The following is a 57,671-nucleotide window of genomic DNA, read 5'->3' on the forward strand; positions in this document are numbered from 1 at the left end:
CATCATCAAGATGTAAAACCTATCTATGCGAAACGCAAGGAAACGATTGAGCGTGTATTCGCAGATGCAAAAGAAAAGCATGGTATGCGTTGGACTACTTTAAGGGAACTTAAAAAATTGTCGATGCAGGCGATGCTTACTTTCGCTGCCATGAATTTAAAGAAGATGGCCATTTGGACATGGCAAGGTCCAAAAATGGCCTAACAAAGTGGGCTCGTAGAGACCTATACTTTAAATCTCGAGCAAAATTTCAAGAAAATATCAAAAGGGGTCCGGAATGAAATCATTCCGGACCCCTTTTGTCGACAAACTGCGATCCTTCCCAGGAGGGATTTTTTTGTTTTATTTTATATTTAGTAACATTTTAAATACCAATAATTTACATAAAAGTTTATGTGTGTTAACATATAGTTATATAGCTATATGTTGATATATTTGAAAAGGAGGTGAGGAATTGTTTGATGTATATAAAGTGATTGCCGATGAAACTCGAAGGAAAATATTAGATCTCTTAAAGGAAAAAGATATGACTGTAAGCGAAATTTCAGGATATTTTAAAATTTCTCAACCAAGTATATCTCAACATTTAGCCTTATTAAAAAATGCTAATTTGATTGACTCATTTAAAGAAGGCAAATATGTAATTTACTCTTTGAATTTAACGGTTTTTCAAGAAATCTTAGGTTGGGTTTTTAATTTTGCTAATACCAAGGAGGAAGATGAAAAATGAGACATCTCTGGGCGTTACTTAGTTCTTTTATTGCAATAATACTAGTTTGGGTATTCTCGTATAATTATTTACCAAGTGAAGTAGCAATGCATTTTGATTCTAATGGTAATCCGGATCAATATGGGGGAAAACTTCTCATAATGATACTGTTCTTGATACTTAGCTTCGTTCTCTTGTTGATAACCTATTTATTCATTATGTACGATAATAAAAATCAGAATAAACAGAAAATAAACACCCCAATTACCACTTTTATGATTCTTTTTACTTTTGTGCTAAACGTTTTATTCTTGTTAAATATTAAAGACGAATCTCTGCAAACAGGAAGATTTTTATTCGTTCTAATCGGTTTGTTTTTTGTACTAATTGGAAATTATGCACCACAGATAAAGAAAAACTATTTTATTGGAGTGAGAACAGCTGCAACTTTAAGCAAAGAAACGATATGGAAAAGAACACAGAGATATTCCGGTTTTGTCTTTTTTATAGTGGGTGTCCTTATTGCTCTTACCTCCTTGATTCCTATTCTAATAGCGGTTATATCATCTGTTTTTATACTTATAGTAGGAATATGCTCTATATACATTTATGCAAATAGAATCCAAAAAGAAATATTATAAATGCTAAAAATGATAATTTTTACTGTCATTTCAAACTGAAGGGGATTCTAATAAGTCCCAAAATGAAACAGGTGGAGAAAAACGATTTGTTTTTCTCCACCTGTTTTTTTTATTTTTATTATTATTCATTGAAAGAGGTAGACGCCTTTATTTCATAATTTAGGATTTAAATAGTTGCTTTCGTTACTTTTCATATCACTGAACTAATATTTAAAAATCCTTATATTACATAAATCTATCTCTAAATTCTTTTTTAGGTAATGGACAATATTCAACTTTTTTTCTTTTGCTAGCAAAAAAAGTGTAAATTTTTTCTCTGAAATATTTAGGTAAGAGATTTTGAATTAAGAGAAGTCTAAAAAAAGGATTAGCATCGCTTAATATTCTTACAATTGCGTCAGAATATAAATATTCTTTATCATTTTTTAAATAAATTATGCTATCAACCTTCTTGGCTGAATTACTAATTACTCTTTGGTATAATTCTCCGTTTATTTTTGAAAACTTCACTCTCCCGTTTTGATCAATTCGCATTACAAAATTAATAAATCTATTACAATGTAAGCAATCAGAATCAAAAAAAGCTATCATATTTTTCATTTACTCACCTCTTATTTTAAATATATTAAAAATTTAAATTAATTTTAAATTAATTTTAACATAACATTACAAAAGATGTTATAATAATCCACATAAAGAAAAATATGGAAAATAGTAGGTGACTATCTTGTCTAAATTATCCAATGATGCAATAACATTTTTGATCTCCATCCTCTTTTTTTTCCTTTTGTTTTTTTATGGGATAATGCAAATCATGCCTAATAATCCTATAAAACACTTACCATTATCGAACGAAATACATATCTATTCTTGGTTTCCTCAAGGTTGGGGGTTTTACAGCAAGGATCCACGTGATACTACTTTTACAATAATTAATATGCAAACAGGTGAATTAGCAGTTCAATGGCCAAATAATAGAGTTGATAATTTATTCGGTATTAATCGGAAAGGTAGATCTCAAGGAATAGAAGCTGGAAGAATATCTTCAAAGGTAACTGTGAGTGACTGGAAAGAAGTTAAGGGAGACCCGGTAAAAGAATTAAAAAAAATGAAGTCTATTACAGTTGATAATGATTCTCCAAATCCAACTATACTTGGAGACGTAGGTATTATTTTTCAAGAATCAACTCCGTGGAATTGGGCTAAAAATAAAGATTTAATTATGCCATCAAAGATAGTGAGGGTAAAAGTTAATGATTAGGAAACTTAATGAGTACACCACAACGATAATAAACAATTTTAATCCATGGACAAATGTATATGGACTAGCTAGAAGTCTTATGGGTTTATCATTATTAATAACTTTCTTATTTAATGATGTCACTATATTTTTTAGACCATCTTCTGGCCAAGATACTATAACCAATTCCGGTACTATTAGTTTATTTAGTCTAGTTCCCCAAGACTATTTCTATTTATCTATTGTTAAATGGATATTTATTTTCATCTTGGTTTTAGTCGTTATAGGTTGGAGACCTAGATTTACTTGTCTATTACATTTTTACATAGCATACAGTTTAAATGCTGCAGGAACCACTATCGACGGAGGAGAGCAAGTAAATGTTGTAATGGCTCTTTTACTAATTCCTATAGCGCTTACTGATCCTAGAAAGTGGCATTGGGATACCTCGTATATCCCTACTAATAGAACTACTAGCAAAATAGTTAGCTTTGTTACCTATAACTTCATTAGGATTCAAGTTGCAATTTTATACTTCCATTCTACTATTGCTAAATTAGGTAATACTGAATGGGTGGATGGGACTGCCGTTTATTATTACATGCAAGACACTATGTTAGGTTTACCTAGTATTTTCAAAAGCATGGCAAATCCTATCTTATCAAGCCCTTTGGTTGTAATCCCTACCTGGGGAACTATTATTCTCCAAACACTTTTAGTATGTGCATTATTTTTACCTAAAAAGAATTGGGGTAAGATGTTTATTTTTGCTTTATTATTTCATGAAACTATTGCAATTATGTTAGGTCTAATTAGTTTCTCTACTGTGATGTTTGGAACGTTAATTTTATATTTGCGACCATTGGAGCAAAACTATAAATTTAAGTTCTTTACATATAAAAAAAATTCACTGGAGGTAGAAGTATGAGAGGTAGAAAGTGGTTAACATTTTTGATGGTGGGAGCTTTATTATTTGGCATTACATTCTCTACAACAGGTATTAACGCAAATGCAAAAGCACAAGCAAACAATGAGTACACCGGGGAAGAACTTTACAAGGCAATCCTTTTTGGGCAAGGTGAAGCTAGTAATTTATTAGATGACTTATGGACTGAAGAGGGTAAAGAAACTTCCAATACAGAACAAGGATTGGACTTCACAAATAAATTAGTGAAATCTATTAAAACTTCTGATCCAGATTATTTCGAGGATTTAGAAGATGCTATCTATAGTGGTAATCAAGTAGAAATCGAAAACACATTAGAATTGGGTGGAGAGTACTTAGGTAAATACGTTGAATCTGGTAAATATCAACCAAACAAAAGTGTTATCGCTGATGGTGGTGCTGAAGGAACTTGCGTGTTATATGTTGCTTACGCTGCAGCCGCTGTTAGTGCAGTAGCAGGTGTTACGCATGCTGTAGTTGCAACAGCTGGTGGTGCGGTTGTCGCTTACCTAGCTGTTACGACAACAAAATACTTATGGAATGGTAAGAAATCTATTGGTGAAACTACTCAATTTGGTAAAGAAGCAATCGTTAATGAAGTAGCAACTTCATTCGCAAACTAATAATATAATAAATAAGGGAATCATTCTTAATATAGAATGTTTTGACTAGATTGAAATTAAAATAATCCAATGGAAAAATGGTGCTGTCTCCAAAAGTCATTATCAATGACTTTTGGGACAGCCCCATTCAGTTTTATCATATATAGCTTCATTATTTTTTAAATCTACTATCCATAGGCCATTCTATCCGCGTCATAGAGATTTTCGTTGTTTATACACATCCCGCACTTTTACATTTTTCGCTATCAAAGGGGTTTGAATTTTGGCCAACGATTATAACCAATACTTGAATCATTTGATTTATAATACCTTATGTACTCTACTTCTTTAAGGTTGACCTCCTGATCTGTTGCAGTTCCAGACTCCCACAATATTCTTTCCATATGGTAAGATCTCTTCGTTCTTCTCTTGTAAAATCCTTTTCAATTAATCTACTATTTGCACTTCCATAGTTTTATTCTGTGGAAATATGTTATGAAAATATATTTTATGAAAAATTTTTCCTTTGGCAGGAATTCAAGTAAGCTGGAGGTAATTCAAGTCAAGGAGTGATGGATATGATTCAGATAATCAATGGGGTTTCCTTTTTTGAAGTGGAAGGGGTTGAGGGCGATAGATTTTAGGACAGGCAGTTTTTATTGCTTTACGAAGGCCATGATTATTTTCAACGGTACTTCACCTTGAGGCTCCTGCAAGTGATGGTCAAGGGTATCGGACCCAGGTGGATGTATGTCCTTCATTTCGTGGACATCGAGGAATTCGATCGGGAGAAAGAGAAATATGGGGAGGTCATTTGCGATATCCATAACCGGGTCGTACAGCATTTGAAAGTTGGTTATGGATTTGAAGATCATTGTGTGATGGCCGATCATGAGCAGCGAGTCTTTGGAGTCCAGGCGGTTATGTCTTAGTCCCTTTTTACTTTCAGGAAAGAGGCCGGGCGGTGGCACTACGGACTGATTGGAAAGGGAAGGGCGCCTTTCCGTCATTCCGTACGTGTCGCTTCGGCATTAAAGGGCTCGATAACCACGGTCTGTACGGCGGGCCGCCTACAGTCCGTAAGTTCCTGATCCCTTTACGGCTTCGCCGCCATACCGAACGAGCCGAAGGGCGGGAAATCAAGGGATGGGTCAAAACATAAGAACCAAGAGTAGAAGGTCGAGCCGAAAGCGAATACCATAAGTCCGAAGGAAAGCAGCCAACCGGCTGCTTATTTTATTGATTTTCCCTTTTGCCTTCCGAATCGTAAAACAGCGCAAGCTTTCTAGCCTTCCAGCCGGCAGGACACCCGAACCTTTCCGGCAGGAAGGCAAGAAGGCTAGACAACCGGTCAAGGGGCACCAAACTTTTTCATTACGGACGCTTGCGCAACATGAAAAACTTTGGCGCTCAGATCTCCCTTGACCGATTGCCTATGCGTGTTTTTCGTTCTACTTGCAAAAGGGGAAAAATCATCCCCCTTTGGGGAACTGAGGCGCTTCGCAAGTCAAAAGGGACAAGACATCGACCCCAAACCCATAAAGGCAAACCAAAAAACCTTGAAGGAGTGTTGGAAAAATGGAATTAGCCCCAATCTTTGAAGTCGTTCGCATCAGGCAGGAAATCAGGGAGACGTCAGACCCGTTCACGACCTTTCAAATCTCATCGCCTCATCAAGCCCAGGAATTAGCAGCCTCGTATATTGCCCATGAGGACCGGGAAGTCTTCCTCGTGATGATGCTCAACACGAAGAACCAGGTGGTCGGGCTTCACCGAGCCCACACAGGGAGCCTGAACGCGAGCATCGTCCATCCACGTGACGTGTTGAAATGCGCGGTATTGAACAATGCGGCCTCCATCATCGTCAGCCACCAGCATCCCTCCGGCGACCCGACGCCGAGCCGTGAAGACATCGAAGTCACGAAGCGATTGGCCGAAGCAGGGAAGATACTCGGGATTGAGCTCCTTGACCATGTGATAGTGAGCCATCTAGGAAACCATGTTAGTTTGAAGGAAAAAGGATATCTATAAAGGAAACGGGCACCGGCTGGGAAGCTGGTGCCGGCTTACGCATGGAAGGAAAAAACGGCCGTTTTTTCCTTGATCTGAAGCAGGCATCGAGCCTGCAGGGCGGTTGCCGGGGCAACCTTACATAAACCTGTTAGTAATTGATTCAGGGAGGAAGAACAAAGAAATGCATTCACCTGATGAGGCGTTTTCCCCCATTATGTCGCACCGATTAAAAAACGATGTATGACTGAAAGGGATCCAGGCATCAAAAAAAGCACGCCCGTGGCGTACCAGTTGAATATCAAGACTTCGGTATAGGAACAACCCGATAGAGGAGTTTTATAGGATGTCTTCCCAAATTATACATTCATGTTGAGGCATGTAAACCAGATGACGTCCATACACTTTTATATAGAGGAGGCATGGCAAATGGTATATAGACCGACTGTACGCTATCCGGATATGTATAAGGAGTATATTGAAGATCTTTTTAAAGCGACGGAGCTGGACCGGAACCAACTGATCCGGTTAGCCTTATTTGTGGCTGCCCATTCGGACCAATACAAAGCTATCCTTAAAAAACATCAAATGAATGACGTCCCTCTCCCCTGTCCAGGATGGTCCATCCATGAGGAGAGGTGTTGGAAGGACCAGAACTATATCAGAAAACAGGGTGATGAGGGACGCTTAAAGCTTGTGGAGCAGGGTGGTATCAAAATTGTCATTGCATGATTAGTTATTTTTAGGTTTTTCGGTACTCTTTAATGAATGGAGTGTTGATGCCTTATTGGCTAATGCTTTGGCTATTTCTTTTGAGATATCTTTACTCATTCCATTTCACCTCACTTAGCTAAAGGGTTAACGGGAAATGGATTTTTTATACCTCCCTTCACCAAATGGACGATACTTGATGACCGGATGACCAACCAACCCAAGGAAAAAGCCGTACAAAAGGGGGGAAATCGAATGAGGAAGGATAAGCATTTGAACCCGGTCCTCAATAAGAAAAAAAAAGAGGGCCAAGAACAACAAAAAAGAAAAGTACGAACGGATAAGCTTCATGACATCAAAATACCTGTTACAGACTCCATGGATTTCTTCATTAGAAGAGAATCCAGGAGACATTGGAACGGATCAAAGACGGCATTAGGAACCGAAATCCTTCTATTTGGTCTTGATCAGGTGTTCGTATATCCAGACGTCACCTATAATGACCTACCTAATACCATCCACTGCAAGGTGGACCATGAGGTATTTCAGAAAATAGGAGAATATGCGGCCGATTGGAGATGTAGCATCAGGAAGGCGGCCCACAGGATTTTTGTGGAAGCATATAAGAAAAAACAGCTTGGGGGAATAAGCGATGGCGAAATACAGTAACGCCAATCTTATAGATGAAGAGTTATCTCTAATCGGATCCACTAATTTCATTGGCAAGATGTTTCATAAAATGAATAAGTCATCAATCATTTTATTATCCATCCAGGTTCCCCTTAACTTGTATTTAAGAGCAGAAGTTTTTTGTGAAGACATTCAAGATTTATCGGAAATGGAGTTTATACAAAATGACCTGATGAAGCTCTTATATAATGATTTCCTTACTTTCGCCAAAAAGAATCCCGATCCCAGGGCCATATTTAAGCTTCTGACGTCTTTGGAACGGCAGGCAGGTAAAGATTCCAGTTTGGAAAAGAAAACAGATTCTGTCTTTCAGCTTGTCCAGAGAGAAACCCATCAAGAGATGCAACCATTACATTTGCGCATGAGAAGGAAATCAGCTTTACGTGGAGAAATACTATTGGCGGACATGGAAGAAGTGCAGCAACACCATGGGTATACCCTCGAAAGGGTTTTTGAACTACTGTACATTGATTTTATCGATAAATTTCGTAAAGGCAATAATGTGGAAGCCATGAATACCATTCTCCGAATCCTTGATAGTGAGGAAGAATAGGAAATTGATTTATACGGACCATGACCAGAATCGAAGCAATACTGTTTTTCGACTTGTATATAGTGTTTTTTAAACTATTGCATGCTTGAGAATAGCTCTACAATGAAATGAACGACCTTTAAGATAGATAATTGTCTCTCGATTTAATATAGGGGGCCAACTAACGAAGTCACAAATTAAATTCAAGGATTATATTCCCTCTTCAATCAAGTAGAGAAGAGAACTATCTCTGTACTTGATTGAAGAGGGCCACCAAGCGAAAGCGCGGTAGGGGAAAAATCCGTTTTAAACTGCTTTCACTTAAAGACTTGCTAACCTAGGGTGTTAACGATTTGATGCAAGTATATAACACGAAGAGAGGTCTTAATGGGATTTCCTTATTTAGATTCAGCCATCATCCCACTTGTTTTTTCTTAATACTTATAATTAATAGCCCTAGCTATTATACTTTCACTCATAGACAGATCTAGGTATTTTAAGTTTTGGATTTGGGTACATCACTGGAGCTACTTCATAAGTCTCGAATATAATACTGATTCCACTATTTTCATAGACAAACTTAGTATTCTTGTCAATTGTAAAGAAATCAGGTTCAAGACTAGCGTATACATAGTCTTGCTTTTTCAATTTTTTATAAGCATAGGTATGTACTTTTTTATAATCAGAAATGGATGTTAGTACTTGATTAAGGTAAAGTCTTTTCCCAGTAGAAATATTATAATTGTAGGTCTCGAAGGGCCCAGAGGGAAGCTTGTTACCGAAGTCCACCCTATCATACATTTCAATACTTAGGATATTATTCTTATTAAAGCTGACCTTGTATTTGGTTTTATATTGAAAATTAACACTAAGTTCTCCATCAGATATTATTTCTAACAGTTCGTTATAACTTTTTTTTATGTGAGCCAATAAGGCCTTATTGATTTTATCTTCAACTTTTTTATTTTTTTATCCTTTAACCTGTGGATAACTTCCCCATCGATAACCTACGCCCCACACCGTTTGAATATAATTTTGACAATTAAATTGACTGAGTTTCTTTCTGATTTTCTTAATGTATTCTGTAATGATATGCTCATCATAATAACTGTCCTCTTCCCATAAACTTTTGTAAATTTGTTCCCTCGTAAAGGTCTGCCCTTGGTTTAGGGTTAACAATTTAATAATCTCCAGTTCTTTATGAGTCAAAGATATCTCCTTACAATCATAATAAATCATCTGTTCATTAAAGTTGATGGACATTTTATCGAATTTCAAGGTTTGTTTTGATAAAACTCCTTCGTTTTTACTGATCCGTTCAAAGCTCCGAAGATGAGCGATAACCCTCGCTTTTAATTCAGAAATGCTAAATGGTTTGGCAACGAAGTCGTTCGCCCCAATACCCAACCCATATACTTTATCTTTTTCAGTATGTCTTGCACTTAATAAAATCATGGGAATATTCATTTCTTCACGTAAAATTTGTATCACTTTGTAACCATTCAAGTCAGGCATGGTAATGTCTATGATCATAATATTAGGGTTGAACCGCCGTGCTTCTATAATTCCATCGACACCCGTATTAGCAGCCACCACTTGGTAACCATCTGCTTCAAAACTATTCTGTAGAAGAAATGTAATTTCTGATTCATCATCGATTATAAGTATTTTTTTATCATTAAAAGTTACCAATTTTCAATTCCTCCACTAGGTATAATAAAACAAATGTGGGCTCCACCATATTCGGATTTACCCGCAGAGATTGATCCATTATGTTTTTTAATAATAGTATTAGCAATATACAATCCTAAACCGGAGTGACCTACCTTGTTAAAATGGGCGTGTTTTTCTTGATAAAATTTATCGAAGATCTTATTTGGGTTTTTTATGCCCGGTCCGGAATCGTGAACCTGAAACGATAGTGTTTCATGGTCAATCATAATAGAAATTTTAATGATACCATTAGGTGGGGTAAACCTTAAGCTATTCATGAGAATATTATCAATTACTTGACCTATACGACCTTTATCCAATGTGAATGTCTTGATATCATGTTCGTTTGTAATCGTTACATCTAAATTAACTTGTTCCTTATCGGATAAATGAGAGAAATTTGTAATTTGCTCTTCTAAAAACGGCTCTATGTCGATGTTTTGTAAGAATAACGTATATGAGAAGCTATCTATCTCTGTTATCTGGTTAATCTCATTTAATAATTTGGATGTTCTGTCTACATTGGAAGTTATGGTATTAAGGTATTTGAAAAGCAAGGTCTCATTTTTCCATATTCCTTCGATCAAGCCTTCTGCATGCCCTTTAATGATTGTCAAAGGGGTTTTTAAATCATGAGATATTGCTTTTAAATAATCTCTTTTATCCTGTTCCAGCTTCCATTGCTGTGTCAAACTAGTCTCCAACTCGCTTCTCATTTGTTCGAATGAATTAGTTAAGTCTCCTATTTCATTTTTGGCGGCATAATGAATTTGAAAGTTCAAATCTTTATTCTTAATTCTGTTGGAGGCTTCAATTAAATTTTTTATGGGAATGGAAACTCTTTTTCCAATAATGCTAGAGACCAATAACGTTAGTAAGGTAATATAGATAAACGGTGAAGAAACCAGTCCAATGACAATCAATACCGGCCAGGTGGAGGAGTAGGATATCTTAATATCGTAATTCAAGGCCACGGCGCCTTTAAGTTTGTTATTTTCATCTGAAATTGGGACATAATAAGTAAGGTTATTTTTGTCATCCTTGCTATGTACTCTTTTGTTAAGGTTTTGAACCAAAGGATTCGAAGGGCTGATTGAGTTTTTCGACAATGTTCCATATAAGGATTTCCCTTCAGAATTGAGCACGAGATATTTAATTCCTTCTTTAGGAATTTGTTTTTCCATGTTCTCTTTCTCGTTGAGATCAAGTAACTTTTTACCATTTTGGCTAATATAATCTTCGATTGTCGGTAACCGTTGCTCGTAATAATTTGCAGGTTTGACCTTTTCGTCATTCTTTATTAAATATATTACTCCCAAGACAAGCGTAAAGAAGGTAAGGAAAATACTCCCTATCAGAATGATGAAAAAGCCAACTTGCAATTGTTTTTTTATGGATAAGTCTTTTAACATTTTGAAATACTCCACTTATATCCGATACCCCAGGAGGTTTCAATATATTTATAATCTGAATCTAACAAAGCGAGTTTCGTCCTGATCTTTTTGACGTGCTCCACAACGGTTAATAGGTCCGACTCACTGTTGTATCCCCATACTTGATCAAATAATTGCTCTTTTGTAAGGATTTGTTGAGGATGTAGAGCGAATGTTTTTAATAAATCAAACTCTGTTTTAGTAAAACGGACTGGTTGATCTTTAATAAAGACTTCATAGGTATTCAGATTGATTTTAATATTCTCGAAGGTTAACAGTTTATCTTTGCCTATATTCCCAAAATCTTTTACTCTTCTTAAATTAGCTATTATTCGAGCCTTAAGTTCACTTACACTAAAAGGCTTGTGAATATAATCATCTCCTCCTATCATCAATCCTTGTATTTTTGATTTTTCGGTGTCGTCAGCACTCAAAAAAAGAATGGGGCAAGATAATGATTTTCTTATTTCCCGACAAACATCGAATCCATCCATATCCGGTAACATTACGTCTAAAATGATTAAATTAATGTCTGGACTTAATGATTGAATGGCGTTTGTTCCATTTAAAGCAGTAAGAACCATATAACCTTCTAATAAAAGGATATCTCTTAGAAAATCAACTATTTCCTGCTCATCATCCACTACCAAGATTGTTTTAGTCATAAAAATCCCCCCTTGCTGCATTCAAGCGTTAAGCCCTTTTACTCAAAGAAGTCCTTGTTTCTCCATATTATGAAATTAAAAAAACCACCGAATAGGATAATTATACCAGTTGATAAGAAGAACAGAATATTTAAATTGTTTAATTGGTTGAAAATATATTGGCCGGGTAGGATGAAGTATGAAAATATGTCACTTATATAAACAGACCCAATCATGAATCCGAGTGTAAAAAGGAAACCTAAAGAGGTATTAGGAATAAGCGTACTGATAACACTAACAAGGGCAAGTAGGCTAATCACGATTAGAAACAGCAAGGCATAAAAGCTTAGCGTATATAAAACGGATTCAAAAACTGTGAGGTTCATGTATGGTTTGGAAAAGGTAATTCGGTCTACATGGGGACTCATCATGTACCCGAAAATATAACTAACGATTAGTAAAACGGCTAAAAATACAAAGACCAACATAATTTGAGATACGTATTTTGAAAATAGCAATTTAAATCTTGATACAGGACGGATAAGGGTCATTCTATAGGCTCCTGATTTTAACTCTCCGCTGAAACTATCGAGAAATAAAAGAGGGAAAATAATAAAATTAAGAATGAAAAAAGACTCTTTCGCCACTAAAATCGGTAAATTAAGGCTGTTCACCTTGACTTGCGGGGTGTTGTTTGAATAATTACCTAAGCCATAGTAATTTAAAAACAAACAAGAACCAAGTACAATGACAGTGTACATGATGAGTAGTACGATCGTTTTCTTTCTAAGGAAAATCTTCTGGAATTCGTTCTTTAATAGTAAATTCATATCTTCACCTCAATAAAAAAAGTCTTTTTTGTTAGTAAAATAAATCATGAAGGAATTCGCCACGATGATATAGGTTAGTAAAACAGCAAGATTAAAATAAAAGACGGCCTTTGATGCTAACATGACGGCGATCCCTTGATATTGAATCATAGGTAAAGAACTAAATAATATAAACGGTGAAGAAAATCCGGCCATGTTAAAAATCGTTGGATAAACGATAGAGGATAGTAGAAACCCCATTCCAAGCCCAATGGCACTTGTGGTCGACTTACTGACAATCGAAAACAACGCGAAAACGCTCGACATGGCTATCAATGAAAGAAAGGTTAGACCATAATAGGCTACAGTGTAAAGAAAGACAAAGATACTGGATTTTTCACTTTCATAAAAGAACAAGTTAATTTCATGTTTGTAATCAAACATCGAAAAACCAAAAAGATAACTAACCACGAAATAGATAGAAAGGAAAATTAAAATAAATAATTGTACATTGACTAATTTGGAAAATATAACTTCTCGATATGAAAAAGAACGTTGTATGACCAGTCGTAATTGCCCCGTATGTATTTCTTGGGCAAAGCTTAATATTATGATGATTAAAACGATTATATTGAAGGCAAAGGTTAACTGTTCAGCCAATCCCATGATGGGAAAGGAGTTGGCGTACGTATAATCAGGTGAATCATTAGGGATAAGCTCATTATGGTTCGATAAATATCGAAAAGATGCGAACAAAATTAGAGGAATGGTAATTAAGAATAACCAGGTGCTCTTTCTTATCCACATCCTTTGCCATTCGGCATAGATTAGTTTTATCATTGGGTCATCATCTCAATGAATTTCTGTTCTAAATCTTCATTTGTACTCCCTAATTCGGTATCTTTTCCTTGCCAGGTGATCTTTCCCTTATTAATCATCACCCATGATTTACATACCATTTCTAATTCTTTAATCAAATGGCTAGAGATGAGAAAGGTTATTCCCTTTTTCCTATTCAAGGCTAAAATAAGTTCTCTAAGTTCTTTCATGCCAACCGGATCTAACCCATTGGATGGCTCATCCAAAATGATGAATTGAGGTTCCCCTAACAAAGCCTGCGCAATTCCTAAACGCTGTTTCATCCCTAGAGAATAACTGTCTACTTTGTCATCTCCTCTATTTTCCAGTCCAACAATCTTTAAAACTTCTTTTACTCTATCTTTTACATTTCTTTCACCTACACCACTGGTTATCCTAGCTAAATTTATTAAATTTTGCTTTCCGGTCATATAAGAGAAAAATATAGGGGATTCTACAATGGCTCCGACATGTTTTAAAGCTTGTCGCTTACTTGTATTAACGTCAGTACCATTTATAACGACATTTCCTTTGGTCGGATGTATAAGGCCTGTGAGAATTCTAATGAGTGTGGTCTTTCCTGACCCATTTGGTCCTACGAACCCACAAATATCATTCGCGAATAGATCAAATGAAATATCATCCAATATTTTTTTCCCTTTTACGGTTTTACTAATGTTTTTGACCTCTAATATTTTTGTTTTATTCACTGTCACCCCTCCTAATAAAGAAATAATAAGATACAAATATAAAAAAAGTATAAACATTAAGAACAAAAATTTTGAAAAAAGATTTTTTGTCTGATGCATACTTTCGGAAATTCCTAAACTGAATTGAGAGCAGAGTGTAATTTCTTCGTGAAGGTGTGACCTCAGAATCCGTATCGTCAATTAGCAAAATCCTCAGCCGCAGAAAATGCATTCGAAAGGTCATGGGAAAAATTGGAGCAGTTGATTCGACGAGACATCGATTGTACCAGCCCAATTTTTTCTTTCACTCGTGTTTGGTAATCCGGGTACGTATAGTGGATGGCTTTAATCTGAAAGCGACGTCCGTTTTTAGTGTTGTTCTTCCTACGCTTTTCTTATTACTTTACGAGTTGATTAATTTAAGTAAGATGCCCTATTTGAAAATCAACTCTTTTTGATTTCGATTAATAAACAGTGTCATAACTTAAAAGATTTGACCCCCTTTTCGTAGTGTAGTAATATCAATAGATAGACAGGTGTCATAACTTAGGGTTATAAGTGAAGCGTAAAAAGGGGAAATAGAACATGAAATACGGGTATGCAAGGGTTAGTACAGTTAGTCAGGATTTAGCAGCACAACTTCAAGCTTTAGAAAAAGAGGGGTGTGAAAAAATTTATTCCGAAAAGTTCACGGGTACCAAATCGGATCGGCCGCAATTTCAAGAATTGCTTTCTTTGCTGCAAGTTGGGGACACACTTGTCGTTACCAAGCTGGACCGTTTTGCAAGGTCCACAGTGGATGCTCTAAAGACAATAAAGTCATTATTTGAAAAAGGCGTAAAGGTACATATTTTGAATATGGGTCTGGTGGAGAATACACCAACAGGAAAATTGATTTTTAGTGTGATGAGTGCTTTTGCCGAGTTTGAACGGGATATGATTGTGGAGCGAACTCAAGAAGGGAAAGCTATTGCGAAACTGCGTGAGGATTTTAGGGAAGGTAGGCCTAAAAAATTTAGTAAGACACAGATAGATCATGCACTACAGCTATTGAAAACAAATTCCTATAAGCAAGTGGAAAACATGACTGGTATTTCTAAAAGTACCCTTATAAGGGCTAAAAGAAAACGTAAGGTGATATTTTAAAAAGTGTATTCTATTGTTTATACAAGATAAATGGATTTGTTGAGTTTAAAATCGCATGATAATATATTTTGAGGATTTTAGATTTGGTTATGCAGGTTCTTTCCTTGATTAGTGAAATAGAAAATTAGACTCAACATGGAAATAGTAGCGTGTGAAATAGATATACCTTTTAGAAAATGGTGTGTCGAAACCAGAAAGTTAACAGAGTTTAAGGAAACCTATAATGTTTGGAAGGTGGAGAGGTGATACACCAGGAATAAGAGTTTAAAAAGACGACATTTTATTTGTTTAATAAGGAAGAAGAAAAGGAGTTTATAAAAACATTATATATAATAGAAGAAACTCGTCAAAAAAGACCTTTGCTCACAGGAGAAAGGCCTTCTTATTATTTTAAAATGGTGAGTAGAGCATCCTCTATGTTTTTATTTATTTTTATCCCACTAATCTTCCCTTCAATTTTCCACAAGTTTAAAATTGATTTGACATTAGTATTTCTATGATTTTTTTCTGATAACTCAATAGAAATTTTTCTGGGAATCTCTAACTTTCTATATTCTATAGCTATTTCATTAGGTACTCCTAAGCGAAAATAACTAGATAAGGCTATGAAATTATCTGGCAATTTTATAGAGGTGGAATCTTCGTTTAAAATTATATTTATAATTGCGATATATGCAGTAGCTACATGGCTTACATTTCTTATACCTTCTTTAATAATTTTTATAGTTTTGGCAACACTGCTTTGGCTACTTCTATTTAGTTTTTTTGGATTTAAATTGCCTATATGATTTTGATATAGAATATTTGCTAATTCTAATATTGAAGAGCCAGTTATCCATCCTCTTAAAAATTTAATCATAACTTCATTGGTTATAAACAATTCATGGATGTTTTCTTGAATAAAGTTAATATCTAGTTTTGATATACATTCAAAAAACCAATCTATCCATATGGATTCGTCTTGATCAACTTTAAATAGTGTTTTCACTGATACTTGGTCTATAGTTCCTAAAATAACTTCAATAACACTCGCCTTATTTGCTGATTTAACAGCCGCTTTTAAAATTAGCTCTTTTTCTTCTGAATTAATGGTACCTAACCATGAATCCCATTTATTAAATACATAATCAAATGTTTTATCTTCTAAAAATTGTGTCGCTAAAGTTTTCTTTAATAAGTCCCTTCGGAGTGGTTTTGATTGAGCACCGAGTACATTGGTCATTAAAGTAAAATTATCATCTACCCCGTCCGCATTTAATTCTTTTTCAGCTATTTCATGAATGATATTTAATAAACCTGAACTTGTTTTTTCAACACCATCAACTCTTTCAAGATAAGCTGTAGAATCAGCATCTAGTGAAAAACCTTTTTCTGAAGTTGTAGATGGATATTGTGGAACAACTAATCCTAATGATTGTTGACCGAACCCGGGCCTACCTGCTCGTCCTAACATGTTAATTACTTCAGCTTTAGACAGTGATTTTGATTCAATATTAGAATGTTGTTTAGTAGTGTTAACAATTACGACTGAAGCAGCTAGGTTTAATCCTTGAGATATTGTACCTGTAGCACATAAAACCCCATTTGTACTTTTCTTGAAAAACTCTTCAACTGCCAGTTGTTCTTCATTTATTAAAGCCTGTGTATGTATACCGATCCCATTTATAAGTCCAGCACTTAATTCGGATTCAAAACCTAACTCTTCTTTTGCTAATGTTAAATATGCTTTAGTAACTTCCGTTAAGATTTGTGGAAATACACCAATGCTTTTATGTTTATTTATTTCTGATAACAAGTGCCTAGTACCTTGAGAAAAAACCAATACAGACATATTACTAGATGCTAAATAGTTTCCTAACTGTCTGGATATATCATTACCATAACCTTCTACAGTCCAATAGTCACTAAATCGCCCTTTAACCTTTTTAAATCTAACTTCCATTTTAATTGGTAAATCTAACGGATAAGCTTCATTCCCATTTCCTAACCAGACATCTTGTACACAAAAGTATAATTGTGTAATTAATTTAGTTTTATATGTTTTCTTTCCGCTATTTTCAGCTTCTTTTTTAGCCCTATTCATTTCTGTTTCAGGATGACTAATAAAGCCTCTTAATGTTCTTGCAGGTCGCCATTTAGTATCAGTAATTGATAAATCATTCCCATTTAGGTTTTCTAACCACTTCTTTAACTTAGGAGAGTCATCAATGAGAGCAGACATAATTAGAAAAGAAGCACCTGATAGCTGGGATATGCGGCTTAATAATAAATCTAAAAGTGCTCCTCTTGTCCCATGAAAAATATTGTGAAATTCATCCACCACACAAAGATTACATCTTTCAACTAATTCTGTATTATTAGCAATTAAAGAAACACATTTTTCCGGAGTCATAACTAAGATAACATCTTCATTTTTTTTATTAATATTATCTTTGAAAATCTCATCTTCTTCAATTAGAATACTTTTTCCTTTACCATTGTTATGTATATCCATGATTTTTTTCATATTTTTAGTGATTTGTCGGCAAAGAGCAAGAGTAGGAGCTAAATATATAACTACAGATCCACTTTGAAGATATGAAATCACTTTATGCTCTGCTATTAAACTTTTTCCTGTACCTGTCGGAATTGCTATAATATTATTTGTGTTTAGGGATAAAAGCCCTTTGGTTATGGCATCTTTATGAGGAGGCCATATAAGATAAAGTCTATTATTTATATAACGTTTCATATGAATCTTCCATATTTCTGGATCACAATGGGTAGGGTTTTTTAAAGTAGAGATTGCTCTTTCTTTTGATAGTTCTTCAAAAAGAAGTAATAATAATGTTAATAATGAAATAGTCTCTTGTCCACAGTCCCGAGAATTTCTATATAAATCTAATAAGTCAGAGTTGATATCATTACTCCAATTATTATGAACATAGCAATACTCGTTTGAAAATTTATTTAAACAATTACTTAAATTCCATAAACAAGCTTGTCTACAATATTTATCTAACAATTCAAAGTTATTTAAATTTGTGACAAGTGGTTCATCTACTTCAACATAAACAAGATGCATTTTTAATCTAGTGAAATTGTATAGTTGTTTCATAGTAATCTCTTCTAAGGTATTATTATTTAAAAATGCTAAATTTCCACTAAGTTGGCTGGTTATAGCTTCTGCATTAGGATCATAACCAGCAATGTAATAGAGTAAAGATGAAATAATTCTATTTAAAAATCCATAATTATCTATGTCAATTTTAGTTTCATCGGAAAGGGGTGGAGATAAGGTTTCATAAGCATAAGCACAAACTAGAGCCGCTGATTCTTTTTCGTTGGAAGTCAAACTTTTATCAAATACAATCCTAAATAATAAGGATTCAGCTAAACGCTTTAGGGTTTCTGAATCATAATTTCCGTAAACTTCATTGTCATCAATGTTTCTGAGGTTTTTTTTTGAAGCCTCAATTGTTATTTGTAACAATAATTGTCGTATTTCTTCTCCATTAATATCCTCTAATAAGCTTGAAGCAACCTCATATCGTTCTTTAGCATATCTATCCAACATATGTTTTCTGTTCCTTTTCTTTAATAAATTTAATAATTTTTTCTGAAACTGCGTTATAGAAATTATCTAATCTTGCAGTGGAAATTGCTTCGCATTGTCTGAACTGAGCGTAGGCAACGTTAGGAGTATTTGTTTTAAAATCTCTAAACTGTGAACCTAGTTTTGGCTTATTACTTCGATGTTCAATAGTTAATCTGTAAATTATTTTCTTCTTCCATAAAATATGTTGTGAAATTTTTGTACTTATTTTATCGTCGGGTGTTTCAAAACTATTAGCGACAGTTCTCATAACTTGTCTAATATCTGGCCAATGACTTCCACTATCAAACTTGTTAAAGGCACTAAGGGCTTCAAGTGTACCTTCTGCAGGTTTTTTTCGATTTTTAGATTCACCAATGACTAAATAATATTCATTATTTATTGTATCCTTAGCAATCGCAGCTAAATCTAATCCTTGTTTCTTGGAACTTAAATGCATATAGTGAATGCCTTGTAATGTAAAATTAAAAGGGTTGCATGCATGAATATTTTCTATTGAATGTAGCATTACATGAGACATTAATTCTAAAATAAATGGATTTCTTTGATTTCTTATATATTCATCGAAAGTATGCTTATCTTCTGTATATTCTTTTCCTGTGAAATAATTTTTTATCTCCTCGAGTGTTGTATCTTCAAATTCTTGATCAGGTAGCATTCTTTTGAGAGCACTGTAGGAAGTTTGCCATGCACCTGATTTAACAGTAAAACATAAAGAGGCGACTAATAGTATTTGTTTCTCTGATTCAGAATCAAAATTCTTCAATTCAAATTCTAAATGAGAAGGATTTATAGAGTCAGGCCAATTTTTATGTTTAACGTCCCATAAAACATATAATTCCGTTACTAATTCTCCTACTGTTTTATTTAAATCTAACAAATATCTTCACACCCTTTAGTTTCTCTATAAATATTTAGTAAATTGGACTAAATTAATCATTTTTTAATTTACATTATCTATGATATGGAAATTTTATTCCATACATTATAATTATAGGATAATTTAACTAAAAAGACACTATATATAATGAGATTCATAGTAATCGTAACCTACTGCAGTTATCTTAATTTGAAAACAATTTACATTAATTTTACAAATAGATGTAGAGTTTACATAATACATGTTATAAACACTCTCAAAAAGTAAGGTGCTGTCCCAAGTGTCATGATAATGACTTTTGGGATAGCACCTTTATAATCCAATTTCTTTAGAACCATTAGTATAATTTATCTTTCACAAGGTATAAGGTCTTTGTCACTGTAGCTTTTTTAATTGGCATCATAGAGTGTTTTTGAAATATATAGCTTATTTATTATTTTAATGTTGCGAAGAGAAGGTTGGTTCTCTTGCATAGACATTAGTATGGCTATTATGACGATTACAACCAAAGATACTCGGTTAAAATTAAAATAGTTATATCATGAACTTTTGTGATGATACTAATTGCTAACTAATGCTAGTTCTTCAAAAGCTTTAATTGCTGCCTCGGCAACTTGAATATCATTTGGGACGCTACTGCCACTTACGCCGACAGCACCAATGACTTTTCCATCTTTAACGAGTGGGATTCCTCCACCAAAAACGACTATTCTTCCATTATTGGTTGTGTTTAAGCCAAATAGTTCAGCATTAGGAGTAGTGGCATTGGCTAATGCTGATGTTGGCATTTTTAATGCTACAGAAGTCCAAGCTTTGTTTTGAGCTATACTTATACTGGCTAACCAAGCGTCATCCATACGATGAACAGCAAGTAAATTTCCACCTTCATCTACAATAGAGATTACCATAGATAGATTAAGGTTATTTGCTTTTTGTTCTGCTGCGGCAATTAAATGCTTTGCTAATTTTAAAGTTAATTTATTCATGAGAATCCTCCTATTAATTCTTAAAATATAATGGATTGTTACACTAGTTCTTGATCAATCTTAAGGATGCTTTGTAACATTAGGTTACCGGCTTTTTCAATGTCATCAGCATGACTATATTCTTCTGGACAATGACTTTTTCCATCAATACTTTTAACGAAAATCATGACTGACTTTGATATTGTTGACATATGTGCAGCATCATGTACGGCCATGCTCGAGAAAGTCATATATGGTTCTGACATCTCCTGTGCTGTTTTCTGGAGGATGTGAACAAGGTCGTAATCTAAGTCAACCGGTTTTTGATTTAGGAAAACTTCCTGGTGAACGTTTACTTTTCTTTTTTTAGCGATGGATTGCCAACTTTCTTGAATTGTTTGTATCGCCTTCTCTATTTGTTCTTCTGAACTTCCTCTTATTTCAAAGATAAAGTTAACTAATCCGGGGATAATGTTCGCTGTATTTGGAGATACATTCAATGTACCGACCGTTCCGACGACACCATTGTCAATGTTATTACAATAACGTTCGATTGAAAGAATCATTTCTGCGGTAGCTGTTAGTGCATCTTTCCGATCTTCCATCAATGTTGTTCCAGAGTGATTCGATTCTCCATTCACTTTTACCTTACTTCGATACGTCCCAACCACTTTATCTATTACTGCCACGGCAATGTTATTTCTTTCTAATCTCTTACCTTGTTCGATGTGAAGTTCAATAAACACCTTTTTACTTTTTCGCATTTCCTCCATTTTTGCAAATTGATTAAGATCCCCGCCAACTTTTTTAAGTTCCGAATGAAGTGAATTTCCTTTTGTGTCATAGATATTCTGTAATTTGTCAGCTGTTAAGCTCCCCACAAATGATCGACTACCAAAAGTGGATAGATTAAAATCGTTTGTTTCTTCTGCAGTAAAAGAGACAATTTCAAGATCATGATTCAGCGTGATATTATGGTCAATCATTGTTTGTATTATTTCTTTTGCCATAAGAACACCTAAGGGTCCATCATATTCCCCCCCATTGGGAACAGAATCTAAATGGGAGCCGATAACAATGCTGCCTTTTTTCTTTTGATTGCCTTTTTTTATTCCCCATATATTGGCGGCACCATCTATGTTTACTTCTAATCCAATGCTTTCTAATTCTTGGATTAATAAAGTACGTACATCGTGGTCAGCTATAGAGAAACTGGGTCGTGTCACACCACCTTGAAGGGTTTTCCCATATTGTGCATATTTATGGATATCAGACAATAATCTATTACTATTTATCTGAACATCTACTTTGTTTGTAAAATTCCTCAAGTGTTTCACCTGCAATTCTCATAATCTATTTATCACCGATTACACCGTAGGAAGGGGCTTGTTCTGGTTGAATTGCTCTTGTTTTATAGTCTTCTGCTTGATGTTTATAAATATCCCATAGCTTTTTTAAATCTTTAAGAGGATGGTCGCTGTCATCGACACGTAAGTCTATATAAGCAAAAGGGATATCCGGTAGATAAACAAGAAGGGCGATGGAGCGTTCTTGATCTAACTCACCCCCCAAGTCAAAACCAACTTCAAGTGATGCTATTAAGCGATCGGCTAGAGAAAGATCTGTCCTTTTTATAAAGTAATTCCCCATTGCTGTTGGTATCACCGCATCACTTAAAAGATTACCAATACATGCAACGTTGTTTGCAAAAAATTCCCCGTGAATCCCAAGGGCCTTTTCACCAGTAAACACACTAGCTTCGCCATGAGAGTCTACGACAGCTAGTTGTCTAAACTCTGGAAAATCCGAGGCTGTTTTCATTGTTCGAATTGCGGCCTGTGCATTATAACCTTGCTCTAAAGTAGAAAGTCCAATGTCTGCTAGACGAGGGTCTGTTACATTTTGGGTTAGTACTATTCCTACATTCGATTTAATCCAAGGACATCTGGCTCCAACAGCTGGACTACTTGAGGTAACGATAGCGCCTAAAGCGTTTGTAGACTCACAACGTCCTGCAATTGAAAATGTGCTAGTTATTTTCATGGGAAATCTCCCTTCCAATAAAAGTAGGAAATGATTACTTCTTTTTTATTCGTAAGTTCTATAAAATTTTTCTATTACTATTCTTTATCGTTAATTACAGCTTCAACATCAATTTCTACCAACATTTCTGGAAGTGCTAGACCTTGAACGACAAGGCCAGTACTAACTGGATACACACCTTTAAAGTGTTTGGCAATCACACTGTATACTTCTTTTCGATAAGAACGATCTGTTACATAGGTAGTTAGTTTACATACATCTTCCATCTTTCCGCCAGCTTCTTCAAGAAGCTGTTTTATACAGCGACAGGCGTTTTCTGTTTGTTCAACAACATCATTTTCTCCATGGAAATTACCTTCTAAATCAAAAGCTGTTTGACCTCTCATATAAATATGATTTCCAGCACGGACGACCATACTAAATTCATTTGTAACATGGTGAGATTCTTCACCCATGTGGGAAGGATAAAATTTATTTGTCTCGAATTTATGGTAACGTTTAATTTCCATTTGATATTCTCCTTTCGGTTTTCAGAGGCTATAAGTTTTTATGGGGTAATGCGTAAAAGTATCCCATCCAAGCAAATTTTGAGCTTGAGAATATTGACCTTCTTTTAATAGCTGACGGATACGTGATGAAGATATCATTTTATTATCTATACATTTAAGAGGAGGTAGAACTTCTACTCTAAAATAGCGTCCTAAAACGTCATTATTGCCTTTTCGATCTTTACCGAACACAAAGTTAGGTCCTTCCCATATTTCAATTGGATGAAGTCGTTTTAATTCTTCAATAAATATGGGAACTTCCTGTCTAGTAAAAGCCTCGTTAAATTTTCCGATTATGACATGCTCAGCTCCTAAATGTTCAAGGAGCTGAAGTTTTTCTTCTAACGTAGTTAAAAGTGAACAATCGGTAAAATAGACTTTCGGAGGTGGATCAAAGGTATATACAACAAAGGGAACGCCAAGTTTTTTGGCGCGTTCTTTTGCTTTGTTTAATAGTAATTGGTGCCCTTTATGGATACCGTCTAGCGCACCAATAGTAAGAATGGATTCGGGAAGCTTGATATTGCCTGAATCATGAATTTCCACTGGACACCGTCTCCTTTCGGATCCCATTCGATTTCTAGGCGCTAGTCACGGGGATAGAGGGGTTTAAGTCTGCAGCATTACGAACTAGTTCACGTTGTTTCTCCATATCGAAATTAGTGAAAGCTGCCAGTTGTTGTGCGAATGGAGGACTTTGAGCAAATAGTTCAAAGGTTGTTCTGTGACCTGCATAAGAGGAATTTAATAAGTCTCTCGCAAAGTACAATAATTTTCCTCTTTCTTGTGCACCCCAATCACCCACAGCATAATATTCATCGATATAATCTTTGATGACGGGATCAGACATAGTATTGTAGTCCGGTGTAACAGCTAATTGGCCGCCTACTAGTTCTCTAGTTAAATGTGCCATGGCAGGGAATTGTGATAAAGCGAATACTCTACCGTTATATAGGAGTGATTGATTTGGCATCATTAATCCGCCTGGACTTTGTTCTGCATTTGCGACAGCTGCTGTTAGAAAAGCATTGATTCCTTCTCTATAGCCGATTAGTTGAGAGAGTTTTTCTTTTACTGCTTGCAATTGTGTGAGCCCTGTTTGTTCTACATTTAATGCAGCTGTCCCAATTAAATAATCAGCTCTTCGCAACATTCTAAGGACGTAGTTAAAAGCTGAGTAACGATGTAGCGTGGAACGGATATAGGCAGCAGATGCTAATGAGCGATGAAATAAGACATTTTCCCAAGGGATTAGGACGTGATCAAAAATGAGTAATGTGTCGATTTCTTCAAATTTTGTAGAGATTGGATAGTCTGTAGGGTTTTTATCTTGACCAAGAGAGGTACGACAAATATGTTTTAATCCAGGAGAGCCCATGTCGCAAATGAAGCCGCATGCAAAAGGTGCCATTGTATCTTCACCGGCATTCCAATCTAATATAGTGGGTTTGACGAAAGCTTGATGAGCATAGGCCGCAGCAGTCTCAAATTTAGCACCTTTGACGACAATCCCCTTATCATTTTCTTCCACGACATGAAGTAGTGTACCGCCATTTTTTCCAGCAAATAATTTACTTCTATCCCCTTTGGGATCTGTATTGGCTGATACATGGAATAAATCTTTTCTTGCTACACGATCGATATGGTATTCGATATTTTTAGCATAGGCCGGATCAATTTCATTCAATTTATCCTTAGCATCGTATAATGACCACATTTCGCCAATTGTTTCATCACCGACTCGATAAACAACTCCACCAAGGTCATCAAGAATGGTTTCCACATGTGTGCGGATGGCTGATAAATCATCTTTTGTCTTTGGGGCTTTGTACGCCCGTGATACTATTTCACCGTCTTCTAATGTAGTGGTTAAGATGTTTTTATGATGTGGCTCATATGCCATGTCATACATTCTGGCTTTTACATCAACAATTGGTTTAAATGCTGGATGTTCAGCTACGTTTGTAACCTTATCACCATTTATGAAGACTTCACGGCCGTCATGTATAGATTCTTTGTAATCTTTTCCTGTCATTAAAGTCATACTGTCTCCTCCTTCGATTTAAAAGTTTCTAGTTTTAGATGTGTAAATTCACCAAATTGACCTTTAAGATAGAGTAATGGATTTTCTGTTATTGCCTTAGCTGAATGAACTTTTCCTAAAAAGACAGAATGTGTACCTCCAGTCATCTCCTTATACAATTGACATTCAATTTGAGCTACTACGTTAGGAAAAAGAGGATTCCCCAAATCGCTATATGAGTATACAAGGTCTTCAAACTTGTCAGTATTGGCTTTTGAGAATTTTAATGCTAATTCTCCTTGCTGTTTTCCTAAAATATGAACATTAAACGATCCGGCCTCCATAATTGCTTTTTGTGTTCCAGTATTTTGATTGACACAAATGAGAAGCATGGGAGGATCCAATGATACGGAACAAACAGCGCTGGCTGTTAGACCGTAATCTTTTTTATTATGCCGTACTGTAATAATAGAAACACCAGTAGCAAAATTACTTATTATGGGTCTAAAAGTTTCGGAAGTAACTGTGCCTGTTGCTTGGTTAGTACTCATATACGTTTTCACCACTCTCTCCATTTATAATCAATTTAGGAATAATTCTCTAATTGTTCCTAAATTAAATATATAAAATTCTGAAAATACAGTCAATATAATTCGTGTTAAGTTTTTTATTTATTATATGTTATAAAATCTAACAAAAAAATTTCATGTGTTACAAAATGTTACAAAATACAATTGACAAAGTAGGTTTGAAGAAGTATAAATAATTTAAGATTATTTCCTTTTATGTACCAATATTAGGATATATGCTCTGTGAAGTATGCATTACCAGTATTTATAGCCTAGTTGTAAGGGAGGTAGTTTATTTTCCTGTTATTTATTTAATGTTATAAAATATTACATGATTAGAGTGACGCTAGTTAATACAGTTCAACCTTCTCTGTATATCAACTATAGTAAAAAATGGTTTCCTGGTCGGTGGATTTCCTTTTACGAATGATTTAATTTAGGGGGGAGATGAAAGAATGAAAAAATCTTTTCTATTCATAACATTGCTTGTATTCCTGCTAATTAGTGCCGGTTGTCAATCTAGTAGCTCTTCAGCAGAAAAAAAGACTGAAAATTCAGTTAAAAATAAAGAGGAGCTTACTATCGCTTTCTCAACGTGGGTTGGGTATGCTCCTTTCTATATTGCAGAGGAAAAAGGATTTTTTAAAAAAAATGGTGTGAATGTTAAGATAACGCGGATCGAAAGCTCATCAGATCGTTTGAGTGCATTAGCAGCTAATAGAATACAAGGAATTGGTGGAACGATTGATTCTCAGGTAGTAGCTGCGGCACGTGGTATCCCACTAGTGCAAGTAATTAGTACGGAAGAATCAAGTGGTGGTGATGGTATTGTGGCCAAGAAAGAGATTAAAAATTTTAAAGATTTAAAAGGTAAGAAGGTCGCTGTACAGACAGATGGAGGAGCTAGTTTCTTTTGGTTTAATTATTTGCTGAAACAAGAAGGCATGAGCATGAGTGATATGGATATCCAAAGTATGAGTAGTGGCGATGCGGGTGCAGCGTTTATCGCAAATAAAGTAGATGCAGCTATTACTTGGGAACCGTGGTTAACGAATGTAAAGAATACAGATTTTGGCCATGTGTTAATGACTAGTTCAGAAACACCTGGAATCATTGCTAGTTCCTTTGCTCTTCATCAAGATTATGTAGATGAAAATCCAGAGCAGGTAAAAGGTTTTGTGAAATCTTGGTTCGATGCCATTGAATACTTCAAGAAAAATGAAGAAGATGCTATTACGATAATGGCAAAAGCCATGGGACAAACTGATGGGGAGTTTAAGGAAGCTTTAAGTGGCGTTACTTTATACGATAAAGAGAAAGCGCGCGAATACGTTGGTACAAAAGAAAATCCAGGTCAACTGTACGAATTAACAAAATTGGGCGCTGAATTATGGACAGAACAAAAGATTATTGATAAAGAGCCGAACATTGAAGATTTAATAGATTATTCTTTTATTGATTGAAGGAGGTGGTAAACATGCAAAGGAACAAGATCTTGGACATGGATACTGTCATATTAGAGGAATCTGTGAAGACGAAAAAGAAAAAAAAGAAGAGATTACGTTATTTTGAACCGCAGAAACCGATACCAAAAAGCTTATATTTCAAATTGACCATGAGTAGCTTCATCTTATTGCTAGGCATCTGGTCTTTATTAACCTATACAAATATTGTAGATGCACTGTTTTTACCAACACCCACAAGCATTATAACCTCTGGTATTACTCTTTTTACACAATTTAACTTTATAAATGATATCTTCGTAACGTTTAGTCGGGTACTTGTAGGATTTGGATTAGCGTTACTAATTGGTGTCCCCCTTGGCATCTTCGTGGGAAGCTATAAAGTAGTAGAAGCCTTTTTTGAACCCATCATTTCATTTGTGCGTTATATGCCTGTTTCAGCATTTATACCCCTCTTCATCTTATGGATTGGTGTAGGTGAATTGGAAAAAATATCCGTAATCTTTTTTGGTAGTATCTTTTCCATTGTGTTAATGGTTGCAGTAGAAGTTAGTGGTGTTCGCCGGGAATTATTAGAAGCTGCGTATACACTGGGATCTTCTAATATAGGTGTTTTACGATCCGTCATATTGCCAGCCTCGATGCCCGGTATTTTAGATGCAATTCGCCTCGTTTTAGGATGGGCATGGTCCTATATCATAGTTGCTGAATTAATTGCGACGGCTTCAGGTATTGGTAGTGTCATCATTGAATCACAAAGGATGTTTCGAATTGGCAATATCATTTTTGGGATATTAACAATTGGTATGCTTGGACTACTATCGGATTTAATCTTGAAATTTTTTGGTAAAAAAATGTTTTCTTGGAATTACGGGAGGTGAGGAGCTATATGGAGATTTTAGTGGATGTAAAAGATGTTAGAAAAGTGTATGAAGGAACTGGTAAGAAACCCGATGTCCTCGCTGTAGATACCATTAACTTAAAAATAATCAAAAATGAATTTATTACAATTTTAGGACCTTCTGGTTGTGGGAAATCGACATTGTTACGGATGATTGGAGGTTTAGAAGAACAAACAGAAGGTGCAATCTACTTGCAAGGGGAAGAAATTATTGGACCTTCTGCTAATCGAGGGATGGTGTTTCAGGCGTATTCCTTGTTCCCTTGGCTCAACATAGAAGAAAACATTCAATATGGTTTAAAGATCAAAGGGATGGATCCTCAGGGAAGAAAAGATATTACCAAACGATATATTGAGCTAGTAGGCTTACAAGGTTTCGAGCATCACTATCCAAAACAATTATCAGGAGGGATGCAACAACGTGTGGCTATTGCTCGTGCCCTTGCAAATGACCCCGAAATCTTACTACTAGATGAACCATTTGGGGCACTTGATAATCAAACGAGGTTAATTATGCAAGAGCTACTCCTTGAAATATGGGAGAAAACACATAAAACGATTTTATTCATTACACATGATGTAGAAGAAGCCATTTTCCTTGGTAGTCGTGTTATCACAATGACATCAAGACCAGGAAGCATTAAAGCAGATATTCCGATAAATTTAGAGCATCCTCGTTCTTATAAGATAAAAACAGAAAGAGAATTTCTTATTTTAAAAGGACAACTGACAGAATTAATTCGAGATGAAAGTTTGAAAGCAATGGAATTAGAAGTTAAATAATAAGGAGGAATATACATGGTAACGAAAGAGGATTTTATGGTTGAGTTTAATCAAATTAAAAACGAGCTTAAGGAACATGCACACGTGCGGGCTTTGGAATTTTGGACAAGGGAAGATCTTTCGCATGAGGAAGTATTTGAAGCGATTAGGGAGAGAGATTGGCTTGAAATGCAGTATGTTATATTCCTCGGAACAGAGATCATTAAATATTGGAACGAGTTTGATAGAGAAATTGTTACAGCTTTATGCAGACATATGCTAGAGGAAGCTAATCATTATGAAATTCTTAGTCGTGTTTTAGAAAAACATGGTTATGAAGCACCTGTTGCAACTTCAGAATTGAACAAAGGGTGGGAGGAAATACATTGGGCAGCCCTTGAGAAAGATGCAGTTTGTGCGATTGCTGTTTGGAATTGCTCAGAGACATCCACGACAACTACACATGACATCGTCATTGAAAGTTGCAGACGGATTGGTTTGGAGGATTTAGCGAAGTGTTATGAAAAGATAAAAAAGGATGAAAATTTCCATGTGGGATTAGGAGAAACCATCATTGCAAAGTACATGGTTACAGAAGAACAAATTATAAACGCAACGGAAGGAATTCGTAGTTTTCGAGATGAAATGATGAAGTTTTATAATGATATTTATGAAACCAATAATCAAACTGTTTGAGAATTTTTAAATACTAAGTAACTCTAAATGGTTCGATCTGTTAAAACCCTTTAGGTATAAATAATATGAAAAGGGGAAATGTGTATGTCGAATGTTACGTATTTAAATCCCAAAACGTTTGAAAATATGGAAGCAGAACGTAAGCATCGGAAAGAAAGACTTGCAGGTGCTTTTCGACTGTTCTCTAATTTTGGTTTTAGTGAAGGTGTGGCAGGACATATTACTGTACGAGATCCAGAATATACAGATCATTTTTGGGTAAATCCGTATGGGAAGCATTTCAGTGAGATTACTGTATCTAATTTGATTCTTGTAAATGAAAATGGTGATATTGTGGAAGGAGAAGAATCATTAAATGGAGCAGCATTTGCTATTCACTCTGAAATTCATAAAGCTAGACCAGATGTTATAGCTGCAGCACATGCACACTCTTTATATGGAAAAACGTGGGCTTCTTTTGGAAGATTATTAGATCCAATCTCTCAAGATGCGTGCCAGTTTTACAACGATCACGCGCTCTTTGATGACTATACAGGATTAGTGTATGAAACGGAAGAAGGGAAGCGCATTGCAGAAACATTAGGCAAGTATAAGGCGCTCATCCTAAGAAGTCATGGCTTACTTACGGTGGGGCATTCTGTTGATTCAGCAGCTTGGTGGTTTATTACAATGGAACGATTGTGTCAGTCGCAAATATTAGCAGAATCAGTTCAAAAGCCAATATTGATTGATGAAAAAAGTGCGTTAATAGCTGCTGAGCAGACGGGAACAGAGTATGAAGGATGGCTTAATTTCCAACCTTTATGGAACAAAATAGTAAAGGAGGAACCTGATTTATTGTTGTAAAGTAAGTTTCGTAAAAATGGTGTGTTTTTAATTTTTTTGTATATTTTGGTATAATAATTTAAATGAGAAGGCTTCTTTCTAAATGTATTTCAAGTAATATTGATATACATTCAAGAGAGGGTGCCTTTTTTAACTATAATGACTATGTGAATGTTGATATACATAATCATTAGAGGAAGGCAGGGAAAGAAAATTGATAACAAGAGCCGGGATAGTTGGTCCATCTAGTACAGTAAAAATGGTAGTAGAACTTGCAGAGGATTATAAGGACCGTTTACAGGTCATTCCTTTTATTTATAAGAATCCTGAAGAAACAACATCCATAATACAACAAAAACAAAGTGAAGTGGATATTTGGGTACTTGGTGGACCAGTTCTTTATCCTTTTGTAAGAGCAAGTGGGTCTAACCAACCTTTTTTCGTTCTTCAATTGGATGGTGCGAGTTTGACAAAGGCAATGATTGAAATCGGTTATAGTGATAAGCGACATTTGCAAAATATGAGTATAGATATTATTCCTAAACGTGATGTATATGAGACTTTTGAGGATCTTAATTTGTCGAGTCAATCTATTTATTCTCAGGAATTTCATGAGGGTACTTCTATAGAAGAGCTAATTGATTTTCATAAAAAATTATATAACGAAAATAAAGTAGATACTTGTTTAACATGTTTGTATGCTATTTTTGAAAATTTACAATCGGAAGATATACCTTCATATTGGATCACACCTACACGTACTAATATTCGTGAAACATTGACAAATGCGATTCAATATTGGGAAACGAAGTATTTTAAGGAATCTCAAATTTCCGTTATTTTGATTAAGATTACTGATGGAGCAGAAAATGATAAACTTACATTATCTTATAATCAGCATCGATTGAATTTACAATTACAGTCAGTCATTGTTAATTTTTCCGAATCTCTTTCAGGTTCAATTGTAAATCTTGGAATGGGTAGCTTTATCATTTTTTCAACGAGAGGCTCTTTACAGGAGTCATCAGAACATGTAGTAGATTTATTGGATAAGGTCTCATTAGTAACCGACTATCCTACACATATTGGTATTGGATATGGTGATACAGCATTAGCAGCAGAGAAGCACGCAAGAATAGCCTTACTTAATGCGCAAAAGTATGCTCCTTTTTGTGCATTTCTTGTTGACGATCAAGGAATGATAGAGGGACCTCTTCAGGAACAGGAAAGCATCTCTTTTAGTTATAGAGTAGAAGACCGAGAAATGAGTGGGAAACTTAAACTGTGTGGAGTGACAATTACTACATTTAATAAGATATTGTCAGTGCAAAAAAGAACAGGTAATCATTCTATAACAGCATCACTTCTTTCAGAATGGCTAAAAATGACCCCAAGAAATGCACGACGTATACTTAATAATTTAGTAGAACAAGATATGGCTGAAATAATTGGTGAAGAAGCTCCAATATCGAAAGGACGACCAAGGAAGATATATAGGATTAATAGTATATAAACTATAATTTTTTTAATGATTTTGTAGTATTTTAAAATTAAATTTTCAAAACTACTAGGCTACTTGAAGAAAGTCGAACTTTATATTCTCTTCTTACTCCTTTCATATATAAGAGTGCCCCGGCAAATCGTCGGGGGTAAATGTCTGGAAAAAACAGAAATAAAAATGCGATTTAGTAAAAACGAATTGGAGAAAGAAAAGCTGCTTATACCGTACGAGGCAACAATTCCAGAATCGTTTGAGATAAATGCAAAAGGAATAATGGGATATATTTTCAAGAGAAAGGGAAAAGTTACAACAGTTAATGTCTTATTATTTTTGAAATGTTTCCTGTTTATTGAAGCCTAGATTCAATCAGTATCATTCAGAGAACCCTCTCCACCCTCTCCATAATTTTTATCCACATTATAATCGTTTACTGTTACTCTCAAAAACTCATGTACTTCCCCTATATGGACTCCCAATGATTTAACTTCCACCATTAGTTCAATCCACTCTACGTCAAGTTTTTTTCTTATCATCTTTTTATATCCCCCATAGGTGCTTCGTTGATCTTCGTTTATAGAACAATTCCTTTACTGTGTTAAAGCGAAAGAACAAAAATTCCCTTTAGAAATGATATCATTAATTTTGTTGGTAATAAAGTCCTGATGCTTTTGAAATTAGATAAACTAATCCCATTTTGAAAATCGCAAGGATGAATGGAAATTAATTACATAATAAATGATAAACCTTGATTTATCAGGGTTTAATTTGGACTTATTACTTGGCAATACATGTAATTGTCATAGATATCACAATCATAAATATTACATATATGATACTATTTACATAGTAAGAAAGTCGTGTATCGTTTATTCTATTCGAATGTACATAAATAGGAGTGTATAAAATATGAAATCATTGAAAAAGACACCTATTGAATTACTAAGCTATTTACAATTAACCGACGCAGTCATCATTACGGACAGCAATCATGTCATTTTAGATGTTAACAAGGAGTATGAATCGACCACGGGGTATTCAAGTGAATCGATTACAGGATTAAGAGCGGGTTTCCTAAAATCCAGACTAACCCCGCAATCTACCTATACCTCATTAAAATGTGCTTTGAAAGAAAAAAATCTTGGTCGGGTGTATTAATCAATAGAAAGAAGTCCGGTGAGTTTTGGCATTCTTCGATATCAATCACTCCCTTTGATTGTAAAGGGAGTATACATTACGTAGGGATATTTCGGGAGTTGGAACAATTACAGCAGGGGGTTTATATCCCGGAAGTTAAGAAAGTAGAAGTACAAAGGGATTTATTAAGGGTCCTTGCCTTTTCCTGCGAAATCCGAGATCCGGACATCGAAGACCATTTGCTAAGAGTGCAGCAATTAACAGAACGGTTAGTACAGGCTCATAATACGAAGAATCAATTGGGGATAAAACCGAAATTTATTTATGACATTATACATTCCAGCATTTTGCATGATATAGGAAAAGCAAGTGTTCCAGAAGGGATATTATATAAACCGGGAGCTCTGACCACTTACGAAAGAAAAATAATCGAAATGCATCCAATGATGGGAGTGGATATTTTAAACAGGATATCTGGGGGATTCAACTATGAGTTCATAGAAAGTTTGGCTGTTGCTGAGAATATCATTCGATATCATCATGAAAAGTGGGATGGGACGGGGTACCCCGATAGCTTACAGGGAGATGAGATTCCATTCGAGGCAAGGGTCGTAGCAATCGTGGATGTTTTCGACGCTTTAACGAGCCGGAGACCTTATAAAGAGCAATGGAAGATCCAGGATGCCTTAACGTTTATCTTGGAACAAAAGGGCAAGCATTTCGATCCATTACTGGTGGAGACCTTCATTCAATTGTTCAATGGTGAGCCTCAACAATGAGTAATATAAGACACGTTTATGATGGGCACCTTTTTGTAAGAAATGATGTTTGAGGAATTTTCCTGGAAGGTAATCTATTGAACCACAATTAAAAACGGCTACAAAGGGGAGATTCTTCAATGATCAAGCTAATGAAAACGAAGAAAAAAGTGAATGATGTCAATTATGAGAAATTCAGCAATGAAGTGGGTATACATTTAAAAAAATATATAAAAATAGAAACTCAGATTGAAATGATTCAATTAACGCACCACGATCTTTGTATTATTCGTTCACTTCAACCGATCGTAAAAGCTCATATAGTGGAGATTGTTGATAATTTCTATAAAAACTTGGAAAAAGAAGACTCTTTGATGCACATAATAAACAATCAAAGTACGATTGACCGACTTAGGAAAACGCTACAAAAGCATATCTTTGAAATGTTCAGTGGCGTAGTTAATGATGAGTTCGTTAATCAACGCTATATCATCGCCCATGTGCACGCGCGTATAGGTTTGGAACCGAAATGGTATATGTGCGCTTTTCAAAACTTGCTTCACTCCCTTATCGAAATCTTGTTCCCGATGATGAGCAGTTTAAAGGAATACAATGAAGTCACTCTTGCGGTGACGAAGATTCTTAATTTGGAACAGCAGATAGTATTGGAAGCATATGAGCTGGAAAATGAAAACATCAGAACGCAGGTTGTGGAAGAAAAACGAGCCATCATGCAAAAAGTAAGCCGGAATGCAGAGGAATTGGCTGCTATAAGTGAAGAGGCAGAAAGTTCTACGCATAACATTGTAGAAAAAGTGGGGGATATCCACACTATATCTGAATCTGTCTGTAATGTAGCAATGGCTACGGAGGATAAATCGAAGATAGGGGTCCTACGGCTGAATAAGATTGGAAAAGGGATGGATAACGCGAAACTAAATATGGAACAACTCTCGGACGACATGAAGGAGTTGTCCGTGATATCACAGGAAATCAACCGCATTGTAGCGATGGTCACTTCGATAGCGAATCAGACCGATCTTCTTGCCTTGAATGCGGCGATTGAAGCTGCCAGGGCAGGTGAACATGGCAGAGGGTTTGCCGTTGTGGCGGGTGAAGTACGTAAATTGGCCGAAAGTACAAAGAATTCCGTTGCCGAAGTATCGAGATTGATCAATAATATTAGCAATCATACCAAGGTGATGACGTCATCAATCTCCACTGTCAATGAAAATATCACGACAAGTAACAAGGAGAACAAAGAAATAGGATTATTTTTTAATGAAATCGTGGAATCCATGACCATGGTTAAAGAACGGAATGTAGGTATTGCGAAAGAGATGACTGACCTTCATGCATATATAGAAGGAATCAGCCAATCGTTTGTACAGGTGACTATCACTTCAGAACAACTAACAGAACTGACAACCCATTTGTAAGTTTTAGTGTTACGGAAGCAAACTTTTCAAGGCATGAGTTCTCTATTGAATTGAATTCATGTCTTTTTGTTGTCTTGTTAGGGATTGCATTTAACAAGCCATAAAGTTGGTTATCCTATAATTACCTGAAATCAATAAAAAATAATTGAAATTCCCTTATTCGTTTCAAAAGTTTATTGTTTTGAATTTAGTAATCAGCCTGTATACAAGACTAATAGATTGGAAAGAATGGATATATGTAGATTTATAAAAGGAGGCTGAAAAGAAAGATGGAAAGGAAAATGGTGCTATTAGCAGATTTTATCCAGGATGATCGATTTGAATTAACCTACTACTTGGCATATATTTTCAATCAAACTACGGAGTTTCCTCCAAGTAATAAATTCGATCTTTTTGTAAAGTAAGGGTTTAAATAACGGGAGAAGAAAACTCTATATCTTAACATGCGAAGGTACAGGTGAATCGGAGAGATGCAATTTTTCTATTGGGAAGGTAATATTGAATGCTTAAGAGCATAAGGAACCGAATGGTTCTAGAACAATATACTGGATTTGACCTTCACCAAATTTTTTGGGTCCCCTTAGAGAGGTCTTTCTTTGTTTGTTACCCCAATTACTAACGGTAACTATATATTTGTTTTCGAAAAACATGGTTATGCTGATATTAAAACAAATTTGAGTAAAAGCATCACTGTTCCAAGAACAATAGATATAAGAATGAAGGTTTGGTATACTATTCGTATTATCATTAGGGAGTGTGACTTATGAAAACAGAGATGTTTCAAAGTATTCAAGAATTCCTAATAAGCAAAGTCAACCCTTCCTTTATTATCATATTCGGTTCTTACGCCAAAAACACGATACATAAGGATAGTGACATTGATGTGGCGTTTTACAGTCAGGATTCCCTACATTCTACATATGACCTATTTTTAATGGCACAGGAATTGGCAGATCATTTAAAAATGGATGTGGACTTGGTCAATCTACGTACAGCATCTACCGTCTTTCAGGCACAGATATACACGACAGGCACTGTAATTTATTCGAAAGATGATAATCTCCTCAAAAATCAACAAATGACTGCCCTTAGCATGTACGCTAAATTAAACGAGGAACGCGAAAATATCCTAAAAACAATAGCGGAAAGTGGGTTCATTTATGAAAAATGATGTGATTTTAAACAAAATCAGTGTTATAGAGCGCTGTATAAACCGTGTAACTGATGTATATGCTGACAATCCAGATAATCTTAAGGATTATACCAAACAGGATTCCATTATCCTTAATATTCAACGGGCGTGTGAATCATCCATCGATTTGGCTATGCACATTGTAGCTGATCAAAGGCTGGGGCTACCTCAAACAAGCAGAGACGCATTTGATATGTTACAGGTGCAATCGATTATTGATAAAGACATAGCCAAGCGCCTAAAAGCTATGGTTGGATTTAGAAATATTGCGGTACATGATTACCAAACCATCAATTTAGACATTTTAAACCAAATTGTAGTAAATCACCTCGGAGATTTCACTGATTTCACAAAACAAATCCTGAATAACTAATAGTGAAGTTACGTGAGATACAAAATACGAGTCTTTCTTATAAATACGAATAAAGATGCGATAAGGAATAACAAGTTTTTAATTCAAGTGAATCTTCCAAATTTGCCATTGAAGATGTAAAAGTTAAATATTGAGGCTAGTATTATCCACTAAGTTAAACTTCCTATTTAATTTAAATAGTTAACGTTGCCTGATTCAATAAACTTGAATATATAAGAATAATCTTCTAAGGAGTCCTCTCTAAGTAATAAACCCAATTTTTCTGTTAATTGGACGCTTGTTGGATAATGGGGAAAAAACTTATACCTTAATAGGCGAGTGTTATCAATGGAGAGGTAATATTAAATGCTTAAGAGCATAAGGAACGGAACAGAAAGTATGTGGATCTTCACTTAATTAGGGCATCCTTTTGGAGCCTTTTTTCGTTTTACCAAGACTATTAGAATCAAGTGATTATTATTCGCAACAGATTACAGTAATAAGAATAAACGATTCATATCGTTAAACATAAACCTCGTTAGAATATATAATTCCAAGCCATCAATACCTTTTTAGCTTATCTTTATCAATACTAAGACAAGATCTCTAATAAAATGCTAAATAGTAGAATAAAGAAATTAAATAGAGCAATTCACAAGCTTGCTCCTTTTTCAAAGGGATATTTATAGAAGAAGGTAAGTCTCAAATAGAAGTTTAGCATTTTGAAGGTATCATTGAAATTGACGAGATCATTTTCTATACTCTCAAAAAGGACAACATGGAATTACTGAATGCAAACCTTGCAAGCGTGGTGGAAATTCCAAACATAGTGGAATAAGCCACGAACAGCTATGTGTCCTCGTTGCCAGTGACCGAACAAAGCAACAGTATATAAAGTTGATTGTATGGGGCGTATTGTGAAGCCAAAAGTTGATGCACTGATTGCTTCTAAATGATTCATTGAAAACGTGCTAGTAACTGATGCGTGGAGAGCCTACAATACCCATGCAATAGAAAAGGGCTTAGAACACTATTCTAATCCAGACTTAAAGTATTATCCTATCTATTGCTATCAAACGGAAAATTCAAGTGGGAGTTGAAGTGGTAATGGCACTAATCGCTAGTTTATTTGAGGAAATCTAAAAAAAATAGAACTGTCCCAACAGACAATCGTGGTGCTGGCTCGTGGGTATCTCAACAATTAAGTGACTATCCCGATGGTACAAAGGTTTTATTCGTTGTAGAGTAATTTGAGTAAAGTTATGAGAGTCTTGCTACATTAGATTAAGGCTCTTTATTAAAAAAATCTGAAGACTGTATTCCTCTTTTATTTTTTATTAAGCTACCACTTGTTAAAACACACCAAAAAAGCACTCCTCGTGAGTGCCATTTTTCAATTTAGTGGTTGGAACTGGCCTTTAACCGTTCAGACTAATAAGCTGCTACATAGTAGAATAATATAGAGATAAGGAATGTGAAAGATAAGGTAAACCAAAAAGTGTTCTTCGTATAATCTTCATTATTTAATTTAATTTTTTGTAGTATAGCAATGAAATTTAGACATAAAATAATACACCATACTGGTGTAGTTAAAAATCCAAAAAAGTCTAAAAATATGTTCATAGAAGCAACCCCCCTTATCTAACAAAGATAAAGAAAGGATAGCATAAACTATCCTTTCTAAGCAGTATTAGGTGTTACCGAAGGTGAAACTATACTCAACATAGGTTTCATATCCAGATTGTAACCATTTTCTTGGAATATCCACAGAAACCGGCCCGATCGAAGCACTTACACAAGTTGTTTTTACATAAGCAGGTTCTCCTTTTTTGGATTTACCTACCCGCACTTCTCTCCTCATATTAATATTTTGATAGTCGCCGCCACCTAATTTTATAGTCACATAGTGACCGTAGGATTTCGGGCTTTTCATACTCAACATTTTGTCATCAAAAGTCCAAGTTGTACCACCTTTGCCGTCAGCAATCTCTTTTCCTTGATCCCAAAAACCTGAAAATGAGTCGGCTTTAGCAACAGCTTCCTCACTCCAAGCGGACCCTAAAACATCGGTCTTAGTGCTTAATGGTTTATCATTCGAATGAGCATTTGAAACGAACAAGTATTTATACTGAGTACTAGTGGAACCAAGATAAATCACTTGTTGGGTTAGCTCCATATCACCCTTAACTTTTATTTTTATTCCGTCTTGAGGCAAAGCAGCCATTAAAGAGATTCCAGAATTTTGTTCCACTATTGACGGATATACATTCTCGATTTCTAAAGGGGCTCCTGTTGCTTCATTAGTATGTTTTTAGATCTTCAATTTTCTTTTGCATTATGAGTTCTTCATTCTCTTCGGTGTATACCGTTTTTGTATTTGAAATTATTGAAATGCAAGAGTGGATAATCAACGGCTTGCTTTTTTAATTCCAGTTTATTTAATTTTAGAAAATTCAATAGAAGGATTGTTACTAGTTACTCATATTACAAATTAGAGTGACTTTAGTTTTTAGTAGGATTGGTCAGTATAAACCAAAAGTAAACTGATAAGTAGGAATAAATATGGTAAATTAACATTAAGAAATTGATTCCCATAAGGAAGAAATGAGGAATATAAAATGGAAACATTAGGTGAAAGAATTAAACAAAAAAGAAAGGAACTCGGTCTTAGACAAGAAGATTTATCAGGACCTTTCCTTAGTCCAGCAATAATAAGTTTAATTGAAAGAGGAAAATCAAATCCTTCGTTAAAGACCTTAGAAATCATTGCTTCAAAATTAGGAGTGAATGTAAATTATTTGGTTGATGGAGATATGGTCATGATTAGAAGTGAACCTGATCAAGCGTTAAACATATTGAAAAGATTAATCAGTAATGAAAAACTAATAGAGGCCAAGGAATTGTCCAATGATATTGGTAAAATGGAATTAAGTTTTGTAGAAAAGGGAATTTTTTATAAACTGGAAAGCCAAATCTGTATGGCTGATGGAGAATTCGAAATTGCCATAGAAAAATTAAATAATGCTCTCCTTTATTTAACATTTCAGCAATTGGATGATTTTGTTGAAGTTTATTTTCTTAAATCTGAGTGTTACTTTAATACTTCAAATTACGATTTAGCTATCACAAATGCTTCAAATGGTTTATTGCTGTTAAATTCTAATTTTTCATCTATAGAAACATTATTAAAGTTGAAATTATTGTATATTCTTTCTTATGGGTATTGCCGAAAATATAAATTTAAAATGGGCTTATCAAAGATAAACGAAGCATTAATTTACATGAAAGAAACCAACTTTTCTTATTTAAAAGGAAAGTTTTATATGTTGAAAGGCTTAGCCCATCTTTATTTAGATGAATATAAAGATGGGATTGAATATTCACAACAAGCTTTGAGGATTTTACAAAAAGAAGGAGAACCTAATGATATTGCTGGATGCTATACCAATCAAGGCATTTTATTTAGGGAATGTGGAGATTACCAACAATCTTTAATTGAATTAAATAAAGCATTTAAGCTAGCTATTGACATTGGTAATACGAAACTAGAACGAAATACTTTATTCGAGATGTCGTTGACTTACTTGGAGTTGAAAAATTACGACAAGGCATTGGCAATGCTAAAAAACATTGTTAAAAGTTTTAAAGACACCGATCGAACTTTTGATATATCTATGAATATCAAGTGTATTCTTCTACAGTCTTTTATTAAAATAAAAACAAATGATTTGAAAGAGGCTCTGAGGTTGGCAAATGAAGCCGAATCTTTAGTTGCACATGGAGAAGAACAATTTGTATTAGCAAAAATATATACTTTGAAATCGAAAATTTTTAAAGAAAAGGGAGATATTGATAAGACTTTTGAGGTTATGACGAAAGCTTTGAATATATATGAAAAAGAAGATTCCCACGATATGATAAAGTTTTTTAATAAAATTTTATCATTTTAATCTATTGAGTTAAAGAACTCAATGAACCACAAAAGGCCTTTGAAAGTGGAATCTTTCGAAGGCCTTTTTAATATGCTCATTATTTTTAATGCAAATTAAACATTTTTGGCAGATTGTATATTAGATGGCCAAATTGGATCGTTTGTAACTGAAGTTTGATTACTTTTTACTTCTACATGATTAATTAAATTCGTGGATAGAAAAATTGCACTAGAAGAAATTATAACAATTAGACTTGCCCTTTTAATTTTTCTTAACATATAGCATTGACTCCTTTTTTTGTGAATGTATGGATAATTATTTCATTATATGAAAAAAATGTCAATATTAAATGAGTTTATTAATGTTATTGTATGGAATGGGGATTTTTAGAATGCATAAGCTTTGTATAATGGATAAATTCATTTGCAAACTCGATAAGTCTTTTCTTACATTCTGGAGATAGGTTATTGTCATTGATTTCTTTTGAACTAATGGCAAGTTGTTGAGGAATTACTAGTGCATGTAGGTTTCTAAATACTAATCGCAAGCCATTAAGGGTATTAGTCCCTGCTTTGATCCCACCACTGGAAGCGATCAAGCCAATTGGTTTATTTGAAAAAACATCTCCATTAAGATGATCAATAAAATTTTTAAGAGCTCCGGAATACCCACCATGATATTCTGGAGAACCGATGATGAATGCTTTTGTATTCATAAACTTAGTCAATATTTTTACTAAATCTTTATGTGGAGGAGTAGCCGGATTAAATAAAGGGAGATTCAAATTGTCAATATCTATTATTTCACTTGAAAGCCCTTCTCTTTCAAGCAATTTACTCATAAGTACTATTAGTTTTTTTGTATTTGAGTTTGGATTTAGACTCCCATTGATTAGTACAATATTACTCATTTTATCCCTCCTTAGCCTCATTTTAACAAATATTCTCTATATATTAACGTTAAAATATAAAAATATTTAATAAAATTAAAATATTTAAATTTTATGTTGTTTTTAAATATAATAAATGGTATATTTTTCTTGCAAGGGAAAATATTACATAATAGGAGGTGCTGAATCATGGAAGAATTAAACCTTGATGCATTCTTGTCTGATGTTGCTGCTGAAGAAATAGATGCACAGAGCTTAGAATTATCCCCAATCGCGGTTGCTTGGTAATTTCATTAGAAATCGATGTGCTTTTGCACATCGATTTCTTAAATTTTATAGGAAACAGGTGAAATGATGATTAGAATGCCCCTTAATTTGTTGCTAGATAGCGAAACTTCTTTGCAATCTTATTCCACCATAAATAGATTGTATGAGCATCTGAAGGAATTACTAGATACTGAAGTTTTCAATGAAACTTTTATAAAATATGCATCAGATCTTACTTCGGTATTTCATTATATAAATAACGAGAGACAAAACCCTGAATACACTGGACGTTTGGCTACACTGGAATTACAGGCAATAACTCTTCGACTAAGTAGACACCATATCAAAAGAGCAAAAACTATTGAAAACATAGCCAGATTTTTCGAGGGAGTTTTGGAGAGCACCTCTATAGAGCGAATCTCTTTTAATAAAGCTGAAATGATAGATCGTCCCTCCCTTATGGTTTTGAATCGTCTTGCTGGGCTTTTAAATAAGAAAAAAAATGCGGCGCTGATAACGTTTCATTTCTCAAAGGATGTATTTAAAACGAAGGATGAGCATTTTGCAATTCAAGCTAGAAGACAGGTCTTTGAGAAGATAAAGAGAATTGGGCATATCGAAATCTACAATCCTGATAATAACCAATTATTGTCCAAAGCGGATTATCCTTTGGAACAGAGATTATATGAACCACTTATCCTCGATTCAGCGATCATTGAACAAAATTTTGAATTAGCCCTCCTCATTCTAGATAAGACCCTCAATAATTCTTCAGAAAATAAAATTATAAGCAATCAGCTTGCTTATCGACATATAGGGGTCATTGAGGCGAATCTCGGTAATTTTGATAAAGCTATGTATTATTTTGAAAAGGCAATAGAAAATAGTCAAACGATACTTGAACTATCTAGAAATTCCTATATAAAAGGGTTGTGCCTAATTAAGAGGCTAAAAAAAGCTGAAGAAGGGTTAGCTATCATAAATAAAGCATATAAAGATATTTCAGATTATTCTGATGAAGACGATTTTCGTATTAAGCATGAAAAGGCTTGGTTAATGAATGGTCGTTCTTTGGCGAAAACTGTATTGGCCGCACGCAAGAATGAAAAGGAAAAGGCAGAAATTCTTGCAACACTAATCAAAGAGGAAATGACAGCATACAGATTAATCAGCAATGAATCAAATTTTCGATTGGTGTATCTAAAGTACAACTTACTAGCGAATATCGCATTTTTATTAGAGATTGCTGGTGAGTTTTCGAGAGCTATTCAATTCTGGGAACAAGCTTTTGCACCACTTTTAGCCAATGATGGTCAATTCAAAGAGGGTGAGAAAGCATTAACTTATCGGTTAGGACTATTACATATTAAACTATCAAAATTAGACCAGGCAGAACTGCTCTTACAAAGGGCATTAGATTTAACGAGAGAAGAAAACAACGACTTTCATCTTCATGGTGTACTGTATGGGCTTGGATATTTAAAAATTGTCAATCATGAATATGGTGAAGCACTACAGTTGTTTAGGGAAGGAAAAGAGGTTGCTGGGCGTTTAGATGATAGGGGCTCTATGAGTTTATTTGACAGGGCGTTGGACTACGCATATAGGAAGGAAAGTAACCATGACCTTGAATTTCCAAAAATAAAGTTAACCTCTTATATTCCTTATTTAGATCTATCTTTTGTGCCAGAAGTAGACTTAAATAAAGAATTAACGACATGAAGGAGCGACGTATATGGTCAATTTATCTCAGGAGCGTTATGAAGTCCTCGATGAAAAAGTAGAGGAAATCATTGAGTATCTATCAAATAAAGAGATTTTGAATAAAAACTGTTTCCAAACTGATAAGTTTTATGAACTGCATCAATTATTGAGTCTGAATTTTAATATACCTCAAACTAGTATAACAAAAGTAATGGCAAGGATTTTATTTAGTATTGGGTATAGTAAGAAGCCCAATGTTTTAGTAGGCGCAGGTACTTATACTGGAAATGCTCTTGCTTGGCTCTCTGGTTACTCAATTTTAGGGGATGCAGGGCAGAAGACGAGTATTTATGGTTTAGATATTTCTAAAGAAGCCACAGCTATCTCCCAAATTAACTTTGCTAATATACATGCCTCGGATGTACATATAATCCAAGCGGATGCCATTAGTTGGATTACCGAGGTACCTGAAAAGATAGATTTATTGTACATCGACATCGATACTAAGGAAGATGGAAAAAAGAAATACCTTGATTTATTGCATGTAGCTTTTCCGAAAATGAATGAGAACGGTTTAATAATCGCTCATGATATTAATGAAAAAAAATTCGAAAAAGACATGAAGCCATTTGAAGAGGCACTTCTTGATGAGACTAAATTTAAGTCATCAATTAATCTGAATGTCGATCCATTTGGATTATCAATCTCTATAAAAAGGTGAGAATATGGGAATATACGAAAACCGACTCATACGATTAGATTTTGGAGAACCCTCTTTTCCGTGTCCTCCAGAGGCCAAGGCAGAATCTATAAAATATATCTCTAGTCCCAATTGTCAATATGCCCCGATAAAAGGGGATAGAGAATTGATTTTTAAGATAAAGACTCATTTACAAGAGCAGTATTCGATTCAAATTGATGAACAATATGTCACCATCACAACCGGTGGGTTGATGGGCTTAAATGCTATTATCAGATGTTTAAAAAACAATGGAATCACTAAGGTTTATTATCCTAACCCAGGGTTTCCGCCATACCAGTTTATGGGACACTATAATGGAATTAATATGGAACCGTATCCTATGGTTGAAGAAGAACAAGCAATACGTCAATTGTGCTTACTTGCAAAAGAATCACCAATGGGCAAGACCGCATTCCTCATTACCTCCCCCAATAATCCCAATGGTCTTACATTTAGCCGTGACTCATGGGATTTATTGTTAGAGGCTATGGATAAGCATTTTATAATTTGTGACCATTCCTTTGAATCCTTTATATTTCACTCTCAAAAACAAGTCACTATTCCTTTAAGGGAGAATGTGTTTCATGCTTTTAGCTTTTCTAAAACATACTCATTGGCCGATTACAGGGTGGGTTATGTAATTTCTCCTAGCTTATTCTGGAGTGAAGAGATATCTAGGGAACACTGGTTTTCACAATTAAGCACTAGTGTTATTTCTCAAAAGGCAGCATTAGGAGCCTTAAATAGCCCGCAAGATTATAAAATAAAAAACAAGAGAATGGTATTGAAAAATATACAGAAAACAATAGATTTATTGAGAGCATCAGACATTGAGATAAGTCGTCCAGATGGGGGCTTCTTTTTATGGATTAATATAGAAAAGACGGGGCTTTCTTCTGAAAAGTTTGTGGAGGTTGCATTGGTGCATTACAAATTGTCTCTCATTTCAGGAGCCAATTTTGGTAGTGAGGGGGAAGGGTATATCCGTATCAACTGTGCTGCCGATCCAGTTAGTCTTCAAGAAGGAATTAGCAGGTTTATTACGTGCTATAATGAGAGGCTAAAAAAATATGAATATACCCTATAAGCAATTATTCAGAAATAGAAATTATGTTTTTTTGTTACTTGGTCGATTATTCAGAAGAAGTGCATTGATATTATTTAGCCTAGAACTTATATGGTTAACTATGGACATCACGGATAATTCACCTTTACATCTCTCAATTATGGTTATGGGGGAGACGCTTCCATTCATTATCTTTGGTTTATATGGGGGTGTGAAAGCCGATCAATGGAACAAAAAACGCATCATGGTATTCAGTGACGCAGGTGTTGCGCTTTTAATCGTTCTAATTCCTGTCTTGTTCTCTTTAAATGAATTAAATTATTACACGCTTTTGGCTCTTGTGGTTGGAATTACTATTTTTAGCTGCTTTTCCGAACCGTGTTACAGGGCAATACTTCCGGAAATTATAGAACGAGTTCAATTACAATCAGGAAATGCATTATTGGACTCAGTTCAACGGGGCGCTTCTATTTTGGTTCCTGCATCGGTGGGGATTGTTTTAAAGTTTACCACACAAATTCATTTATTTAGCTTGGCATGTATCCTTTTGGGTTTAGCGTTTATATCAAATCTTTTCATTCATTATGTTCAAAACTCCAGCCCAAAAAAACGTCTGGAAAATTCTGGTGCTTTCCATGAAATTAAATCTAGTTTCGCTTATCTTAAAAAGAATAAAGATATTACATTTATCATAGTTGTTCAAGGAATCAGCATTTTAATTAATACGGGCCTAATGAGAGTTGGATTACCCATATATTTAGATGTTTATTTAAATAAAGACGTCTCTGCATTTGGTTATTTAACAGGTATTCTTGGTGCAGCATCCTTTCTTACTTCTATACTGATAGGATTGATGAAAAAGTTTAACCCTATTTATGCATTTAATACTGGAATTATACTTTGGGGAATAGGCCTCGTCTCTATTGGTGTATTTCCATCTATGACAGTGATATATATTGGGATGGTTCTGATTGGAATTGGCCAGGCAAGTGAAGGTCTGGCTAGAACAATTATCCTTCAGGATCAAATACCTGGAAATATGATTGGGAAGATTTTTAGCTTGTCCTCAACTATAAACTATTTATGTGACACATTCTCTTTGGGGGCAATTAGTTCTGTAATGGCCTTCATGACCACTGCTGTGCTTTTTTCTGGATCGGGAGGACTCATTTTAGCAATAGGGGTCATCGGCACACTATCATTAAAGAATAATATAAAAAAGGAAAAATCAAAAAACAGTAAGATAAGAAACGAGGTGGGGTAATTTGTTAAAATTAGATGTAAGCTTAGATGCTAGTTTAATCAATTTTGTGGAAAATCATAAGAAACAGCCGACGGAATTGGAGTGGTTTGAATATTGTAAAGCCAACGAAATTCCCTATTTGGCCAATCAATCATTATTTGATGAAGAAAAAAAGTTGGGTAGTTATGAAATTGAATCGTTGTCCCGCACAGTAAAATATCTAGAGGTTCATTTAGAGGATTCTGTTAAACACATCGCCCAATTCTTTCCGGATACTCCTAAAGATATCGACCATCATTTGAAAATTGGTTTGCTACCTTATGGAAAGAAAAACTTCGGTCCTAAATCATCTCTTCAACTGTTTTCTTTATTTCCTGAAGCTACACCAGTTGAGACATATTTATTCCTGATTCATATTTATTATCATGAGATTTCATTTATTAACTATACCGACTTTTGTAAGGAATGTTCAGTGAGTCCAGATACGCCTGAAAAACTTAAGCACTTTATAATCAACCTCATACAAAATGAAGGGATTGGAAACTTTGCCGTACTAGAAAGCTTAATTGAATATAGAGAGCAAAATTCTAGTTATGATTTTAAATACTTTTCTTACGCAAGTATGATCCGGGATGAAGTGAGTATTGTGCAGTCTATGAGCCTCTTAAGACAAATTCTTGATACAGTTAATGAAAGTAATTATGCCAATTATCAAGGCAAGATTAATTTGATTTTGAAAAATAAGCGTCTACCAATTATCAATTTGGTGGGAACACATATGGCTGAATCTATTGTTGCTACTCATGGTCTAGATGCTTTAAGAAATGTATATAAGAGAAGTCCTAAAGAGTTTTTTAACCTCTATTTCGATACAAAAGACCCTTTAAAAGAACATTTATCTAAAGGGGAATATTTCTTAAATAGTACATTTTCCAAGTAAAGCTACTTTAGGATTAATAATATGACTTAGAATCCAATAAAATATTAAGTAAACCAGTATAAAATTACTGGTTTTTTTTATAGAAAAGAAAGTCGAGGGCTCTTTCCCTTTTTATATCTACTGAATTGGAAGTGCTTTTATATAATAGAAGAATGAAACGTTGAATGGAAATAACTGTTTAATATATTAAAAGTAATTGTTTAGAAATAGTAACTACTATTAATAAATTTCCCTATTTAAATTGAGTGAGGGAGACAAGAGCCTCACAGATGACACAAAAATTAATAGAAGCTCCGGGATAAGAAATAATCAAGAGGAATTGTCATTTTTGGATTGGACAGGAATATAAACTTTTCGAGTAGATAATTAATGATACAAGTAATGGAAGGCATTTTTTAAAATCACAGGTACTCTTAATTAACCATTAACTACTTTAATTAATAGTGGATGACTATTTTTTTGAACCATTTTCAACAAATCGTCCATCCACCTATTATTCTTTAGAAAAACAAAAAGAGTTAATTCGATCTTGGGAACAAAATCAAAACATAAACTTGCATACCAGTTTGGGATTTTTCTGAAAAAGAATCATAAACTAATTGGTACTATTGATCTTTTTCAAATTATTCGCGGTCCTCTTCAAAGCGCATTAATAGTTAATTACTTATAAAAAAATAATGGTAAAGCTTACACTACAGAAGCTGTTAAATTAGTTGTAGAATACGCTTTTAAATCTCTTTATTTGCATAGGATTGAGGCTGGTGTTATGCCACATAATATGGGGTCAATACGTGTATTAGAAAAGGCCGGTTTTCATAAAGAAGGAATTGCAAAAAAAAATGCAAAAATAAATAATCGGTGGGAGGATCATCAAGTATTAGCCATTATAAATCCAAATGAGTAATTTTTGATAATCAATAAGCTAGTTTTCTACCACCCTATTATAGAATTAGTTGTTTTTACGAATAATACGCAATTAATTTATCTGTGAAGCCAAAATATTTAGAATAGGCGCTGGTTGAAATTAGACTTTTCAAGATAAAATAAAAAAACGCAATCTATTTGTCTGTTTTTCAGTGCTGTGTCAAGTCATTATTTTAATAAATGGAAAGATATGATAATTACAATTATCCAGATAGTTATTTATCATTTTCAAAAGCGCGATGGCGAAGGTCATTTGATATGGTAATGCTGTAGTTTTAGAGTAAATAGCTAAAAGTTTTATAAACCGAATTAGCAGAAAATTAGCAAACCCTGAATTTGTCCGAAGTTGGACAAATTCAGGGTTACTTTAAGGACTATAAAACATTTACTATTTTGGGGTATCATAACTTACTGATCGAGTTCCATCTCTTTTTTCAACCGGTCGACAAAATGCTCATTGATATAATCCCGTACAAATTTATCCTTTTTCTCCAAATCGATGTCTTTCCTGAAAAAGCCTACCCTTTTAAGACGCTGATCTTCGGGTAACTTGGACCAAGCCACCTGGGCTTCCTCTTCCAGTGAGCTTTCTATCTTTCTTTGAATCACCATGGCCTGAAAGCTTTGGTTCTTTTTTTCTTCCGTCGATGGTGGTTTTGGCAAGCTTGTTATCAATTGATTGTATTGATTTTGCAGTTCCTTGATTTGAGTGGCAGCCAATTCTTCATATGTTCTTTTGACTTCTTCGGAAATTTGCTTTTTAATGCTCTCTAGATCGTCTACATGTGGAGCTGGCTTGTCCTCTTTTACTGGGAATGGGCGTAATTCAAAGTGGTTGGGAAGGTCTCGGGATATGGCAGGTATTGCCCATTTCTCTCCCCTTCTCTTTTTGATGAAAATTGCAATCTTCAAATCCAATTCATCATAGATCTTTTCCTTCGTTTCCATCGTTCGGTTTATATAATGAATCCGGCCCTTTTCCAACCGTTTGAACCAGCCATCCACGGTATTGATATGTACATGTTCATGGTCCTCGAAGGCCTTGTTGAGTTCATCAACAAAGTCACTGATTCTCCAATGTTTCATTTCTTTCATGTCATTCTCCCCTTTCTTTTCAAGAATAGTATATGTATTGCATATAATGGCTTTGGGTTGTGCTCCATATGTGTCCTGTTGTGTATATGTTGTGTACAACATATACATAAATGGTAGGGAACATTCTACATATAGACTACTAGTAATTACATGATACTTTCTATTTTAGTATAAAAAGCTAAGAAAATAAAACAATAATGAGTTGCATAGATAGAGTGAATGTATCAGACATTCATTTTTTTATACTATATGTAGACTACAAGCTATAAGTAGACCACAAATATACCGTCTTTTTTTAATGATTGTGGACCAATTGTGTTGTGTTGACCATAATTGGAGTGTGGAAAAGTGTTGTTCTTAGTGTATTAGACGTCCTTGGCTTATTATCCTCTATAAGAGTATGGATTAAAGGAGGGATTGAGCAAATTTTTTTGAAGTAACGCAAAATAAGGTGAAGTTCAGGCCACATATTCAGCAAAAAATCACCTTTGTTTTAATAGGGACTTAAAAAACCCATCTGCAGATGGGTTTTAGTCGTCATCATCATCATCAAAATTCAAAAATGTTTTCTTCGCAAAGTTCTGAATCAAGGCATTGGTCTTGAAAGCAGGTTCTTTATCCGCCACTTGATTCTCCACCGGTAGTGGCAGATTGAAATCAAGTGGGGTAGTGGGTTTCGTCACAACCTGATATAGAAGTTGACTGAACAGGGCCTTCGTATGGGGATTGTTCACCCATTCTTTTTGGTCAGCAGTCAAACCTTCGGGCAGGTTGATGGAGATCTGCTCGTTATCCGAGCTCCCCAAAGCCTTTCTTGAAACCGCCTCGACGAAGATTGGGGAGATTTCACTGCTGAATTTCCTGCCCAGCTCATTCTTTTTCTGCGTCAGATAGTCTACGACATGTACGGGAGTGTCTGGTGGCAAGCGAAAAGAGATCGTCTTTCCAGGTTCAAAGCGTTCATCCATAACATATCACTCTTTAATTACGGCTTGTTTTTGTATGGAAATCCCTTTACTTTGTAAATACATCAACAATATCTTGAAATAGGCACGGGTAATCATCCAAATGCTATCGTCTTCCGATACGAATCGAAGAGGGTAGTTCTTGTCAGATTGATTCATTTCAGAGAGGTAAGGCTTCAATACGAGCGACCCTCCGCCGATTTGATAGGCAAGCCGGATGTCTGGGACATTACGCCACATATCCTTGATCAATTTATATTCTTCCTTGGCCAGAACGGATAGTTCATTATCGATGATGTCCTTGATGGAGACACGATTTCCATTCACCCAGATATGATACTGTTCTTCGGGTTGGTCATTCGTGATGATCTCGACCAGTGTGCGACGGCTTTTGATTGTATATTTGTGTTTGGTATACACTTTGCGAATGATGTTGTCCAGATAGGTGGAAACACCTTTCTTGATGCCGTTGCTGTATTCGTTATCGACCTCGGCTTCAGCGGAAATGATGGCCGAATCAGTAGAAAGGCCCCCGATATCATTGATGAGAAGGGTTTTACCTATCAAATCCTCATTTTTTGTGGATCCGTCGTTATTTGTCGTCAAATCGACGAATGCTGCAAAGCCTTCGGTGTTGACCAGGACCTGTTCAAATTTAATACGAACGGTTTTCCCTTCCATCGTGGGTGTTTTCAGAAATTTCACTTCATGCTGCGAGCTTTTCAGCTTTTTTCGAAATTCCTTAGCTTTTCCCTGTTTGGTTTCGTCCAGTGGCAGTCCAGTAGATAAATAGTAAGAGGCCTCTATTATCCCATCATCTTCCGTAAACTTTCCAACGGCATCATAGGCAAGGGACGTCAGGAGCATGATGATCGGTTGATCACTGTCTGCTTTGTCCTGATCGGGTGTCAGTTCATCGTTATTGGGATATTTGGAAGCCAATTTTCCAACAGCATAACTTCCATTTTTATTCTTTAAAGCAGAAGAAGTGATTTCCAGATGTAGAGCATTAAGAGGATTCTTTTCCATTTCCACGATTTCACGGTCTTCGACCTGGGCAATCACGTTAGGTATGTAAAGCCGGGTTTCAAGGTCGCCTAAAAAGCCCTTTACTGCATCATTTCCTATATCTATCGATACGAATCTAGCCATATTAATAAGATTCCTCCTTGGCAATATTGGATTTTTATTCTATATCAACAACAATTGTATGCAAATTGCATGCAATTGTCAAGTTTGCATGCAATTTGCATGCAATTATATTTCTTAAGGGTGATCTATAAGACCTAAGAAAATTACTGCAAAATGAAGGTCTTAAGACTAGAAGTATAGATGGCACTAATATTGGATGTATGGAGGGCAGTAGTGTAATAGATTCCTGTTTCCTATACTTGATGGCCAATCACCCTAGTATTTAATCTATATCGACCTATGGGTAAAGAATTTCTATCTAATCACATACTAGAATAGAGGGGAGAAGAACGAAACTTTGAATACTCCCGAGTCGAGATTAGAAATCCTTACTAATCTATTTGCCAGTAAGTTACACCCTGAATGCAGCGATTGCCAGTGGCTAAATTGGGAAACCGTGCTTCCAATCACGGTAGCATGTAAAACTGTACGTGATTCTATAGGTCTTAGAGGACTTCTTTACCTACATCGGGAGGAAGCTATGGTCAAAGAAAGAGACGTTCGATGTAGACATACGAAGCCAATACAAAAGGGGTGAGGTTCAAAAATGAAGGGGATTCACATAAGTATGAAGAATATGTGAATTCATGGCTGTAGCAATGTGAAAGGAGTGTGAAGGATGATGAAAATAAAAGAGGTAATGGAACACTTATCAGTAAAGGGAAACACAATAGCCAAAATTGCGAAAGATAAGGTGGGGCTAGGGGAAAAGAAATTGAAAAATGCATTACATAGTGCAGGTTATGAATATAAAAACCAGGCGCCTAAAGGTTGGTATTACGCAGGAGAAGGGGATGAACCCCTTTATCAATCGGTGTTTGATTTCATAGAACCGAAAAATGTTTCAATTATACGTCCATTCTATGTGAATGAGAGTTCACCAATGAATTCACAAAAGGATGAACTCGATGTGAAATCTGTAAGAAATGAATGTGAAAGGTCTGTTCACACGGATTTCACACCGGAAGAGTCAGCGATATTAAAGGAACTGATAAAGGCATTTATACTTGATGAAAAGAAAAAGGAAGACATGGTGGGCAATAGAGATTTTCTTTATCAAAGGATAATCTCTTTAGGAAAGGGGGAAAAAGTACGGAAGACAATTGTAATAAATGAAGAAGTTGGGGCTTTGCTTGATAAGTTCGCAGATCAGCAGATGCTTAAAAAATCCGACCTTATGGAAATAGCCATAGTGGATTTAGTCAATAAATATAAATAAAGTGCTACCAAAATATAAGTAGCACTTCGGACCATTCAATTCGAGAATCTAGCAAATAATCTTTATCGATTTTATTTGATAGTGTAGTCTACGAGAGTGTCCTGTCCATTAATCATTTTTGGCAAGTCATATGTTTTTCTATGATATTATAAGTTCTATCTTTTTTATCCCACTAAAAATATCATCTGATAACTTACTTCTTTTCTTTTAACCATTGGAGCATCTTCTCATCATTTTTATTATTCTGCCGTTTATTTTCTTTTCTCAGGTAACGGGAAAGGGTAGTATGAGCAATGCCAATCTCCTCTGCTGTCTGACGGATGCTCATTTTCAGGGTATCCATGGTCTCTTTCATCGTTTCCGGTGTCAGCATAATTTCCTCAGTTGTGAAGTCGAATGCCTGTTGGATATCTAAAGGGGGAGTCACTGAAGACTTATCCATGATGTATGCCGATTCCCGGGAAACAGCCGTTTCAACCTTGACCAATTCGAGGCCCACGGGTAGGGGAAATGTGTTTTCCTGATCAAACTGATTCATGCGTTCCAGGATTTCCGCATCGACTAGGCGGTTAGTGTTCAACATCAATTTCTTTTGATTTTCCTTCACAACCATGTCTGTCGGCAAAATGCTCACATTGATCTTGGACCAGTAATTGTGCACCCATCCTTTTTTGCCGACCCGTTCTTCGTCAATTTCTTCGCTATAGGCCCAGCTTTCAATCACGCTGTCGGCCTTTAGTTGATCCAAAACGTTTTCGAATTTATCTCGGATCTGCACCCCGTTATATCTGGAGGAGAAGTCCATCACCTTCAATAGGGTGGACACTTTAAATGGCTGCTGCAGGGTCCTTTTGATGGTCCTGATTTTCCATTGCAGGTTCAAGTACCTGGTCAATCGCTTGTGTTCCCGTTGTGTGAAGTGACTGTATTGGAAGACTTTCAGATCCAATACACCAAGGGAACGGTTCGGTCCGTCGAGATATGGAGTCAGGATGGAGGAGGGCTTCACCTGCACCGCATAAATGCCCTTTGGCTGTCCGGTCTTCTTATCATAAGCGACCCGCATCTTCCCAATCTCGAACATCCTTTGGAAATCCTTGAACTCATACAGTTCATTGTCCTGGATATCTTGCGTCTGGACGACCTTTACCTGTTCATCACCCAGTGATATCCAAATGCTTGAAAGTGCTGCCACACGCTTCATGATATTGAAGCGATCCTCTTCCCGGAAATCGATTTCCCGTCCGTGCGCAGTCCGTTTCTTCAAGTTCCGGAGGCGAAGGGCATCATTGCTATGGAATTCGATGTACCCGTCCGTGCTCTTGGGTGACACCATCCATAAATATGTAATTAAATCAAAGAGGTCGGCTGTCATTTCATCCAAGGAATTAATGGTGGATTCAATGAGTTCAAGCCACATCTCCTGTTGATCGGAGGTAATCTCGTTTGCTTGCAGTTCGTGGGGACGCAGTTCAGCCAAACCTCTGAACTTTCCTCTGTTGTCAATGATCTCGGTTGCCAAAAGACCTGTCTCTCCTTCCTTGAAGTCCTTTTTCTTCGTTACGATATCCCTCATTAAATGAAAGTCCATATCCATGCTCGAATAGATGTAATCCCGATTCAGGGCTTCCTCAATCTTTTCTTCGTTCACACTTCGCTTTATTTCATCCTTAGGAAATTCGTTGATGAAGTGTCCTGCCAAAATGACCTTTATCGTGTCTCTATAGAGGTTCACAGCTTTCATGACCATCTGCTTGCTGATCGGTTGCTCAAAATATAACGTCTGGGTAAACAGGGAATAGAGGGCACGGAAGCTCAGTCCCATCGTGTAGGGAGGCGCCTGATTGCTGATTTCCTCTTCCGTCATCTGGTAGGCTTCCTGATTCCATTTCTCCAGGATATAAGGGCGGTCACCAAATAATTCCTTCGTTTCTTCATATATTGCTATTTTTAAAAGTTCGTAGTTTAAAATTAAATTATCAGGTATGTTTTCATACTTCATCGATAACATCCTTTCCAATGCATGCAAGGTAATCTATAAAACCATTAAACATGATACGTTCCATTAAATTCAATAGAATGCACCATTTCCAAGCTATTATAACAAGGGTTTATCCACTATCATAATCAAAATGCACCAAATAGTACACTGGTTCCGTAAATTTATTTAAAAAGCACCAGTGGGGTTTGATTTCTTCGGTCGATCAAAAAGTAGGGGAGGGGATTGAATATAAACAAGAATCATAAAAATATCAGAAGTCATTCGCGAATGAATCGAGGATGGAAGCAGGGAGACTGACATGTAAAAGGCGTATCATGTACATTAAACGCACCATATTTCAATAACCTGAGCGGAACCCGCCCGAAATACACACCATTAAATGCACCATTACGGAAGTGGAATCGAAAAATGAGCGGAACCTGTGTACCAGGTTAAAACGTTGGTGCATCTGAGTTTATTTCATTTTCGCATGGATATGGAACGAAGAAATCATACGGGTATTTCACAATTTGAGCGGAACCTGTACATCTGAAATGCACCATGGTCATATGCGAGTGAGCGGAACCTGTGTAGCATTTTTTAGGGGAGATATAGCTTGAAACCTTGCCAATACAGGGTTTGCAGTGGTTTTATCCATTTTGAATTTCTATCAAAAATGGTTCATTTTTGTTCTTTTCGGTGCAAAACTTGAGCGAAACCTGCATAGAAAAAAAAAACGACTTTTTTTTTACCCCTTGGGGCCCTAAGCTTCGAGGGGCTTTTTTTTTTGGTGCATTTCCCTTAGAGAGCACCATTTTACAAAATTCGATTTCGGTATACTGTTTAGAACTAGAAATCGACAACCTGGAAGCACTCCGAAATTTGAAGAGGCGTCTTCCTCTTTACAAGTAGACCAGAGTTATGGGGAACATTTTGCACCATAAACCAAACGAAGCAAATCCAGAAGGGAGAAGGTGACATAGATGGGGATAAGGGAAATCGGTAATAAAATGGGCCATGCCGTTTCAATCGGTGAAATCATGCAATTCATGACCCATAATAGTCTGTTCCTATATAAGAAAAAGGGATCTTCTGCCCCGATTGATAGAAGGGCAGCCTATGAGGCACGGGAAGGCAGTAACCCGCATATGAAGGGGGCAGTCTTTGTCTCCCCATCGAAAACGGACCTGACAGAAGGAAAAGGTTATGTCGTCACCTCTTACGAAACCCTTCAGGAGAAACACCAAAAATTGACTCACTGGACCCCCAATACCTACCGCGGGGGTACATACTATGATTTCAAAAAGCGATTGATCAAAGGCCATACACGTGAAAATTTAAAGCAGGTCAATGTGATTGGGTTCGACATCGACACCAAGGAAGTCGATTTGTACGCCCTTTATTTGGGTTGTGAAGAATTGGGATTGCCACGTCCCAACCTATTGCTGGAAACACCTAGGGGATTCCAGGTCTTTTACGTTCTGGCCACCCCGTTCTACATACATAAAAATCAAGATTACAAGTCTTTGAGAGTTGCGGAACGATTATCGGACAATGTTCGCAAGGCGGTATCCCAATACGTGCCGGTGGATAAGAACTGTGTGCCTTTCGGGTTTTACCGAATCCCGAGGGAAGACAATGTCCTGGATTTCTTTGACGAGCCTGCAAATACGAGAGAACTCCTATCTTGGTCCAAGCAATACGAAGAACAGGAAAAAAGAAGTTTCCTACGGGTCGTATACGATAAGCACGATGCAACATTCGATCTTACATCTTCGGATTGGTATCGTGCGCTCATCCTATCGACTGGCATCGATACAGGACATCAAAGTGCGAGTCGCAATAATGCACTGTTGACCCTTGCGCTTGCCAATTATGCGAGTGGTCGCCCTTTGGAAGAAGCATATGATGAATTGGACCAATTCAATAGCCAGTTGGCCCATCCCCTTCGGAAAGGTGAGTTCGAACGCACGTTGAAGAGTGCCTATTCAGGTAAATACAAAGGCGTGAAGCGCTCCTATGTCGAAGGATTGCTGGAATTATGGACAGATGGACAAGTCCAATTCCAAGGCAAAGAAGGCTGGTATAAATTCAAAAAGCCGCGAGAAGAGCGTGTCCGTTCCCATTATGATGAACGGGAAGAGGATATCCTCGCGCATTTAACGAAACACACGGACCCTGAAACACCGTTTCTAGAGGGTTCTTTACCGATGCTTGCCAAAACCTTCGGGATGGCTGTATCCACGCTCAAGGAAGTCTTGAAGCGCTCGACTAAGCTGATCAGACATACAGTGGGCCAGGGCAGGGGAGCTTATACGAAAGTGGCAAGCCGATCGATGATGTGCAGGAACTTGTTGTGGAAACGCCAGGAAAGAATCGAACAGGCCCAAATGACCTTTGCCGAGCTCCTTCCCCAAGCAACTGCATTTCCAAGAACCCTAGTGTTCCCGTCGTTAAGATCAGAGTTACTAAACTACGAGTTGGACATCCTATA

56 protein-coding genes and 4 pseudogenes (1 of these 60 running past the window's edge) are annotated in these 57,671 nt (G+C 35.7%); 36 read left to right on the forward strand and 24 right to left on the reverse strand.

What is annotated here, in order from left to right:
• From ACIQXN_RS16855 to ACIQXN_RS16865, 3 genes are all read left to right on the forward strand, one after another.
• A partial coding sequence (locus ACIQXN_RS16855; protein WP_402969082.1) for a transposase occupies window positions 1-204 on the forward strand: 204 nt, incomplete at its 5' end.
• A 250-nt stretch (window positions 205-454) separates the two neighbouring features.
• Window positions 455-730, forward strand: coding sequence for an autorepressor SdpR family transcription factor (locus tag ACIQXN_RS16860; RefSeq protein WP_402969086.1), 276 nt, complete (start codon window positions 455-457; stop codon window positions 728-730).
• On the forward strand, window positions 727-1,350 hold the full coding sequence (locus tag ACIQXN_RS16865; RefSeq protein ID WP_402969089.1) for an SdpI family protein: 624 nt from the start codon (window positions 727-729) through the stop codon (window positions 1,348-1,350). The genes ACIQXN_RS16860 and ACIQXN_RS16865 overlap by 4 nt, the downstream gene beginning before the upstream one ends.
• A 225-nt stretch (window positions 1,351-1,575) precedes the next feature.
• Here ACIQXN_RS16865 and ACIQXN_RS16870 read toward each other — a convergent pair whose 3' ends face one another.
• Complete coding sequence (locus tag ACIQXN_RS16870; protein ID WP_402969092.1) at window positions 1,576-1,950, reverse strand: thiol-disulfide oxidoreductase DCC family protein; 375 nt, start codon at window positions 1,948-1,950, stop codon at window positions 1,576-1,578.
• A gap of 127 nt (window positions 1,951-2,077) precedes the next feature.
• On the opposite strand from ACIQXN_RS16870, the gene ACIQXN_RS16875 reads away from it, so the two are divergent.
• The 8 genes from ACIQXN_RS16875 to ACIQXN_RS16910 all read left to right on the forward strand — a co-directional run bounded on the left by ACIQXN_RS16875 (window position 2,078) and on the right by ACIQXN_RS16910 (window position 8,102).
• Complete coding sequence (locus tag ACIQXN_RS16875) at window positions 2,078-2,611, forward strand: SdpA family antimicrobial peptide system protein (RefSeq protein ID WP_402969095.1); 534 nt, start codon at window positions 2,078-2,080, stop codon at window positions 2,609-2,611.
• Window positions 2,604-3,518, forward strand: coding sequence for a sporulation-delaying protein SdpB family protein (locus ACIQXN_RS16880; protein WP_402969097.1), 915 nt, complete (start codon window positions 2,604-2,606; stop codon window positions 3,516-3,518). Before ACIQXN_RS16875 ends, ACIQXN_RS16880 begins: the two co-directional genes overlap by 8 nt.
• Window positions 3,515-4,159, forward strand: coding sequence for a sporulation delaying protein family toxin (locus ACIQXN_RS16885; protein ID WP_402969100.1), 645 nt, complete (start codon window positions 3,515-3,517; stop codon window positions 4,157-4,159). The genes ACIQXN_RS16880 and ACIQXN_RS16885 overlap by 4 nt, the downstream gene beginning before the upstream one ends.
• A 695-nt stretch (window positions 4,160-4,854) precedes the next feature.
• The gene (locus ACIQXN_RS16890; RefSeq protein ID WP_402969103.1) at window positions 4,855-5,070 is read left to right on the forward strand and encodes a hypothetical protein; all 216 of its coding nucleotides are present in this window, start codon (window positions 4,855-4,857) and stop codon (window positions 5,068-5,070) included.
• Between the two features lie 646 nt (window positions 5,071-5,716).
• On the forward strand, window positions 5,717-6,169 hold the full coding sequence (locus ACIQXN_RS16895) for a JAB domain-containing protein (RefSeq protein WP_402969106.1): 453 nt from the start codon (window positions 5,717-5,719) through the stop codon (window positions 6,167-6,169).
• A gap of 408 nt (window positions 6,170-6,577) precedes the next feature.
• Entirely contained in the window at window positions 6,578-6,880 is a 303-nt protein-coding gene (locus ACIQXN_RS16900) for a hypothetical protein (protein ID WP_402969109.1), read from the forward strand.
• A gap of 234 nt (window positions 6,881-7,114) precedes the next feature.
• Window positions 7,115-7,528: a hypothetical protein gene (locus ACIQXN_RS16905; RefSeq protein WP_402969112.1), complete on the forward strand. Its 414-nt coding sequence runs from the start codon at window positions 7,115-7,117 to the stop codon at window positions 7,526-7,528.
• Window positions 7,512-8,102: a hypothetical protein gene (locus ACIQXN_RS16910; RefSeq protein ID WP_402969115.1), complete on the forward strand. Its 591-nt coding sequence runs from the start codon at window positions 7,512-7,514 to the stop codon at window positions 8,100-8,102. The genes ACIQXN_RS16905 and ACIQXN_RS16910 overlap by 17 nt, the downstream gene beginning before the upstream one ends.
• A 450-nt stretch (window positions 8,103-8,552) precedes the next feature.
• Here ACIQXN_RS16910 and ACIQXN_RS16915 read toward each other — a convergent pair whose 3' ends face one another.
• The 7 genes from ACIQXN_RS16915 to ACIQXN_RS16945 all read right to left on the reverse strand — a co-directional run bounded on the left by ACIQXN_RS16915 (window position 8,553) and on the right by ACIQXN_RS16945 (window position 14,248).
• Window positions 8,553-8,882: a DUF3298 domain-containing protein gene (locus ACIQXN_RS16915; protein ID WP_402969303.1), complete on the reverse strand. Its 330-nt coding sequence runs from the start codon at window positions 8,880-8,882 to the stop codon at window positions 8,553-8,555.
• Window positions 8,883-9,050: 168 nt separating this feature from the next.
• The gene (locus tag ACIQXN_RS16920) at window positions 9,051-9,773 is read right to left on the reverse strand and encodes a response regulator transcription factor (RefSeq protein ID WP_402969118.1); all 723 of its coding nucleotides are present in this window, start codon (window positions 9,771-9,773) and stop codon (window positions 9,051-9,053) included.
• Window positions 9,767-11,206 (reverse strand): sensor histidine kinase, encoded by a 1,440-nt coding sequence (locus tag ACIQXN_RS16925; RefSeq protein ID WP_402969121.1) that lies wholly within the window; start codon window positions 11,204-11,206, stop codon window positions 9,767-9,769. Before ACIQXN_RS16925 ends, ACIQXN_RS16920 begins: the two co-directional genes overlap by 7 nt.
• The gene (locus tag ACIQXN_RS16930; protein ID WP_402969124.1) at window positions 11,200-11,892 is read right to left on the reverse strand and encodes a response regulator transcription factor; all 693 of its coding nucleotides are present in this window, start codon (window positions 11,890-11,892) and stop codon (window positions 11,200-11,202) included. The genes ACIQXN_RS16925 and ACIQXN_RS16930 overlap by 7 nt, the downstream gene beginning before the upstream one ends.
• A gap of 38 nt (window positions 11,893-11,930) precedes the next feature.
• Window positions 11,931-12,701 carry an ABC transporter permease gene (locus tag ACIQXN_RS16935; RefSeq protein ID WP_402969127.1) on the reverse strand — a complete coding sequence of 257 codons (771 nt, stop codon included), beginning with the start codon at window positions 12,699-12,701 and terminating at the stop codon, window positions 11,931-11,933.
• 9 nt (window positions 12,702-12,710) lie between these two features.
• Window positions 12,711-13,520, reverse strand: coding sequence for an ABC transporter permease (locus ACIQXN_RS16940; protein ID WP_402969130.1), 810 nt, complete (start codon window positions 13,518-13,520; stop codon window positions 12,711-12,713).
• Window positions 13,517-14,248, reverse strand: a complete 732-nt coding sequence (locus ACIQXN_RS16945; RefSeq protein WP_402969133.1) for an ATP-binding cassette domain-containing protein — start codon at window positions 14,246-14,248, stop codon at window positions 13,517-13,519. The genes ACIQXN_RS16940 and ACIQXN_RS16945 overlap by 4 nt, the downstream gene beginning before the upstream one ends.
• A 564-nt stretch (window positions 14,249-14,812) precedes the next feature.
• Here ACIQXN_RS16945 and ACIQXN_RS16950 point away from each other — a divergent pair.
• On the forward strand, window positions 14,813-15,373 hold the full coding sequence (locus ACIQXN_RS16950; protein WP_402969136.1) for a recombinase family protein: 561 nt from the start codon (window positions 14,813-14,815) through the stop codon (window positions 15,371-15,373).
• 385 nt (window positions 15,374-15,758) lie between these two features.
• On the opposite strand, the gene ACIQXN_RS16955 is transcribed toward ACIQXN_RS16950, so the two are convergent.
• The 9 genes from ACIQXN_RS16955 to ACIQXN_RS16995 all read right to left on the reverse strand — a co-directional run bounded on the left by ACIQXN_RS16955 (window position 15,759) and on the right by ACIQXN_RS16995 (window position 25,978).
• Window positions 15,759-18,929, reverse strand: coding sequence for a DEAD/DEAH box helicase (locus ACIQXN_RS16955; protein ID WP_402969139.1), 3,171 nt, complete (start codon window positions 18,927-18,929; stop codon window positions 15,759-15,761).
• Window positions 18,919-19,848, reverse strand: a complete 930-nt coding sequence (locus ACIQXN_RS16960; RefSeq protein WP_402969142.1) for a hypothetical protein — start codon at window positions 19,846-19,848, stop codon at window positions 18,919-18,921. The genes ACIQXN_RS16955 and ACIQXN_RS16960 overlap by 11 nt, the downstream gene beginning before the upstream one ends.
• Window positions 19,849-20,408: 560 nt before the next feature.
• The gene (locus tag ACIQXN_RS16965) at window positions 20,409-20,834 is read right to left on the reverse strand and encodes a GlcG/HbpS family heme-binding protein (protein WP_402969145.1); all 426 of its coding nucleotides are present in this window, start codon (window positions 20,832-20,834) and stop codon (window positions 20,409-20,411) included.
• Window positions 20,835-20,872: 38 nt separating this feature from the next.
• Window positions 20,873-22,141, reverse strand: coding sequence for a Zn-dependent hydrolase (locus ACIQXN_RS16970; RefSeq protein ID WP_402969148.1), 1,269 nt, complete (start codon window positions 22,139-22,141; stop codon window positions 20,873-20,875).
• Between the two features lie 25 nt (window positions 22,142-22,166).
• Window positions 22,167-22,856 (reverse strand): DUF1028 domain-containing protein, encoded by a 690-nt coding sequence (locus ACIQXN_RS16975; protein WP_402969151.1) that lies wholly within the window; start codon window positions 22,854-22,856, stop codon window positions 22,167-22,169.
• A 77-nt stretch (window positions 22,857-22,933) separates the two neighbouring features.
• Entirely contained in the window at window positions 22,934-23,365 is a 432-nt protein-coding gene (locus ACIQXN_RS16980; RefSeq protein WP_402969154.1) for a RidA family protein, read from the reverse strand.
• A 21-nt stretch (window positions 23,366-23,386) separates the two neighbouring features.
• Entirely contained in the window at window positions 23,387-23,950 is a 564-nt protein-coding gene (locus tag ACIQXN_RS16985; protein ID WP_402969158.1) for an FAD synthetase, read from the reverse strand.
• A gap of 34 nt (window positions 23,951-23,984) precedes the next feature.
• Window positions 23,985-25,448, reverse strand: a complete 1,464-nt coding sequence (locus tag ACIQXN_RS16990) for a 4-hydroxyphenylacetate 3-hydroxylase family protein (RefSeq protein ID WP_402969161.1) — start codon at window positions 25,446-25,448, stop codon at window positions 23,985-23,987.
• A complete protein-coding gene (locus tag ACIQXN_RS16995) occupies window positions 25,445-25,978 on the reverse strand; it encodes a flavin reductase family protein (RefSeq protein ID WP_402969164.1) in 534 nt (177 codons plus the stop codon). The genes ACIQXN_RS16990 and ACIQXN_RS16995 overlap by 4 nt, the downstream gene beginning before the upstream one ends.
• A gap of 473 nt (window positions 25,979-26,451) precedes the next feature.
• Between ACIQXN_RS16995 and ACIQXN_RS17000 the strand changes: the two genes are divergently transcribed.
• The 6 genes from ACIQXN_RS17000 (at window position 26,452) to ACIQXN_RS17025 (ending at window position 32,156) form a co-directional block, all read left to right on the forward strand.
• A complete protein-coding gene (locus ACIQXN_RS17000) occupies window positions 26,452-27,459 on the forward strand; it encodes an ABC transporter substrate-binding protein (protein WP_402969167.1) in 1,008 nt (335 codons plus the stop codon).
• A 14-nt stretch (window positions 27,460-27,473) separates the two neighbouring features.
• On the forward strand, window positions 27,474-28,340 hold the full coding sequence (locus tag ACIQXN_RS17005) for an ABC transporter permease (RefSeq protein WP_402969170.1): 867 nt from the start codon (window positions 27,474-27,476) through the stop codon (window positions 28,338-28,340).
• Between the two features lie 8 nt (window positions 28,341-28,348).
• Window positions 28,349-29,143, forward strand: coding sequence for an ABC transporter ATP-binding protein (locus tag ACIQXN_RS17010; RefSeq protein ID WP_402969173.1), 795 nt, complete (start codon window positions 28,349-28,351; stop codon window positions 29,141-29,143).
• Between the two features lie 15 nt (window positions 29,144-29,158).
• Complete coding sequence (locus ACIQXN_RS17015) at window positions 29,159-29,818, forward strand: hypothetical protein (RefSeq protein ID WP_402969176.1); 660 nt, start codon at window positions 29,159-29,161, stop codon at window positions 29,816-29,818.
• A gap of 84 nt (window positions 29,819-29,902) precedes the next feature.
• Entirely contained in the window at window positions 29,903-30,664 is a 762-nt protein-coding gene (locus ACIQXN_RS17020; protein ID WP_402969179.1) for a class II aldolase/adducin family protein, read from the forward strand.
• A gap of 193 nt (window positions 30,665-30,857) precedes the next feature.
• Window positions 30,858-32,156 (forward strand): hypothetical protein, encoded by a 1,299-nt coding sequence (locus ACIQXN_RS17025; RefSeq protein ID WP_402969182.1) that lies wholly within the window; start codon window positions 30,858-30,860, stop codon window positions 32,154-32,156.
• 350 nt (window positions 32,157-32,506) lie between these two features.
• Here ACIQXN_RS17025 and ACIQXN_RS17030 read toward each other — a convergent pair whose 3' ends face one another.
• On the reverse strand, window positions 32,507-32,677 hold the full coding sequence (locus ACIQXN_RS17030) for an anti-repressor SinI family protein (protein ID WP_402969185.1): 171 nt from the start codon (window positions 32,675-32,677) through the stop codon (window positions 32,507-32,509).
• Window positions 32,678-33,050: 373 nt separating this feature from the next.
• Here ACIQXN_RS17030 and ACIQXN_RS17035 point away from each other — a divergent pair, with 373 nt between their 5' ends.
• The 9 genes and pseudogenes from ACIQXN_RS17035 to ACIQXN_RS17070 form a co-directional block, all read left to right on the forward strand.
• Window positions 33,051-33,299 (forward strand): PAS domain S-box protein, encoded by a 249-nt coding sequence (locus tag ACIQXN_RS17035; protein ID WP_402969188.1) that lies wholly within the window; start codon window positions 33,051-33,053, stop codon window positions 33,297-33,299.
• Window positions 33,300-33,397: 98 nt separating this feature from the next.
• Window positions 33,398-34,057: an HD-GYP domain-containing protein gene (locus ACIQXN_RS17040; RefSeq protein WP_402969191.1), complete on the forward strand. Its 660-nt coding sequence runs from the start codon at window positions 33,398-33,400 to the stop codon at window positions 34,055-34,057.
• A gap of 131 nt (window positions 34,058-34,188) precedes the next feature.
• A pseudogene (locus ACIQXN_RS21570) lies at window positions 34,189-34,716 on the forward strand (protoglobin domain-containing protein); the annotation flags it as partial.
• A 261-nt stretch (window positions 34,717-34,977) separates the two neighbouring features.
• A complete protein-coding gene (locus ACIQXN_RS21575) occupies window positions 34,978-35,475 on the forward strand; it encodes a methyl-accepting chemotaxis protein (protein ID WP_483878345.1) in 498 nt (165 codons plus the stop codon).
• Window positions 35,476-35,744: 269 nt separating this feature from the next.
• A complete protein-coding gene (locus ACIQXN_RS17050; protein ID WP_402969197.1) occupies window positions 35,745-35,879 on the forward strand; it encodes a hypothetical protein in 135 nt (44 codons plus the stop codon).
• 359 nt (window positions 35,880-36,238) lie between these two features.
• The gene (mntA, locus tag ACIQXN_RS17055; protein WP_402969200.1) at window positions 36,239-36,646 is read left to right on the forward strand and encodes a type VII toxin-antitoxin system MntA family adenylyltransferase antitoxin; all 408 of its coding nucleotides are present in this window, start codon (window positions 36,239-36,241) and stop codon (window positions 36,644-36,646) included.
• Window positions 36,636-37,040, forward strand: a complete 405-nt coding sequence (gene hepT / locus ACIQXN_RS17060; protein ID WP_402969204.1) for a type VII toxin-antitoxin system HepT family RNase toxin — start codon at window positions 36,636-36,638, stop codon at window positions 37,038-37,040. Before mntA ends, hepT begins: the two co-directional genes overlap by 11 nt.
• Window positions 37,041-37,740: 700 nt before the next feature.
• Window positions 37,741-38,113, forward strand: a pseudogene (locus ACIQXN_RS17065) (IS1595 family transposase); the annotation flags it as partial.
• Between the two features lie 65 nt (window positions 38,114-38,178).
• Window positions 38,179-38,268 (forward strand): annotated as a pseudogene (locus ACIQXN_RS17070) (NucA/NucB deoxyribonuclease domain-containing protein); the annotation flags it as partial.
• 441 nt (window positions 38,269-38,709) lie between these two features.
• On the opposite strand, the gene ACIQXN_RS17075 reads toward ACIQXN_RS17070, so the two are convergent.
• The gene (locus ACIQXN_RS17075; RefSeq protein WP_402969207.1) at window positions 38,710-39,243 is read right to left on the reverse strand and encodes a hypothetical protein; all 534 of its coding nucleotides are present in this window, start codon (window positions 39,241-39,243) and stop codon (window positions 38,710-38,712) included.
• Between the two features lie 394 nt (window positions 39,244-39,637).
• Between ACIQXN_RS17075 and ACIQXN_RS17080 the strand changes: the two genes are divergently transcribed.
• Window positions 39,638-40,969: a helix-turn-helix domain-containing protein gene (locus tag ACIQXN_RS17080; protein WP_402969209.1), complete on the forward strand. Its 1,332-nt coding sequence runs from the start codon at window positions 39,638-39,640 to the stop codon at window positions 40,967-40,969.
• A gap of 346 nt (window positions 40,970-41,315) precedes the next feature.
• Here ACIQXN_RS17080 and ACIQXN_RS17085 read toward each other — a convergent pair whose 3' ends face one another.
• Entirely contained in the window at window positions 41,316-41,861 is a 546-nt protein-coding gene (locus tag ACIQXN_RS17085) for an NADPH-dependent FMN reductase (protein ID WP_402969212.1), read from the reverse strand.
• A 330-nt stretch (window positions 41,862-42,191) separates the two neighbouring features.
• Between ACIQXN_RS17085 and ACIQXN_RS17090 the strand changes: the two genes are divergently transcribed.
• The 6 genes and pseudogenes from ACIQXN_RS17090 to ACIQXN_RS17115 form a co-directional block, all read left to right on the forward strand.
• Window positions 42,192-43,829, forward strand: coding sequence for a hypothetical protein (locus ACIQXN_RS17090; protein ID WP_402969215.1), 1,638 nt, complete (start codon window positions 42,192-42,194; stop codon window positions 43,827-43,829).
• A 13-nt stretch (window positions 43,830-43,842) separates the two neighbouring features.
• The gene (locus ACIQXN_RS17095) at window positions 43,843-44,532 is read left to right on the forward strand and encodes an O-methyltransferase (protein WP_402969218.1); all 690 of its coding nucleotides are present in this window, start codon (window positions 43,843-43,845) and stop codon (window positions 44,530-44,532) included.
• Window positions 44,533-44,536: 4 nt separating this feature from the next.
• Window positions 44,537-45,640 (forward strand): pyridoxal phosphate-dependent aminotransferase, encoded by a 1,104-nt coding sequence (locus tag ACIQXN_RS17100; RefSeq protein ID WP_402969221.1) that lies wholly within the window; start codon window positions 44,537-44,539, stop codon window positions 45,638-45,640.
• Window positions 45,624-46,883 (forward strand): MFS transporter, encoded by a 1,260-nt coding sequence (locus tag ACIQXN_RS17105; protein WP_402969223.1) that lies wholly within the window; start codon window positions 45,624-45,626, stop codon window positions 46,881-46,883. Before ACIQXN_RS17100 ends, ACIQXN_RS17105 begins: the two co-directional genes overlap by 17 nt.
• A 1-nt stretch (window position 46,884) precedes the next feature.
• Window positions 46,885-47,802 carry a DUF5700 domain-containing putative Zn-dependent protease gene (locus ACIQXN_RS17110; RefSeq protein ID WP_402969226.1) on the forward strand — a complete coding sequence of 306 codons (918 nt, stop codon included), beginning with the start codon at window positions 46,885-46,887 and terminating at the stop codon, window positions 47,800-47,802.
• 455 nt (window positions 47,803-48,257) lie between these two features.
• Window positions 48,258-48,706, forward strand: a pseudogene (locus ACIQXN_RS17115) (GNAT family N-acetyltransferase); the annotation flags it as partial.
• A gap of 428 nt (window positions 48,707-49,134) precedes the next feature.
• Here the strand turns inward: ACIQXN_RS17115 and ACIQXN_RS17120 are convergent.
• From ACIQXN_RS17120 to ACIQXN_RS17130, 3 genes are all read right to left on the reverse strand, one after another.
• Window positions 49,135-49,821, reverse strand: coding sequence for a MerR family transcriptional regulator (locus ACIQXN_RS17120; protein WP_402969229.1), 687 nt, complete (start codon window positions 49,819-49,821; stop codon window positions 49,135-49,137).
• Window positions 49,822-50,351: 530 nt separating this feature from the next.
• On the reverse strand, window positions 50,352-50,789 hold the full coding sequence (locus tag ACIQXN_RS17125; RefSeq protein WP_402969232.1) for a hypothetical protein: 438 nt from the start codon (window positions 50,787-50,789) through the stop codon (window positions 50,352-50,354).
• Between the two features lie 6 nt (window positions 50,790-50,795).
• Window positions 50,796-51,938 carry an Alp7A family actin-like protein gene (locus ACIQXN_RS17130; protein WP_402969235.1) on the reverse strand — a complete coding sequence of 381 codons (1,143 nt, stop codon included), beginning with the start codon at window positions 51,936-51,938 and terminating at the stop codon, window positions 50,796-50,798.
• Window positions 51,939-52,596: 658 nt separating this feature from the next.
• Between ACIQXN_RS17130 and ACIQXN_RS17135 the strand changes: the two genes are divergently transcribed.
• Window positions 52,597-53,196 (forward strand): hypothetical protein, encoded by a 600-nt coding sequence (locus ACIQXN_RS17135; protein ID WP_402969238.1) that lies wholly within the window; start codon window positions 52,597-52,599, stop codon window positions 53,194-53,196.
• 193 nt (window positions 53,197-53,389) lie between these two features.
• On the opposite strand, the gene ACIQXN_RS17140 is transcribed toward ACIQXN_RS17135, so the two are convergent.
• Window positions 53,390-55,198, reverse strand: coding sequence for a hypothetical protein (locus ACIQXN_RS17140; protein WP_402969240.1), 1,809 nt, complete (start codon window positions 55,196-55,198; stop codon window positions 53,390-53,392).
• Window positions 55,199-56,160: 962 nt separating this feature from the next.
• On the opposite strand from ACIQXN_RS17140, the gene ACIQXN_RS17145 reads away from it, so the two are divergent.
• Window positions 56,161-57,671, forward strand: partial view of a primase C-terminal domain-containing protein gene (locus ACIQXN_RS17145; RefSeq protein ID WP_402969243.1) — the 5' portion only. Its footprint extends 73 nt past the window's final position; the window shows 1,511 of its 1,584 coding nt (coding positions 1-1,511); its start codon is at window positions 56,161-56,163; its stop codon lies off the right edge, out of view.

This window comes from Peribacillus sp. NPDC097295 (assembly GCF_044761665.1).
Lineage (GTDB): Bacteria > Bacillota > Bacilli > Bacillales > DSM-1321 > Peribacillus.

Bases quoted from the DNA above. Each gene is read 5' to 3' on its own strand.
- ACIQXN_RS16865 (WP_402969089.1), top strand. From the start codon at position 727: ATGAGACATCTCTGGGCGTTACTTAGTTCTTTTATTGCAATAATACTA.
- ACIQXN_RS16870 (WP_402969092.1), bottom strand. From the start codon at position 1,950: ATGAAAAATATGATAGCTTTTTTTGATTCTGATTGCTTACATTGTAAT.
- ACIQXN_RS16880 (WP_402969097.1), top strand. From the start codon at position 2,604: ATGATTAGGAAACTTAATGAGTACACCACAACGATAATAAACAATTTT.
- ACIQXN_RS16885 (WP_402969100.1), top strand. From the start codon at position 3,515: ATGAGAGGTAGAAAGTGGTTAACATTTTTGATGGTGGGAGCTTTATTA.
- ACIQXN_RS16895 (WP_402969106.1), top strand. From the start codon at position 5,717: ATGGAATTAGCCCCAATCTTTGAAGTCGTTCGCATCAGGCAGGAAATC.
- ACIQXN_RS16900 (WP_402969109.1), top strand. From the start codon at position 6,578: ATGGTATATAGACCGACTGTACGCTATCCGGATATGTATAAGGAGTAT.
- ACIQXN_RS16905 (WP_402969112.1), top strand. From the start codon at position 7,115: ATGAGGAAGGATAAGCATTTGAACCCGGTCCTCAATAAGAAAAAAAAA.
- ACIQXN_RS16910 (WP_402969115.1), top strand. From the start codon at position 7,512: ATGGCGAAATACAGTAACGCCAATCTTATAGATGAAGAGTTATCTCTA.
- ACIQXN_RS16915 (WP_402969303.1), bottom strand. From the start codon at position 8,882: ATGTATGATAGGGTGGACTTCGGTAACAAGCTTCCCTCTGGGCCCTTC.
- ACIQXN_RS16925 (WP_402969121.1), bottom strand. From the start codon at position 11,206: ATGTTAAAAGACTTATCCATAAAAAAACAATTGCAAGTTGGCTTTTTC.
- ACIQXN_RS16930 (WP_402969124.1), bottom strand. From the start codon at position 11,892: ATGACTAAAACAATCTTGGTAGTGGATGATGAGCAGGAAATAGTTGAT.
- ACIQXN_RS16935 (WP_402969127.1), bottom strand. From the start codon at position 12,701: ATGAATTTACTATTAAAGAACGAATTCCAGAAGATTTTCCTTAGAAAG.
- ACIQXN_RS16940 (WP_402969130.1), bottom strand. From the start codon at position 13,520: ATGATAAAACTAATCTATGCCGAATGGCAAAGGATGTGGATAAGAAAG.
- ACIQXN_RS16950 (WP_402969136.1), top strand. From the start codon at position 14,813: ATGAAATACGGGTATGCAAGGGTTAGTACAGTTAGTCAGGATTTAGCA.
- ACIQXN_RS16955 (WP_402969139.1), bottom strand. From the start codon at position 18,929: ATGTTGGATAGATATGCTAAAGAACGATATGAGGTTGCTTCAAGCTTA.
- ACIQXN_RS16965 (WP_402969145.1), bottom strand. From the start codon at position 20,834: ATGAATAAATTAACTTTAAAATTAGCAAAGCATTTAATTGCCGCAGCA.
- ACIQXN_RS16975 (WP_402969151.1), bottom strand. From the start codon at position 22,856: ATGAAAATAACTAGCACATTTTCAATTGCAGGACGTTGTGAGTCTACA.
- ACIQXN_RS16980 (WP_402969154.1), bottom strand. From the start codon at position 23,365: ATGGAAATTAAACGTTACCATAAATTCGAGACAAATAAATTTTATCCT.
- ACIQXN_RS16990 (WP_402969161.1), bottom strand. From the start codon at position 25,448: ATGACTTTAATGACAGGAAAAGATTACAAAGAATCTATACATGACGGC.
- ACIQXN_RS16995 (WP_402969164.1), bottom strand. From the start codon at position 25,978: ATGAGTACTAACCAAGCAACAGGCACAGTTACTTCCGAAACTTTTAGA.
- ACIQXN_RS17000 (WP_402969167.1), top strand. From the start codon at position 26,452: ATGAAAAAATCTTTTCTATTCATAACATTGCTTGTATTCCTGCTAATT.
- ACIQXN_RS17005 (WP_402969170.1), top strand. From the start codon at position 27,474: ATGCAAAGGAACAAGATCTTGGACATGGATACTGTCATATTAGAGGAA.
- ACIQXN_RS17010 (WP_402969173.1), top strand. From the start codon at position 28,349: ATGGAGATTTTAGTGGATGTAAAAGATGTTAGAAAAGTGTATGAAGGA.
- ACIQXN_RS17015 (WP_402969176.1), top strand. From the start codon at position 29,159: ATGGTAACGAAAGAGGATTTTATGGTTGAGTTTAATCAAATTAAAAAC.
- ACIQXN_RS17020 (WP_402969179.1), top strand. From the start codon at position 29,903: ATGTCGAATGTTACGTATTTAAATCCCAAAACGTTTGAAAATATGGAA.
- ACIQXN_RS17030 (WP_402969185.1), bottom strand. From the start codon at position 32,677: ATGATAAGAAAAAAACTTGACGTAGAGTGGATTGAACTAATGGTGGAA.
- ACIQXN_RS17035 (WP_402969188.1), top strand. From the start codon at position 33,051: ATGAAATCATTGAAAAAGACACCTATTGAATTACTAAGCTATTTACAA.
- ACIQXN_RS21575 (WP_483878345.1), top strand. From the start codon at position 34,978: ATGGAACAACTCTCGGACGACATGAAGGAGTTGTCCGTGATATCACAG.
- ACIQXN_RS17050 (WP_402969197.1), top strand. From the start codon at position 35,745: ATGGAAAGGAAAATGGTGCTATTAGCAGATTTTATCCAGGATGATCGA.
- mntA (WP_402969200.1), top strand. From the start codon at position 36,239: ATGAAAACAGAGATGTTTCAAAGTATTCAAGAATTCCTAATAAGCAAA.
- hepT (WP_402969204.1), top strand. From the start codon at position 36,636: ATGAAAAATGATGTGATTTTAAACAAAATCAGTGTTATAGAGCGCTGT.
- ACIQXN_RS17075 (WP_402969207.1), bottom strand. From the start codon at position 39,243: ATGGCTGCTTTGCCTCAAGACGGAATAAAAATAAAAGTTAAGGGTGAT.
- ACIQXN_RS17080 (WP_402969209.1), top strand. From the start codon at position 39,638: ATGGAAACATTAGGTGAAAGAATTAAACAAAAAAGAAAGGAACTCGGT.
- ACIQXN_RS17085 (WP_402969212.1), bottom strand. From the start codon at position 41,861: ATGAGTAATATTGTACTAATCAATGGGAGTCTAAATCCAAACTCAAAT.
- ACIQXN_RS17090 (WP_402969215.1), top strand. From the start codon at position 42,192: ATGATGATTAGAATGCCCCTTAATTTGTTGCTAGATAGCGAAACTTCT.
- ACIQXN_RS17095 (WP_402969218.1), top strand. From the start codon at position 43,843: ATGGTCAATTTATCTCAGGAGCGTTATGAAGTCCTCGATGAAAAAGTA.
- ACIQXN_RS17100 (WP_402969221.1), top strand. From the start codon at position 44,537: ATGGGAATATACGAAAACCGACTCATACGATTAGATTTTGGAGAACCC.
- ACIQXN_RS17105 (WP_402969223.1), top strand. From the start codon at position 45,624: ATGAATATACCCTATAAGCAATTATTCAGAAATAGAAATTATGTTTTT.
- ACIQXN_RS17120 (WP_402969229.1), bottom strand. From the start codon at position 49,821: ATGAAAGAAATGAAACATTGGAGAATCAGTGACTTTGTTGATGAACTC.
- ACIQXN_RS17125 (WP_402969232.1), bottom strand. From the start codon at position 50,789: ATGGATGAACGCTTTGAACCTGGAAAGACGATCTCTTTTCGCTTGCCA.
- ACIQXN_RS17130 (WP_402969235.1), bottom strand. From the start codon at position 51,938: ATGGCTAGATTCGTATCGATAGATATAGGAAATGATGCAGTAAAGGGC.
- ACIQXN_RS17135 (WP_402969238.1), top strand. From the start codon at position 52,597: ATGATGAAAATAAAAGAGGTAATGGAACACTTATCAGTAAAGGGAAAC.
- ACIQXN_RS17140 (WP_402969240.1), bottom strand. From the start codon at position 55,198: ATGAAGTATGAAAACATACCTGATAATTTAATTTTAAACTACGAACTT.